55 protein-coding genes and 1 riboswitch (2 of these 56 running past the window's edge) are annotated in these 57,671 nt (G+C 36.1%); of the genes, 11 read left to right on the forward strand and 44 right to left on the reverse strand.

What is annotated here, in order from left to right:
• From BN3326_RS09670 to BN3326_RS09685, 4 genes are all read right to left on the reverse strand, one after another.
• Positions 1 to 1,030, reverse strand: the 5' portion of a protein-coding gene (locus BN3326_RS09670; RefSeq protein ID WP_242875979.1) for an MATE family efflux transporter. Its footprint begins 320 nt before the window's first position; only the first 1,030 of its 1,350 coding nucleotides appear in the window; the start codon lies at positions 1,028 to 1,030; its stop codon lies beyond the left edge, outside the window.
• Between the two features lie 34 nt (positions 1,031 to 1,064).
• Positions 1,065 to 1,505 (reverse strand): MarR family winged helix-turn-helix transcriptional regulator, encoded by a 441-nt coding sequence (locus tag BN3326_RS09675; RefSeq protein WP_069998988.1) that lies wholly within the window; start codon positions 1,503 to 1,505, stop codon positions 1,065 to 1,067.
• Between the two features lie 253 nt (positions 1,506 to 1,758).
• On the reverse strand, positions 1,759 to 2,667 hold the full coding sequence (locus BN3326_RS09680; RefSeq protein ID WP_069998989.1) for a stalk domain-containing protein: 909 nt from the start codon (positions 2,665 to 2,667) through the stop codon (positions 1,759 to 1,761).
• A 50-nt stretch (positions 2,668 to 2,717) separates the two neighbouring features.
• Positions 2,718 to 5,633: an EAL domain-containing protein gene (locus BN3326_RS09685; RefSeq protein WP_069998990.1), complete on the reverse strand. Its 2,916-nt coding sequence runs from the start codon at positions 5,631 to 5,633 to the stop codon at positions 2,718 to 2,720.
• A gap of 114 nt (positions 5,634 to 5,747) precedes the next feature.
• Positions 5,748 to 5,832, reverse strand: a riboswitch (cyclic di-GMP riboswitch).
• A gap of 221 nt (positions 5,833 to 6,053) precedes the next feature.
• On the opposite strand from BN3326_RS09685, the gene BN3326_RS09690 reads away from it, so the two are divergent.
• From BN3326_RS09690 to BN3326_RS09700, 3 genes are all read left to right on the forward strand, one after another.
• Positions 6,054 to 7,073 (forward strand): SDR family oxidoreductase, encoded by a 1,020-nt coding sequence (locus tag BN3326_RS09690; protein ID WP_069998991.1) that lies wholly within the window; start codon positions 6,054 to 6,056, stop codon positions 7,071 to 7,073.
• A 59-nt stretch (positions 7,074 to 7,132) separates the two neighbouring features.
• Positions 7,133 to 8,104 (forward strand): helix-turn-helix transcriptional regulator, encoded by a 972-nt coding sequence (locus BN3326_RS09695; protein WP_069998992.1) that lies wholly within the window; start codon positions 7,133 to 7,135, stop codon positions 8,102 to 8,104.
• Positions 8,105 to 8,177: 73 nt separating this feature from the next.
• Entirely contained in the window at positions 8,178 to 8,627 is a 450-nt protein-coding gene (locus BN3326_RS09700) for a GyrI-like domain-containing protein (protein WP_069998993.1), read from the forward strand.
• A gap of 159 nt (positions 8,628 to 8,786) precedes the next feature.
• On the opposite strand, the gene BN3326_RS09705 is transcribed toward BN3326_RS09700, so the two are convergent.
• The 6 genes from BN3326_RS09705 to BN3326_RS09730 form a co-directional block, all read right to left on the reverse strand.
• The gene (locus tag BN3326_RS09705) at positions 8,787 to 10,361 is read right to left on the reverse strand and encodes a sensor histidine kinase (RefSeq protein ID WP_069998994.1); all 1,575 of its coding nucleotides are present in this window, start codon (positions 10,359 to 10,361) and stop codon (positions 8,787 to 8,789) included.
• Positions 10,362 to 10,521: 160 nt separating this feature from the next.
• Positions 10,522 to 11,427: a carbohydrate ABC transporter permease gene (locus BN3326_RS09710; protein WP_069998995.1), complete on the reverse strand. Its 906-nt coding sequence runs from the start codon at positions 11,425 to 11,427 to the stop codon at positions 10,522 to 10,524.
• Positions 11,428 to 11,443: 16 nt separating this feature from the next.
• A complete protein-coding gene (locus tag BN3326_RS09715; protein ID WP_330389682.1) occupies positions 11,444 to 12,319 on the reverse strand; it encodes a carbohydrate ABC transporter permease in 876 nt (291 codons plus the stop codon).
• Between the two features lie 159 nt (positions 12,320 to 12,478).
• Positions 12,479 to 13,822, reverse strand: coding sequence for an extracellular solute-binding protein (locus BN3326_RS09720; RefSeq protein ID WP_069998997.1), 1,344 nt, complete (start codon positions 13,820 to 13,822; stop codon positions 12,479 to 12,481).
• A gap of 208 nt (positions 13,823 to 14,030) precedes the next feature.
• Complete coding sequence (locus tag BN3326_RS09725) at positions 14,031 to 15,668, reverse strand: response regulator (RefSeq protein ID WP_069998998.1); 1,638 nt, start codon at positions 15,666 to 15,668, stop codon at positions 14,031 to 14,033.
• Complete coding sequence (locus tag BN3326_RS09730) at positions 15,665 to 17,425, reverse strand: cache domain-containing sensor histidine kinase (protein WP_069998999.1); 1,761 nt, start codon at positions 17,423 to 17,425, stop codon at positions 15,665 to 15,667. The genes BN3326_RS09725 and BN3326_RS09730 overlap by 4 nt, the downstream gene beginning before the upstream one ends.
• Before the next feature lie 212 nt (positions 17,426 to 17,637).
• Here BN3326_RS09730 and BN3326_RS09735 point away from each other — a divergent pair, with 212 nt between their 5' ends.
• Positions 17,638 to 18,516, forward strand: coding sequence for a YitT family protein (locus BN3326_RS09735; protein ID WP_069999000.1), 879 nt, complete (start codon positions 17,638 to 17,640; stop codon positions 18,514 to 18,516).
• Positions 18,517 to 18,611: 95 nt separating this feature from the next.
• Positions 18,612 to 18,779 carry a hypothetical protein gene (locus BN3326_RS21980; RefSeq protein ID WP_171903809.1) on the forward strand — a complete coding sequence of 56 codons (168 nt, stop codon included), beginning with the start codon at positions 18,612 to 18,614 and terminating at the stop codon, positions 18,777 to 18,779.
• A 188-nt stretch (positions 18,780 to 18,967) separates the two neighbouring features.
• Here BN3326_RS21980 and BN3326_RS09740 read toward each other — a convergent pair whose 3' ends face one another.
• Positions 18,968 to 20,869 (reverse strand): diguanylate cyclase, encoded by a 1,902-nt coding sequence (locus tag BN3326_RS09740; protein ID WP_083258627.1) that lies wholly within the window; start codon positions 20,867 to 20,869, stop codon positions 18,968 to 18,970.
• Positions 20,870 to 21,153: 284 nt separating this feature from the next.
• On the opposite strand from BN3326_RS09740, the gene BN3326_RS22370 reads away from it, so the two are divergent.
• Positions 21,154 to 21,438, forward strand: a complete 285-nt coding sequence (locus BN3326_RS22370; RefSeq protein ID WP_069999001.1) for an FAD-binding protein — start codon at positions 21,154 to 21,156, stop codon at positions 21,436 to 21,438.
• Positions 21,435 to 21,812 (forward strand): BBE domain-containing protein, encoded by a 378-nt coding sequence (locus BN3326_RS22375; protein ID WP_069999002.1) that lies wholly within the window; start codon positions 21,435 to 21,437, stop codon positions 21,810 to 21,812. The genes BN3326_RS22370 and BN3326_RS22375 overlap by 4 nt, the downstream gene beginning before the upstream one ends.
• A gap of 62 nt (positions 21,813 to 21,874) precedes the next feature.
• Here the strand turns inward: BN3326_RS22375 and BN3326_RS09755 are convergent, their stop codons facing one another.
• The 16 genes from BN3326_RS09755 to abc-f form a co-directional block, all read right to left on the reverse strand.
• Complete coding sequence (locus BN3326_RS09755; protein ID WP_069999003.1) at positions 21,875 to 22,606, reverse strand: Crp/Fnr family transcriptional regulator; 732 nt, start codon at positions 22,604 to 22,606, stop codon at positions 21,875 to 21,877.
• 52 nt (positions 22,607 to 22,658) lie between these two features.
• A complete protein-coding gene (gene add, locus BN3326_RS09760) occupies positions 22,659 to 23,660 on the reverse strand; it encodes an adenosine deaminase (protein WP_069999004.1) in 1,002 nt (333 codons plus the stop codon).
• A 4-nt stretch (positions 23,661 to 23,664) separates the two neighbouring features.
• Positions 23,665 to 24,294, reverse strand: a complete 630-nt coding sequence (locus BN3326_RS09765; RefSeq protein WP_069999005.1) for a YczE/YyaS/YitT family protein — start codon at positions 24,292 to 24,294, stop codon at positions 23,665 to 23,667.
• Positions 24,295 to 24,378: 84 nt separating this feature from the next.
• Positions 24,379 to 25,497, reverse strand: a complete 1,119-nt coding sequence (locus tag BN3326_RS09770) for a BMP family lipoprotein (protein WP_069999006.1) — start codon at positions 25,495 to 25,497, stop codon at positions 24,379 to 24,381.
• A gap of 12 nt (positions 25,498 to 25,509) precedes the next feature.
• Positions 25,510 to 26,175, reverse strand: coding sequence for a deoxyribose-phosphate aldolase (gene deoC / locus BN3326_RS09775; protein WP_069999007.1), 666 nt, complete (start codon positions 26,173 to 26,175; stop codon positions 25,510 to 25,512).
• A gap of 375 nt (positions 26,176 to 26,550) precedes the next feature.
• Positions 26,551 to 27,384 (reverse strand): purine-nucleoside phosphorylase, encoded by an 834-nt coding sequence (locus tag BN3326_RS09780; RefSeq protein ID WP_069999008.1) that lies wholly within the window; start codon positions 27,382 to 27,384, stop codon positions 26,551 to 26,553.
• 10 nt (positions 27,385 to 27,394) lie between these two features.
• Complete coding sequence (locus tag BN3326_RS09785) at positions 27,395 to 28,720, reverse strand: pyrimidine-nucleoside phosphorylase (protein WP_069999009.1); 1,326 nt, start codon at positions 28,718 to 28,720, stop codon at positions 27,395 to 27,397.
• 91 nt (positions 28,721 to 28,811) lie between these two features.
• On the reverse strand, positions 28,812 to 29,765 hold the full coding sequence (locus BN3326_RS09790) for an ABC transporter permease (RefSeq protein ID WP_069999010.1): 954 nt from the start codon (positions 29,763 to 29,765) through the stop codon (positions 28,812 to 28,814).
• Positions 29,762 to 30,856: an ABC transporter permease gene (locus tag BN3326_RS09795; RefSeq protein WP_330389684.1), complete on the reverse strand. Its 1,095-nt coding sequence runs from the start codon at positions 30,854 to 30,856 to the stop codon at positions 29,762 to 29,764. Before BN3326_RS09795 ends, BN3326_RS09790 begins: the two co-directional genes overlap by 4 nt.
• Positions 30,846 to 32,378, reverse strand: coding sequence for an ABC transporter ATP-binding protein (locus BN3326_RS09800; protein WP_069999011.1), 1,533 nt, complete (start codon positions 32,376 to 32,378; stop codon positions 30,846 to 30,848). The genes BN3326_RS09795 and BN3326_RS09800 overlap by 11 nt, the downstream gene beginning before the upstream one ends.
• A 24-nt stretch (positions 32,379 to 32,402) precedes the next feature.
• Positions 32,403 to 32,822 carry a cytidine deaminase gene (gene cdd / locus BN3326_RS09805; RefSeq protein WP_442857205.1) on the reverse strand — a complete coding sequence of 140 codons (420 nt, stop codon included), beginning with the start codon at positions 32,820 to 32,822 and terminating at the stop codon, positions 32,403 to 32,405.
• A 16-nt stretch (positions 32,823 to 32,838) separates the two neighbouring features.
• The gene (locus BN3326_RS09810) at positions 32,839 to 34,011 is read right to left on the reverse strand and encodes a phosphopentomutase (RefSeq protein ID WP_069999013.1); all 1,173 of its coding nucleotides are present in this window, start codon (positions 34,009 to 34,011) and stop codon (positions 32,839 to 32,841) included.
• Between the two features lie 347 nt (positions 34,012 to 34,358).
• Entirely contained in the window at positions 34,359 to 34,826 is a 468-nt protein-coding gene (locus tag BN3326_RS09815; RefSeq protein ID WP_069999014.1) for a Gmad2 immunoglobulin-like domain-containing protein, read from the reverse strand.
• A 200-nt stretch (positions 34,827 to 35,026) separates the two neighbouring features.
• Positions 35,027 to 36,337, reverse strand: a complete 1,311-nt coding sequence (locus BN3326_RS09820) for a PLL family lectin (RefSeq protein WP_141722893.1) — start codon at positions 36,335 to 36,337, stop codon at positions 35,027 to 35,029.
• A 99-nt stretch (positions 36,338 to 36,436) separates the two neighbouring features.
• A complete protein-coding gene (locus tag BN3326_RS09825; RefSeq protein ID WP_069999015.1) occupies positions 36,437 to 37,801 on the reverse strand; it encodes a hypothetical protein in 1,365 nt (454 codons plus the stop codon).
• 82 nt (positions 37,802 to 37,883) lie between these two features.
• On the reverse strand, positions 37,884 to 39,629 hold the full coding sequence (gene abc-f / locus BN3326_RS09830; RefSeq protein ID WP_069999016.1) for a ribosomal protection-like ABC-F family protein: 1,746 nt from the start codon (positions 39,627 to 39,629) through the stop codon (positions 37,884 to 37,886).
• A gap of 610 nt (positions 39,630 to 40,239) precedes the next feature.
• On the opposite strand from abc-f, the gene BN3326_RS09835 reads away from it, so the two are divergent.
• The 3 genes from BN3326_RS09835 to BN3326_RS09845 all read left to right on the forward strand — a co-directional run bounded on the left by BN3326_RS09835 (position 40,240) and on the right by BN3326_RS09845 (position 42,277).
• On the forward strand, positions 40,240 to 40,728 hold the full coding sequence (locus BN3326_RS09835; RefSeq protein ID WP_069999017.1) for a hypothetical protein: 489 nt from the start codon (positions 40,240 to 40,242) through the stop codon (positions 40,726 to 40,728).
• A gap of 101 nt (positions 40,729 to 40,829) precedes the next feature.
• Positions 40,830 to 41,423, forward strand: a complete 594-nt coding sequence (locus BN3326_RS09840) for a TetR/AcrR family transcriptional regulator (protein WP_069999018.1) — start codon at positions 40,830 to 40,832, stop codon at positions 41,421 to 41,423.
• Between the two features lie 11 nt (positions 41,424 to 41,434).
• Positions 41,435 to 42,277, forward strand: a complete 843-nt coding sequence (locus tag BN3326_RS09845; RefSeq protein WP_069999019.1) for an EFR1 family ferrodoxin — start codon at positions 41,435 to 41,437, stop codon at positions 42,275 to 42,277.
• Here the strand turns inward: BN3326_RS09845 and BN3326_RS09850 are convergent.
• Genes BN3326_RS09850 through BN3326_RS09860 form a run of 3 tightly spaced genes read right to left on the reverse strand, consistent with a single transcriptional unit; the run spans position 42,262 to position 45,191 of the window.
• Positions 42,262 to 43,044, reverse strand: coding sequence for a putative hydro-lyase (locus tag BN3326_RS09850; protein WP_069999020.1), 783 nt, complete (start codon positions 43,042 to 43,044; stop codon positions 42,262 to 42,264). The two genes, BN3326_RS09845 and BN3326_RS09850, sit on opposite strands and share 16 nt — an antisense overlap.
• 48 nt (positions 43,045 to 43,092) lie before the next feature.
• A complete protein-coding gene (locus tag BN3326_RS09855) occupies positions 43,093 to 44,076 on the reverse strand; it encodes a methyl-accepting chemotaxis protein (protein ID WP_069999021.1) in 984 nt (327 codons plus the stop codon).
• 14 nt (positions 44,077 to 44,090) lie between these two features.
• A complete protein-coding gene (locus tag BN3326_RS09860; protein WP_069999022.1) occupies positions 44,091 to 45,191 on the reverse strand; it encodes an FIST signal transduction protein in 1,101 nt (366 codons plus the stop codon).
• 365 nt (positions 45,192 to 45,556) lie between these two features.
• Here BN3326_RS09860 and BN3326_RS09865 point away from each other — a divergent pair, with 365 nt between their 5' ends.
• Positions 45,557 to 46,243 carry a YjjG family noncanonical pyrimidine nucleotidase gene (locus BN3326_RS09865; RefSeq protein ID WP_069999023.1) on the forward strand — a complete coding sequence of 229 codons (687 nt, stop codon included), beginning with the start codon at positions 45,557 to 45,559 and terminating at the stop codon, positions 46,241 to 46,243.
• On the opposite strand, the gene BN3326_RS09870 is transcribed toward BN3326_RS09865, so the two are convergent.
• The 14 genes from BN3326_RS09870 to tyrS form a co-directional block, all read right to left on the reverse strand.
• A complete protein-coding gene (locus tag BN3326_RS09870) occupies positions 46,224 to 47,627 on the reverse strand; it encodes an MATE family efflux transporter (RefSeq protein ID WP_069999024.1) in 1,404 nt (467 codons plus the stop codon). The two genes, BN3326_RS09865 and BN3326_RS09870, sit on opposite strands and share 20 nt — an antisense overlap.
• A gap of 79 nt (positions 47,628 to 47,706) precedes the next feature.
• Positions 47,707 to 48,282, reverse strand: coding sequence for a TetR/AcrR family transcriptional regulator (locus tag BN3326_RS09875; protein WP_069999025.1), 576 nt, complete (start codon positions 48,280 to 48,282; stop codon positions 47,707 to 47,709).
• Between the two features lie 125 nt (positions 48,283 to 48,407).
• Positions 48,408 to 49,646 (reverse strand): mechanosensitive ion channel family protein, encoded by a 1,239-nt coding sequence (locus BN3326_RS09880; RefSeq protein WP_330389711.1) that lies wholly within the window; start codon positions 49,644 to 49,646, stop codon positions 48,408 to 48,410.
• Positions 49,647 to 49,733: 87 nt separating this feature from the next.
• Positions 49,734 to 49,961 (reverse strand): hypothetical protein, encoded by a 228-nt coding sequence (locus BN3326_RS09885; RefSeq protein WP_069999026.1) that lies wholly within the window; start codon positions 49,959 to 49,961, stop codon positions 49,734 to 49,736.
• A gap of 56 nt (positions 49,962 to 50,017) precedes the next feature.
• A complete protein-coding gene (locus BN3326_RS09890; RefSeq protein WP_069999027.1) occupies positions 50,018 to 50,926 on the reverse strand; it encodes a macrolide 2'-phosphotransferase in 909 nt (302 codons plus the stop codon).
• Positions 50,927 to 51,029: 103 nt separating this feature from the next.
• The gene (locus tag BN3326_RS09895; RefSeq protein ID WP_069999028.1) at positions 51,030 to 51,632 is read right to left on the reverse strand and encodes a TetR/AcrR family transcriptional regulator; all 603 of its coding nucleotides are present in this window, start codon (positions 51,630 to 51,632) and stop codon (positions 51,030 to 51,032) included.
• A gap of 132 nt (positions 51,633 to 51,764) precedes the next feature.
• Positions 51,765 to 52,133, reverse strand: a complete 369-nt coding sequence (locus tag BN3326_RS09900; RefSeq protein WP_069999029.1) for a DUF4180 domain-containing protein — start codon at positions 52,131 to 52,133, stop codon at positions 51,765 to 51,767.
• Positions 52,134 to 52,148: 15 nt separating this feature from the next.
• Positions 52,149 to 52,988: an alpha/beta fold hydrolase gene (locus tag BN3326_RS09905; protein WP_069999030.1), complete on the reverse strand. Its 840-nt coding sequence runs from the start codon at positions 52,986 to 52,988 to the stop codon at positions 52,149 to 52,151.
• A gap of 20 nt (positions 52,989 to 53,008) precedes the next feature.
• Positions 53,009 to 53,974: a DUF4180 domain-containing protein gene (locus BN3326_RS09910; RefSeq protein ID WP_069999031.1), complete on the reverse strand. Its 966-nt coding sequence runs from the start codon at positions 53,972 to 53,974 to the stop codon at positions 53,009 to 53,011.
• 372 nt (positions 53,975 to 54,346) lie between these two features.
• The gene (locus tag BN3326_RS09915; protein WP_069999032.1) at positions 54,347 to 55,054 is read right to left on the reverse strand and encodes an FAD-dependent oxidoreductase; all 708 of its coding nucleotides are present in this window, start codon (positions 55,052 to 55,054) and stop codon (positions 54,347 to 54,349) included.
• A gap of 53 nt (positions 55,055 to 55,107) precedes the next feature.
• Positions 55,108 to 55,962, reverse strand: coding sequence for an SDR family oxidoreductase (locus BN3326_RS09920; RefSeq protein WP_069999033.1), 855 nt, complete (start codon positions 55,960 to 55,962; stop codon positions 55,108 to 55,110).
• Entirely contained in the window at positions 55,959 to 56,387 is a 429-nt protein-coding gene (locus BN3326_RS09925) for a MarR family winged helix-turn-helix transcriptional regulator (RefSeq protein WP_069999034.1), read from the reverse strand. Before BN3326_RS09925 ends, BN3326_RS09920 begins: the two co-directional genes overlap by 4 nt.
• A gap of 304 nt (positions 56,388 to 56,691) precedes the next feature.
• Positions 56,692 to 57,174 carry a glutathione peroxidase gene (locus BN3326_RS09930; protein ID WP_069999035.1) on the reverse strand — a complete coding sequence of 161 codons (483 nt, stop codon included), beginning with the start codon at positions 57,172 to 57,174 and terminating at the stop codon, positions 56,692 to 56,694.
• Between the two features lie 275 nt (positions 57,175 to 57,449).
• Positions 57,450 to 57,671 carry the 3' end of a tyrosine--tRNA ligase gene (gene tyrS, locus BN3326_RS09935; RefSeq protein WP_069999036.1) on the reverse strand. It continues 990 nt past the right edge of the window, so 222 of the gene's 1,212 nt are visible here — the last part of the coding sequence; the start codon falls outside the window, past its right edge; the stop codon is at positions 57,450 to 57,452.

Below are 57,671 nucleotides of genomic sequence, written 5' to 3' on the forward strand. Positions count from 1 at the left end.
TCCCTATAATAAAGCCAGGAAAGACCTGCCCAATCAAAGTACTAAATACTGCAAATACGGTTGTAGCAATAATGGATAACTTCAATACTTCTTTTACCCTGTCTATGCGCTTAGCCCCATAATTATAACCTGCAATAGGCTGCATCCCTTGGACAATCCCAAACAGCGGCATGAATAAGAACATAATGATACGATTGACAACGCCGTATACAGATATCGCTAGATCCCCGCCGTAAAAGGCAAGAGAGTTGTTGAGTATGATCGCTATAATACTGCCTGCAGCCTGTCTGGCAAAAGAAGGAAAGCCAACTGCCATAGTTTCTCTAAGAATTGTCCAATCTGGTTTTAAATGATGTAATTTTACTTTTAGAGTACTTTTCCCGCCATAAAGATAAAACAATATATAGATAACAGAAGCTAATTGGGATAAGATGGTAGCCAAAGCAGCTCCACGAATCCCCATATTTAATGGGAAAATAAATATATAATCCAATATAATATTTAAAATAGTACCCACTAACATCGAAAACATAGCTGCTTTTGCATTGCCTTCTGCACGAATAAGATTATTAGTAGACATTGCAAAGGGAAAGTAAATGCTTCCGATTAAAATAACTTGTAAATATTCTTTTGCATAAGGCAGTAATACATCAGTAGCCCCAAAAAGTCTTAATAAAGGATCTATAAAAATAAGTCCTAAAACACATATAAGTATACCAAGTATACCCACTGCTAAAAATGAATTGCCTGCTACATGATCAGCTTTCTCAATATCTTTAGCTCCTAAGTCCCTTGAAATAATAGAAGCTGCACCAATCCCTATCATCTGCGCAATAGCCATAACCATCATCTGTACAGGAAATGCAATCGTCAGTCCACCTATAGCAAGATAGCCAATCCCTCTTCCGATAAAAATAGTATCTACGATATTATACAATGCATTAACCAGCATCCCTATTGTAGCTGGTAATGATAAATTGATAAGTAGCTTGGTCATCTTTTCATTTTCAAGCCTATCATTTCTCTCCACCTGATCGCCCCCTTTATTTCTAAATATAACTTCATCAATTTTCTTTCATATAAGCCATTGTGCTGTTAACCATTTTTTCCATAATTCTATAAAGCATCGCTCTCTCTTCTTCACTTAAATCAGATACTAAAATATCTGTCCATGAAGCCAGCATCTTATGAAGCACAGGCTGTATTTCTCTTGCCTTATCTGTAATAAATATATTATATGCTCTTCGATCCTCAGGATTTTTTCTCCGCATCACGTAGCCAGCTTTCTCTAGTTTGTCGATAGCTCTTGCTGTAGTTCCCTTATCTATCATAAGCTTTTGTGATAATTCTTCCTGACTGATTCCATCACGTTCATATAAAATAAACAGAAAAATGTATTGGCCGCTGCCTATATTATAAGCCTTCATTTGACTTGATATATAGGATTGCGCGCGACGATAAAGAATAGATATGTATCTTCCTACGGATTTATCACACCCGTTCATTAAATCACCTCCACACAAAATAGTTGCATCCACAACTATGAGTATTATACAATAAAAATAGTTGTGGATGCAACTATTTTTATTTGGCAACATAATCCTACTATCAGCTATTATATTGCGCGTCTACTAAGGGGATATAAAAGGTGGCATCCCACTAACTTGGGATACCACCTTTTATATTCATATCAATATTATATTGGAGATTATCGTAAATAATGAAGCCTATAGCCCCTAATCACTAGGGGTAACATCATCAATCTTCCACTTGAAGTTGTTTTCCAAACCTCTTAGTCAGATCCTCAACTGTCCGTTTACTCTCTTCATCATTTTGCTGTTGTTTCGTAAAATCTCCCTGAATTTTTTCTATACTTCCTTTATGAAATCTAACTACGACATTTGGGTAGGTCAAGGCCTGGGTAACGAAGTCATTTTTCTCTGGGGCTGCTAATACAGCATGAACATAGCCTGTTCCTTGTATGACTTCAGTTATACTGTCTATTATCAGCCTATAACCACCAGTTGGCTGCTCTCCAGCCGCTGCGAGTACATACTTCCAATTACCCGCATCTAAAGCGTAAATACCTTCTGTCTTAAAATTATCTTGATGCCATTTTTTTAAAACTTCATTTTCTTGAACTATTTCCGGATCCACTATCTCAAAGTATACTCTTCTTTCAACACCTATCATATCCCCCTCGCTGCTAGATTTAATAATCATTGCGTGTAAGGATTGATTCCAGTCTACTTTGGCTCCTAAAGCTTCTGCAACAAAACGGCCAGGAATAAAAGTTCTTCCCTCCACAATTTTTGCCGGCACCTCGAGCTTTAAAGTCTCCGCTGTTGATGTACCTCCAACACGTCTTATTACCGTTGCAGTATTTTTATTAACAAATAACTCAATATGAATTGCCTCTTTATGAATTGCAACACTCCCCCTCTCTTGCTGCCACTCAACTTTGGCTCCTAAGTTTTCCATAACCCCTCTTAAAGGGATCAATATATTATTATTTTCAATAAACGGTTCTGCATCTATTAACAGCCACCGCCCATTAACTTGAATACCAATGCCCGTATTACTTGGTGCAGCCCATACTGTACCTGATAAAATAAAGATGCAGCACATACCTATTGCAGCACTTTTTCTTAAGTTTAATCTAATCATGATACATTCCTCCTCATTAACCATTCGGATTATTCTATTACATTAAATACCTATCTAATGATTTGAAGTTGATTTAATATCCTTGTTAAGATCGTTCTCTCTTTTTCATCAAAAATAAATTCTAGGCCATATTCATATAAATTTCCATTTACCTCATTCGCCCACACAGGACAGCCATAGAGTTTGATTTCTTTACCTAGGAGCTGTGTTGTAAATTGAAGCACCATATCTCTTTTAACAGGAAATCTTATGTTAGAAATAAAACACAAGCCTCCCGGCCCTATATTTTTAACTAATACTTTGGTATTACCTACCCTTGTTTTTTTTCCTTGAATCTCTAAAATTGTCATATCAGACTGTAATAGCTCAGTAAACTGAATCCTAAAGAACTTGCGTCTTTCTTCATGGGATAAGCCTCGCCTATTCCTGTCACTAGTAGGTCCACACTTCTTCACAGCTAACAGCATCTCAAAATCATTCTGAGAGATCGGTTTGCTAAATAAATAACCCTGTCCCAAATAACAATTCAATTTTCGCAAGTAATCAAGCTGTTCCCATGTCTCAATACCTTCTGCAACTAATTTGATTTTAAGTTCCTTCGCTAAGTTAATCATAGATTTTACAATGATAGTAGTCGTTTCATTTAAAGGAATATCCTTAGTAAATATGCGATCTATTTTCAAAATATCCACCTTAAATCTATTTAAATATTCTAAAGATGCAAAACCTGTTCCAAAATCATCAAGAGCTACCTGTATGCCCAACGCTTGTAATTTCTTGATATTATGAATCACTTGCTCAAAATTGCTATTAAGAACATTCTCTAAAATTTCTACTATTATAAAGCTTGGATCTAATTTAAATTCATCGATTATGACTTTAATATGCTCTACAAAATCTTTTTCATAAAATTGGACACTGGAATAATTAATGGCTATTTTTATAGCTGGAAAACCTCCACTTATCCAGCTTTTATAAGTACGACATACCTCTCTTAATATCCATTTGCCTATATCAACAATAAACCCTGCCTCTTCTGCTATAGCAATAAACTCATCGGATGACACAATCCCCCAAGTTGGATGTTCCCAACGAATCAATGCTTCTGCTGAGGTAATTTCACTTGTTTGCAAGTTAACTTGGGGCTGATAATACACTCTTAGCTGGTTCTTTTGTATCGCTTTACACAAATCATTTCTCAGGGTAAAGTCTTTGTAGTTTTGTATATCCATATCATGAGAATAGAAAGTATACCTATTCTTGCCCTGTTCTTTTGCACGAAGCAGTGCAATGTTGGCATATTTTATAAGCGAATCAGTATCTTGTTCATCATAAATATACGTACTTATACCTACACTCATCGTAACATTTAGTTCATACGTATCTATCTCAAAAGAATGGGAAAATAACTGAATAATGTTTTTAGCAACATTCTCATATGCTGCTATACTCTCTAAATTTGATACAATAACAGCAAACTGATCCCCCGAGTAACGTGCAATAAATGCCTGTTCACCTAAAAAAGCTTTTAACCGCTCTGTTATTTGAACAATTAACTTATCTGCAAGCTGATAACCTACTGCATCATTAATGTATTTGAAACCATCAATATCTAACATCATGATTACAAATGTATAGAAGTTTTTCTTGGCATCCTCACATAAATATTGAATATGTTTTTTAAAATAAGAACGATTAGGGAGGTTTGTTAATTCATCATGGGTTGCAATATGCACCATCTTTTTTTCCATGTTTATTTTTTCTGTAATGTCCTGAACTGTACCATAAACATAAATTAACCTGCCATCCGTATCTCGTATCGCCTCAATTAAATTGTGTAAATTCCTTACGTCACCATCAGGTTTAATAATCCGAAATGCCATACTCGAGAAATATTCCTGTGAGGGGTTCTTTAAACTTTCTTCTAAATTACTTTGTATCATACCTCTGTCGTCTGGATGAATAAAGTTCAGGGCCCCTTCAAAAGTTCCGTCAAATTGCCCGGGCGTTATACCATAAATATGATAGGTTTCATCAGACCAATAGATCTTACCACGAACCACGTCCATTTCCCAGCTGCCCATTTGTGCTAGATGCTGTGCTCTTGCAAGGCTTTTATAACTTTTTTCCAGTTTTTCTTCTAACTGTTTCTTTTCTGTTATATCCTGTAACGTTCCTACAATACTTATAACTTGATCCCCTTCGCCAAATAGAGGTTCCCCCCTAGAAATAACAATTTTTTCTGGTCCATCAGACTGCGGAATACGGTACTCAATTTCATAACTTTTTCCATTTAGACAATCCTTTACTGCATTTTCTACTTTTACTTGATCTTTAGGGTGAATCAATTTGAGAATACTATCATAGTCTTTTTTAAATGCTAATGGTTGAATATTATAGATTCGATACAGCTCCTCTGACCAATAAATCTGATCCTCTATCACATCATATTTCCAACTTCCAACCCCGGCTACTTTTTGTGCTTGATTCAGATTATCCCCAAATGTCTTTAACTCATTCTCTATCAGTTTCTGTTTTGTAATATCCTGTATAATACCAATCATCTTAATGGGGGTATTCTGTTCATCACATAATACTTTCGTTTTTTCATGCACATACTTTTCTATTCCACCCGGCGTCACAATACGATATTCTATATCATATTCTTTGCCTGTTAAAGCACCCTCTGCTGCTTGTTTTACCCTCTGCAGATCATCCCCTTGTATATATAAATAAAAACTCTCAAGTTTACCATCAAAATCTTGGGGCGTACACCCCATAATATCATAAACCTCATCTGTGAAAAAAATCTCATCCTTTTGCAGATCATGGGTCCAGCTTCCAATGTGACAAAGCTGCTGTCCATAAATAACATTCTCTTTTAGCTGGTTAAATTTTGTTTTTACTTCCTGTTTTTCTGTATCATCTAAAAGAACTTTTAATATATCTTTTTTCCACATAGCCATATCGCCCTCTCCTTTAGATGTATTTTATAGCCAGAGTATCCTAAAAAGCAAAAAAGCTGTAGCCTGCAAATAGCCACAACTTTAAATATTAGTAAGTACAACTAATATTACACACTTTGCAACTCAACCATCATAGTTCTTCCACCTTAGACTTGTAGCTTTGCGTCCCTACCTTTCGATAAGTTTGCCTATTTTATCATCATATATTATAAATATTATAATACTTTTATAGTAAATTACAATAACTAAATAACTAAAGTGCCAGTACCTCATTAAAACTAATAGAAAACACTTGACTTAGCCTATACTATAGGGTTTATAGTAAGCTTAATACTGGTTTAAAATTTAAATATATTTAACTTTTATGGTAACTGTGGTATAAGTTAAAATACTCTTATACAAATGAAAGGATGATAATCAATGAAAGCATTATTAATCGGCGGAACAGGCACAATAAGCCTTGCAATTTCTAAATTATTAATTGAACTCGGCTGGGAACTCTACTTACTTAATCGTGCCAATCATTCAGAAGAAATCAAAAATGATAAGGTTAAATTTGTTACTTGTGATATCAATGATGAAGAAAAGGCAGCACAGCTACTTGAGGGACTTGATTTTGATGTTGTAGCAGATTTTATTGCATTTTTGCCTGAGCAATTAGAAAGAGATTATCGCTTGTTTCAAAGCAGAACCAAGCAATTTATTTTTATAAGTTCTGCATCTATTTATCAAAAACCACTTTCTGATTATAGAATCACAGAAGGCACGCCTCTTTCTAATCCGTATTGGGAATACTCCAGAAATAAGATCGCTTGTGAGGATTATCTTATGAAAATGTATCGTGAGAGGGGTTTTCCTATTACTATTATCAGACCAAGCCATACCTATGGTAACCGCTCTATCCCCCTTGGTGTTCAAGGGACCAAGGGAAGCTGGCAAGTTGCGCGGCGTATGTTAGAAGGCAAACCTGTAATTATTCATGGTGATGGTACCTCTTTATGGACAATGACACATAATAGTGATTTCGCCAAAGGCTTTGTGGGGTTAATGGGTAATATACATGCCATTGGAGAAGCTGTACAGATTACCTCCGACGAAACATTAACTTGGAATCAAATTTATCAAGTTGTTGCTGATGCTTTAGGGGTAAAGTTAAATGCCGTTCATATTGCTTCCTCCTTTCTAGATGCTTGCAGCGACCAGGATTATCATGGAGGCCTAATAGGTGATAAGGCCAACTCTGTTGTATTTGATAACAGCAAATTAAAACGCCTCGTCCCAGGTTTTACAGCTGTAACACGTTTCGATCAAGGTATCAAACAAACCGTTAAATACATTTTAGAACATCCAAAATACCAAACCTCAGACCCCGCATTCGATAGATGGTGTGACCGAGTCATCTTTACACTGAATAATGCAATCAATGAAATAAATCAATAATATATAATGAATGTGAATAAAGATTATATACGTTGAAGTTAAGATAGGAGTGTGAACTTATGAGACTTCATAGACTTCTAGGTATTATTATGTTGCTCGATTCAAGGGGCATTATGAACGCTGGAAATTTAGCTAAAATACTTGAAACTTCTGAAAGAACTATCTATAGAGATATTGATATATTATGCGAATCAGGCATGCCAATTGTATCTATTTTAGGTCCTAATGGCGGATATACTTTTATGGAGGGCTATAAAATAAATTCAAACGTCTTAGGAAGCGGAGATGTCTTTAACCTTTTACTTTCAAGCATGGGCATCCAGCCAGAGAAGGATACCCATGCAGCATCTCAATTAAAAAATGCCCTTATTAAACTTGAAAATAGCATATCAGAAGAACATAGAGAAGAAATTGCCAAAGCTAAAGAAAGATTTTTTATTGACTCAGACCCTTGGTGGGGCAAAAAAATTGAAAATAAATATTTAGACATTATTCAAAAATCAATACTTCATTTAAAAAAGCTAAAAGTATACTATAAAAAATATAGCGGCGAAGTATCTGAAAGAATTTTAAGGCCTTATGGTGCAGTGGTAAAAAACGCTGAGTGGTATGTGGTCGCTTTTTGTGAGGCCAAAAATGAGATTAGAGTTTTTAAGTGCAGCAGGATAGAACATCTCGAAGTTCTAGATGAGATTTATAGTATGCCTGAACAATTTTCCTTAGAAACTTTTTGGGAAAGCAGCAAAAAAGAGTTTGTAAAACACCCCTCTAGTATACTAAAACAATATGCATATCCTGTAAAAATCAAATGTGTTGAGGAGAAAAATAAGCTTCTTGAAGGCTTTAACGTATGTTCATCTCTTCAATTAGAAAATCAATGGATTTATGATATAGATATGCTAAGTTTTAAAACCGCCTGCAGTGTTATCTTTCCTTTAAGTGATAGGATTGAGGTATTAGAACCCCCAGAACTTAGAGCATATATCTTCCAAAAAGCAAATAAAATCTTAAACCTATATAAAGTGATATAAATCCCTGACATCCTATTGGCAGGGATTATTTGATATAATTGAATTATCAAATAACCGAAGGGAGATATGCATTATGGAAGGAAAAATAGTAAATAGCGAAGGATTTAAGGCTGTAGGCCTCACCTACTTTGGCAATAACACAAACGGGGAAATCCCTAGTCTATGGGAGACCTTTAATAAACGCTACAAAGATATCAAACAAATAAGTAAATCTATGCTGTGTTATGGCATCTGTGATGGTGAAACAGATTCTAAGTGCCAGTTTCACTATACGGCTTGTGCAGAAGTAGATAATTTTCTGGATATCCCAGAAGATATGGTGACCAAAGTTGTTCCAGCCGGTAAATACCTTATGTACACTTATAGTGGTGCTCTAAAAGATTTAGGAACATTTTATCATAATATTTTTACCAATTGGCTGCCCTCTTCAACGTATGAATTAGACCTAAGACCTCAGTTTGAACTATACGATGAAAGATATATGAGTAATGGGGTATTTGATATCTATATTCCAATTAAATAATACTCTATATATAAGAAAAGCAAGGATGCGTTTTATATGCCTCCTTGCTAGTTTAATAACTAAAGGAAAAATACTCATATAACACTTTATAAGTTATGTCTCATTAAATAACAGAAAATACCAACCACCAATTATAAGACTCCACTGATTTCGAGGATCTCACCTAACAGAATAAATATCTGAAAACTCTACGCTGATACGTTCAATATGATCCTGTTTTGTAGTGGTAGTATGGTGTATCTCATTGTCTTCAATGGTTTTGAAAGGCAGATTAATTATAAATTTTGTTCCGACTCCCACCTGGCTTATAAGTGTTATTGTCCCGCCATGCATCTCAACAAGAGCCTTCACAAGACTGAGACCTATGCCGCTCCCCTCGCTTTTTCTTGTTAACATTTCCTCAACTTGATAAAATCTTTCAAAAATCTTCTTTTGTTTATCTTCTGGGATACCGATACCTGTATCCTGCACTTTAATGCATATGCCGTTATCCTTCTTATGGAGATTTACAAATATCACCCCGCCCTTTGGCGTGAATTTAATAGCATTAGAAAGTAAATTCAGTAGAATCCTTTCTATCTTTTCATCATCACAAGCCATTACTTGCTCTTCTACATCTGTATCAAATACTAGCTTTATTCCTTTATTTTCAATGTAATCAGATACCGACAAAGTAATTTCTTCAACAACACTTATTATATTGCAGTTCTTAAGACGCAGTTCAAAAGCCTTGGCATCAATCTTAGAAATATCTATAAGGTTGTTTACAAGCTTTAATAATCTATAACAATTCTGTCTCATAGTCCCTATACTTCGTACAACCTTCAACTGGTTATTACTGTATTCTTCATCACGCGTATAGAGATCCATTAATTGTACAGTCCCCAAAATGACATTAAGCGGTGTTCGAAGTTCATGAGAAATATTAGAAAAAAATTCTGTTTTCATCTTATCATGCTCCAACAGCTTTTCCATCATTTGCTTACTCTCAAATATACTTTCTTTCAGTTTACATGCTTCTTTTTCATCTGTAATATCCGTCATCACGCCAACTATGCCGCTTGGCACTTCATTACCATCAGTAAAAACAGCCTTATTAAAGATAATGCTTCTTGAACTGCCATCAGGAAACTTAACAATGTCTTCATAGGTCTGAGTGCCCTGTGCCCTCAGAACCTCTAAGTCCATCTTCTCATACCTACTCGCAAGTTGTGGTTCTGCTATATGATAAACTGTTTTTCCTATGGCTTCATCACTCTTTACGCCTACAGCATCTTTAAAAGCGCGATTATACGCTATGTATTTAAGATCCACATCCTTAAAAAAAATAGGGCTTGGTATTGTATCCATCAGTCCTTTAAATAGTATCATTTCTTTCTTTAATTCCTCTTCTGCTTTTTTTCTTTTTTCTATCTCATTTTCAAGTTCACGATTTTTATTCTCAATCGTTTGTGCAAAATTTCCAAAATAAAATGCAAAAATATAATATGACGCAGCCACCAAAAATGCATTTATTATTGCTTTTTTATAACCTATATCTCTATTTAAAAAAAGGATAATAAAACCTAAGATTCCACACAATGCAGCATTAATCATATCACCTTTTAAACTCATTTTTGAACTGCAGATCATTATAAAAACAATCCCTGAAATCACTTTAACTGATACAGGAACAAAAGGTACCAAATATAAAATTATTATGAGTGTATAAAAGAAAAAACAAGATCTTTGCATTCTATTGCCCCTTTATATAATTCATTTTATTTCATATTATCATAATATATATATTTTTCATACAATTTTTGTTGGCGACTTTTGGCGACATGACAAAAAGCGAGGCAGTTTTTGTTTTTCAAAAGCTGCTTCGCCTCTTTTTTCTTCAATCTTACATGCATTAACCTTTTAATGCCCCTGTTGTAAAGCTCTTTTGAACTTGCTTACTCATGGAAATATAGATTAAAACGGTTGGAATGGTAGCTATAACCAACCCTGCCCCTAGTTCTCCCCATCGCGTTGCATATTGTCCAACCATTCCCATAATGCCTACTGTAAGTGTCTTGTACTCCTGCTTACTGACAAAGGTTGTTGCAAACATCAGCTCATTCCAACAGGATAAATAGGTGAAGATTGAAATGGTTGCTACTGCAGGTTTGATAAGTGGCAGCATAATCTTCGCAAAGATCTGATAAATGTTTGCACCATCCAAACAAGCCGATTCTTCAAGTTCTCTTGGCAGGGTACCAAAAAACCCGACTAACACAAAGATTGCCATGGGTAGTGAAAACCCTATATAGGGAAGAATAAGTGCAACATAGGTATTATACAACTGTGTTTTTTTAAGAAAAATAAATAAAGGCAGCAAGGTACTGTGCATAGGAATCATAAGTCCTAACAAAAAGATAATCAGCATGGTGCCACTTAGCTTCCACTTCATCCTAGCTATAGCATAAGAAGCCATGGCCGCTAGTATATTGGTAATAATCACAGAAACTACCGTAACAATAATACTATTAATAAAATACCTTCCTATATTCCCGTCCAAAAAAGCTCTTGCATAGTTTTCAAATAATAACTTCTGAGGCAATGCCAGGGGATTTTTCCCAAATATTTCTGGATTGCTCTTTAGAGAAAACATAATAAGCCATAGTAATGGATAAATCTGTATTGCTGCAATAAGAAGTAGTATAGCTCTTTCCCCATATGTTTTTATATTATTAATGCCATGCTTTTTATTTTTTGAAGCGCCTTGCTTTCTTACTTCATAAAAAGAGGTTTTATTTAACTTCTTTGCCGTCTCCAATTCTAACACCTCCTCTTTAATAAGTTGTCTTTTCTGTCTTAAAAAACTTTTGAATAAAGATTGTAAAAATCAAGCACTCTAGAATAATAAAAATAGACATAGCACTTCCATAGCCATATTTATTTTGCAGAAAGATCTTACTGAACATTAAGGTTGTAGGCACCTCTGTTGCATGGATCGGCCCCCCTTTTGTCAAAACATAAATAAGATCAAAAGTTTTTAAAGAGCCAATAAGTGCAAAGGTCACACAAACTTTGATCATTGGAGCAATAAGAGGAATAGTGATTTTCACAGCCTTTTGAAAGTTGTTCGCACCGTCCACCTCTGCGGCTTCGTAAAGATCCGTCGGGATAGCCTTAATGCCGGAATAAAGCAGCAGCATATGGTAACCAATGTATTGCCATATAATCACAAAGAGTGCACTTCCAAGGGCTGTTTCTGGTGTTGCCAGCCAATTACGTTTTAAAAACTCAAGACCAAGCACTTCGAGTAAAGTGTTAAGCATACCATATTTAGGCTGATAAATTTTCATCCAAAGCTGACCGATAACAGTTGTTGATATGATAACTGGAATAAAATATACTGTCCTAAAAAAGGCTTCACCTTTAATCCCTTTTGAAATAACAATGGCAAGAACTAGTGCTAAAGGTACCTGTACAAATACTGAGAAAAATGCTACTAAAAATGAGTTTTTAACGGCCATCATAAAGCCATCTGTATTATTTACAAATAAATCAATATAGTTTTGAATCCCTATAAAAGTGGATTTGCCAATCCCATTCCATTCTAGCGTACTATAGTAAGCTGAAAAAAAGATAGGCACAATAACAATCATTAAAAATACTAAAAATGCGGGCAATACAAAAAGTACTATCGCTTTTTTATCACTCAAAACTTTATCCACCTAAACACCTGCTTTCTTACAAAGAATCAGTAACCCAAAATGTAGATTACTGATTCTAGGTTTTAAATTGTCTATTTCCTGGCTAGTTCTAAAATTCCTCTACTAATTGTGGGAATACCACCACTTAAATATGTTAGTGTAGTAGGGTTACTTAAGTGCATCCATTTCATCTACAAATTGTTGTGGTGTTTTAGTACCTGCAAATACTTCTTGAACTAAAGTTTTGTGTTTTTCTGCTGCTTCACCGCTTAATTTTGTATCCCAAGCAAGTACAAAACCTGTTGCTTTGTTTGCAAGATCAACCATTTGCTGTACAAGTGGATCGATCGTTTCACCTTGTGTATCAATTTTCCACGCTGGAAGGCCTGCCCCTAGGATAAAGCTTTCTTTTGCCATATGTTCTGCCATATAAGCTGCAAATTCAGCTGCTTCTTTTTTATGTTTTGTATTATTATTAACCATAAAGCAGTCGATTGCTCCGCCTAAGAACTCATCTTTATTACCTTTTGTCCCTGCAATACTTGGGAAGTTCTTTGCAACTACTTTATCTTTAACCATAGAGATATTTTCGTCTTGAACCTCACCTGCGAACCAGCTGCCTATATAAAACATTGGCACTTCACCACTTAAGAATGCCATTTTAGCTTCATCATATGTAAATGCCATCGATGCTTCATCAAAAGTTTTTGCCTGAACGAGTTCACTAAGGAGCTGTGCACTATTTAGAAATTCTGGTTGATTAAAAGGAACCTTTTTCTCAAGTGCTGCGTTAGATCCATCAGCTCCAGCTTGACGAAGTGCCAGAACGTTTTGATAAAACATCAGTGGCCAACCATCTTTTGCGCCAACTGACATTGGTACAATTCCTTTTGCATTAAATGCACGAATAGCCTCTAAGTATTCTTCATAGGTATCAGGTACTTTAATACCATTTTGGTCAAACATCTCTTGATTACAGTATAAGATACCTACCCATGAAACAAATGGCAGCCCATATAATGTATCATTATAAGTTAAATTAGATCTTTGACTTTCAAGTAAATTCCCTTTTTGTTCTGATGTTAAGTACTCTTCTATTGGAAGGATTTGACCTGCATCTACGAAAGGTTGTGCAAAACCAGCTCCCCATGAGAAAAACACATCCGGGCCTTCATTTGCAGCCATAGCAGTCTTGATTTTTGTTTTATAAGCTTCATTTTCACTGGCATCAATCTCAATTTCTACATTTGGGTGTTCCGCCTTGTACTGTTCAAATACCTTCATAAAAGATTTTGCATTAGCATCTGCATCTGTAGTCCATAAATGCCACACACTTAACTTAATCTTTTCCTCTGCCGATGGAGTTTCTTTTGCAGCATTCCCAGATGATGTCTCTGTAGCCTTCCCTGTTTGTTCCTTAGGTGCCTCTTGTTTTGCTCCGCATCCTACACTAGATAAAGCTAAGATTCCACTGATCGCGCAAGTTAATAATTTACTCCAGATTTTCCTCATACGCTTCTCCCCCTAAATATATTTTTGTTACATTTATATCATACAGTGTTTGCAATTATCTTATAATTCATTTTTTTTACTATAACCTTTAAAAATTTTACTTCTTTATTGTGCATTATTAATATTTAAACTTTATCCGTTCTTATTCTTTAGTTCATTTTGCTATACACCTTTTTCTATCTGTCAGGTGCATTTTATTGTACATCTATTACCCCTCATGAAATATTAACTTTTTATAATCTGTCATTGACATACCTATGTATTTTTTAAACGAAGTGCTAAAATAATTAGGATCTGGTACACCTACTTTTTCACCTATTTCATAAGCCTTTAAATCTGTACTTCTGACATACTCAAGTGCTGCCTCCATTCTGATTTTATTTAAATAGTCCTTAAAAGCAATTCCCTTTTTTTGTTTAAAGATACGGCTCAAATAGCTTGGGTTCATATAAAAATGCACTGCTATTTTATTTAATGTAAGCCCATAATCACTCATATTTTCCTGAATGTATTTTGAAATTTCTTCCATAGAATCATTGACCATATGGGTTTGTATGGCATTAATATTTTTCATAAGCTTTTCGGCCAAAGACACTACAAGCCGCTTAGCTTGCGGGATATTTGTAATAGAGGCTACCTCTTTAAAAAAGTCTTCTTGATAATACGCAATATCCTCTATTTGAATAGCCATAGATGTAATCATATAAAATAGAACCGAAATGATCCGTGTCGTCTGAATTCTTATATGAATGGTAAAGTTTTGCTCTTCTATATTACCGTATTGTCCAATATTTTCATAAAGTGTATCAATGTATTCTATCAGCTGTTCATAAAGTCCTGCTTTTATCAGAAACTGCAGCTGCTCCATAGCATTTTCTTGTAAAACAGGTATTTGACGGGTTTTGTGAGTAACAATCTCTAAATCATTATAATAAATAACCTGATTTTCACCTAATACAGCTTTAAATTGCAGTGCAGTTGTTGCTTCATTGTAAGAATCCTTAACGTCCTCAATATTCTCTTTGATACTGCCTATACCAATAGTAATATCCCACTTGGGATGATGCATTTTCAGGCTTTCAAGTACATAATTGCATTCTTCAATTAGGTTGATATCTGCATTATTGCAGAATATCCCAATATTTTCTTTTGCATCTACTAGCACATGGATAAAAGGAATGATCTTCATACAGCTCTCCAAAAGTCGAACAGTGCCTATTAACTCAATAAGCCGTTCTTCTTCAGAGTGTCTTTTTTCTGCATTAAAACCAATCTCAATCAGCGCTACTTGGAAAAAGTGGTCCTTCAGCTCTAATTTCAAAAAATCCAGCTTGTCTACAATCTGTGCAAAAGAATATTTACTTCTAAATAGCTCCATAAAGAATTTTTCTTTCAGATAAGGTATATGCTGTTCAAGCTGCTGTCTAATCATACTATTTTCATAATCAAGCTGGCGTTGTTTCTCCAGTTTCTCTTTCACTTGAAGCACTGCGCTTTCAACTTCTGTTTCTCTGATTGGCTTCAAAATATAATTTTCTATCCCAATCTCAATACCATTTTTTGCATATTCAAATTTATCATATCCCGAAATAATGATTATCTTTATTTTAGAATAGCTCTCTAAAATCTTCTTTGACATTTCTAGTCCGTCAGTAACAGGCATATTAATATCTGTTATAATCAAATCCACAATATTTTCTTCTAAAAAGTCAAATACTTCTTCCGCACAGCTGGCTTCCCCTACTATTTGGCACCCTAGTTTTTCCCACTTAACACACTTCTTTAATAATTCTCTAATAAGATATTCATCATCTACTAACAGTACTCTTAAGTCATCGGTTTTCAATTATTCCCCTCCTCATCCAACGGAATCTCTATCCTAATTTTTGTCCCTTTATTACATTCACTTTCTATATGAAAACAGCTTTTCTCTCCAAAAAGTATTCTGATGCGCTCTCTTGTAGCTGGAATACCAATGCTCTTTTCATTTGTCGTATTAAGATTTATAAGCTCTTCACCTGATAGTCCAACCCCATTATCTTCTACCACAATCCATACCGTATGCATAACTTTTTTAATACTAATTCTAATAAGCCCTTTATTGCCCGACGGACGAATACCATGATAAATACTGTTTTCAACCAAGGGCTGCAAAATCAACCTCGGCACTTTAACCTCTAATACCTCTGCATCAATATCATATTCTGCCTCAAACAAATCTCTATATCTAATCTTTTGGATATAAATATAATTTTCTACCGTCTCAAGTTCTTCCCGGATAGGAATGATATCTCGGCCATTACTTAGGCTGGTTCTGTAAAAATTCCCCAAAGCTCTTAGACTTTCATAAGCCTCCTGGCTGCGTTCCAGCATAATGAGAGAACTGATTGAATCGATCGTATTATATAGAAAGTGGGGTTTAATCTGCTCCATCATAATACCCAGCTCTGCTTTTCTTTTAGTCTTCTGCTCTTGTATAATCCTGTTGATAAGTTTATGTATTTCATCAATCATAAAATTATAGACATTTTTTAACATACCGATTTCATCTTCATTGGTTTTCATCACTACCGGTTTGAAATGGCCATGTTCTACATCTTTCATGGAACTCATCAAAGTATGGATGGGACTAGTGATCAGTTTTGAGATAAAAAATGATCCCAATAGCATCAGACTAATATTGACTGCTACGATAGAAAATATCCCTATATTAAATACATTAAACTGCTCAGTTGCATCCTCAAACGGAATAACCTTTAGTATCTTCCATCCATATTTTCTGTTATTAATCCCTGTGATCATCATATCTTTATGATTCTTCTTAAAAATAGTCCAAAACTTATTTTCTTTCTCTAGTTGCTCGAAGTAAACTTCTTCATCAAAATCTTCTATAGGATTGTATCCCATTAAAGTTTGTCCATCTGCATTTTGTATAAAAATAGTCGCATTATTTTGATCATCAAGTCCCAAAGCCTTTTCTAGTACTTTTTGATCTAAATTAATAATTAGAAATCCAATTTTTTCTTGTCTTTGTAAACTATTAATGACTCTTATAAAAGATATCCCACTTGTTTTTCTGGCATCCACTAGCCCATGCTGGTTGAGTCTAAGAATAAATCCTCCTTTTTTTGCAAGAATCTCTTCGTAAAAAGACATTTGCTCAATATCCCTAAGTTCAATACTCTTTAGAGTGATCTTTTCCGTATAGTACTTCTTGCCTGAGTTGCTAAAAACATAAATAGAAGAAACCTTAGTATTAAAGTTAATAAATTCCTGCAAGAACCGATCCAGTCTTCTATAGGTTGGAAGTTGGTAAGTATCCTCATTTTCTAAAATCTGCTGAACATTTTGATTGGCTAAAAGTATTTTAGAATAATTATTAATATCCTCAATAAAGAGTTCAAAGTTACGACTGTCAGATTCTATCCCCTGCGTACCTATTTTCTCTATATTTTGATTCATGTAGTATTTATTAGTCTGTTCATAAATAAATAGGCTAAGCACAATACTCATAATAATTAAAGTAAAGTAATATAAGGTAATCTTATTACCTATCTTCATCTTACTCCAATTTGCTGCAATCTTCTTAGCTAGGTTCTGCACAATTTCCCCTCCATATCTACGGTTTCCTATATAAATTCATTGTATCAAATTTACACTATTTAAACTATTCCTTTTAGTAAGACTACTCTTTTTTTGATACAAAAATCACCTTATACACTTGTTATCAGATAAGGGGTTCTTCTTTTATATTATTGATTTAAGTTTACAATCCCGCTATAATTTAACCATCACTAAATAAGGAGTACCACTATATGCTTAAAGAGGATTTATTTAAAAAATACATAGCTATACTAAAAAATATTATACTGATTTTAATAGGCAATACCATCTATGCACTGGCAGTTACTATGTTTATTCTTCCAAATGGACTTATTACAGGAGGCACTACAGGTCTTGCACTTCTTATTTATCATAAAACAGGCATTCCTATTGCACTATTTGTTTCTGTCTTTAATATCGCCATGTTTCTTTTGGGAGCTGCTATTCTTGGTCGGGCCTTTACGCTTACTACACTTATTAGTACCTTTTACTATCCATTTATTCTGGGTATTTTTCAGAAAATTCTATTCCTGCAAGATATGACTTCTGATCGCCTGCTTGCTGCAATCTATGCAGGTGTTATGATTGGTTTTAGTATTGGCATTGTTATTAAAGCTGGCGCATCCACTGGCGGTATGGATATCCCGCCACTTGTACTTCATAAAAAGTTTGGTATTTCAGTTTCTGCATCTATGTATGGCTTTGATTTTGCCATTTTGCTATCACAAATGCTTTTTGCTAATAAAGAACAAGTGCTTTATGGCATTTTATTAGTCCTTATCTATACGCTTGTGCTGGATAAAGTATTGCTTCTTGGCCAGTCTCGTACACAAGTAAAAATCATAAGTGAAAAATATCAGGAAATTAACGAGATGATTATTAGCCGACTTGATCGAGGGTCTACGCTTATTCACGCCGAAACAGGCTACCACCATAATAAAAGTTTAGTAGTTCTCACTGTCGTTTCAAACCGTGAGCTTCCAAAGTTAAATCAGCTTGTTCTTTCTCTGGATCCTAAGGCCTTTATGATCATTAACCATATTAATGAAGTAAAAGGCCGTGGTTTTACTATAGACAAACTCTACAGATAATTTAGCACCCCTGCCTGTCACACTCATCCCAACTTTGGAATACTATATACGATCAGGGAAAGGAGGGGTTAATATGTTTAGTTACGGATTTGGATATGGGTACAATTATGGTTATGGCTATCCTTATTATGGAGGATGCGGCTATTCCTATCCTAGCTACAGCTATGGTGGATATAGCTATCCTTACTCTAGCTACGGTTACTCAGGATGTGGATGTGGCTGCGGCTGGGGTCGTGGCTACGGTTACGGCTATTACTAATTAATTTTCTTTGAACTCATTTTAGATTGTTTAAAGCACACTGTATTATTTAACACCCCCTATGAAAAAGCGACAGAGCTTTAACTTAATCTCTGTCGCTTCTACTTCTCTATATATTAGATATCTTTAGTTCCGTTATCCAAATAAGCTTGTAAAAAACAAAAAAAGCCAATAGCGATACCCCCTATTGACCTAGTTAACCTTATTTAACATACATTCTGCAATCTGATCTCTACCCTTTTCTTTTGCAATATAAAGCGCTTTATCTGCTTGATCTATAAAATCCCTTAATGAAATTTTTTCTGTCGCTATGATTGTACTTACCCCCAAACTGATTGTAACATACGCATTAGTCAAAGAGGCTCTATGAGGAATCTTTAGGCCTTTAACACCTTTTCTTAGGTTCTGGGCAACACGCCTTGCATCATCAGCCGCTGTATCTGGCAGCAATATAACAAACTCTTCCCCCCCATAACGGGCAACAATATCTAATTTAGGCCGAATACTTCTTTTAAGCTCTCTGGCAATTTTTCTTAGGCATTCATCTCCCTCTAGGTGTCCATAACTGTCATTATACCCTTTAAAAAAATCAATATCTATCATTATGATTGAGAGTGGTTGATGCTCCCTTATGGATCTAGACCACGCCTTTTCTATTTGTTCATCAAAATGTCTTCTATTTGCAAGTCCCGTTAAGGCATCTATCTTCGAAAGGATTTTAAGCTTACTATTAGCTACTTCCAGCGCATGTGTACGTATTCTAATTTTTTCCTCTAAGTCCATGTTTAGTTCCTGGATTTCCTCAAACATTGCAGCATTCTCACCGGCTAATTGCTGCGCCTTAATATAATCATCATTAAACCGCCAAGCCAAAAATAACGCCTGAAGCAAAATAAAAATAACCATGGCCACAGATAAAGCTTCTGGTGTTTTTATGACATCTAACTCCCTCAATATATCATTTGCTGCGGCGATTAGAATAAAGCCTCCGCCTATAGCCATTGTATAGCTGCCTCTTGTTTTTTTAAATAGTCCGCGAGCTATTAATAAATAGATGATGAAACTCCCTATAACAACGTTAACCCATTGCCCATATTGAAAAAACCAGTCATAAACCTTAATGGGCGTAAAAGTCATAAATATAATAACTAGAATACAGATATATGTTGATGCCTTTGCAGCTTTTGCAAGCTGTGGTGCTTTAAATATATCCTTAACATAGATTACTAAGAGAGGGAGTAATATAAAGGTCGGTAAATAGCCTAACTTCATCATGATCTCCGGTGGAAAGTCCGGCCATAACCTTATCATGATACGTTCGTCTACTATACTGCCTCGTAAAGCAACAACAAAAGCTATCACTGATAAGCAAATGAGTGCTGCTTCTCTTTTATGTATAAAATATAGTACACAATAGTATAAGGCAATTACAATTAAACTGCCAAATAAAATACTCTCTTGTATTATCCTAGAATGAGTGAGCTTCTCGATCTGAGATGGCGTTCCAAAGATCACTTCATTTAAACGAATTCGCCGATGATGAAAGTTTGCAATTTGTACAACAATCTCTACTTCTTCCTTGTCACTTTTAAACACTACCTCAGTAGGCAGATACTGTGCCTTAAAAGATTGTTTACTTGTCCCTATAATCCCAGCTTCAAAAAGAAGTTCATTATTAACCCATATTTTATTTGCTGATGCAAAATATTTAAACTTAAGTCCATATAATTTTCCTATTTCACTTATTTTAAGTTTAACCCTAAGTGTGCCATAACCATTTTGAGCCTCATGACTTTTATCCTCTGGAAGATACTGAGATACTTCACAAGGTATAGCTATATAATCCTTATCAGCATTACTGCTCACAAAATCTTGTGGCTGTAGAAGTTGCATCCAGTAAAATTCCCAGTCTCCATTTAATGCTATATGACTTTTTTCAAAATCCCATGCTGAAAGATCAATAAACCCTCTTTTAACCATTGGCTCGCTTATTAATGGCTTCGCATAGCACATTGGAGATGTTACAACTACTGAAAGAAAACTTATTGCAATAAGAATAGGCAGCAACACCTTTTTCAATTGAATACGTTTCATCGCAAGTACCTCGATCGTCTATTTTTTTATACTTAAACTTTTAAAGTGATGCCTTCCCTATATGTATATATGTATATCACAAATTTACAGAAAGAGTCAACAATTTCTAAAGTTCTTGTTTTATCTTATATTTATTAATTATACGAGCTCTTATTATGATCATTTGCATTTTTTTGTCTATTGAATAGTGCATAACACTATTTTGAAAACGTAGCAAAATACTAAGTTTGTACATAAAATAACTTATAAACTAGTATTCATCCTTATAGGACGGTGATCTATTTATGGAAATTATTACCTCACATAGTAATCATTATAATGAAGCTAGACAGATATGGAATAGGGCTATACAAAAGTATCCTATGATTATAGCCTACTGCAAAACAGTTGAAGATGTTAGAAATGCAATATTAGAAGCAAGAAGGTGTAATTTAGAAAACCGTGTACGTTCTGGCGGGCATAATTATGAAGGTTACTGCATAGCAACTGATGCCTACATCATCGATATAGGCAGTTTAAATCTAGCGGACGCTTTGTGTCTAAAAACTACAGCACTTCGGAACTATTGAAACTAGTTGATATGATTAACGGTAACGGACCTATTGGTTCTATCATGACAGCTTTAAATGTCTTTGGACTAGGTGGCAAAGTCAGCGAACTTTGTCCATCTGATACTGCATTTTACTATCGCGATAGTCACTATATCTTACTCGTTCAATCTGTTTTTGAAAACAATGTTTATAAAGCCCAGAATGTACGCTGGGTTTCTAAAAATTATAAGTTGATCTCCAGTATGACTACTGGTGCCTATATTAATTTTCCTTTTTATCCTCTCGAAGATTGTCTCTATGAATATTACGGTGAAAACGCATCTTCTCTTCAATGCATAAAACAGCACTATGATCCTCTTAATATCTTTCATTTTCAGCAGAGTATTAAATAAAAGCCAAAAAAGCAGCCTCTTTAATCATAAGGAGCTGCTCTTCTTTCAATTCAATAACCTATTTATTGCTCAACTATTGGAGATATATAGTGCTTCATCTTTAAATATTGATCTTCTAAGATAATAATTCTATTGCCATCCCGCCCAATGTACCCATCCTCCTCCATCTTCTTTACTGAACGGTTGATTGTTTTTATGCTTAGTCCTGAGCAATCCGCTATATCTTGTCTTGTCAGCTTTATAACACATCTTTTATTTTCAGACATTTGCTCATAGAGCTGCATAAATAAAAGGATTACTCTGTCAATTCCCTGCACAAATAGAAAAACTCTCTCTTTTCTTGCTTGTTCAAGAAGATAAGTTCCAAGTGTCTTGGTTTCAAGCAGTAAAGTATTAATATCTTTTCTCATCCATTCTTCAAATTTACTCTTCGAAACGACCAGCATTTTGCAAGGTGTTACAGTGATAAGCGTAGTCATATACTTCTCAAGTTCTAATAGTATCTCCATAGAGCCAAAAACTTTAACGGGATAAAACCACATATAATCATAAGCAATACCAAAAATCCTATAGTCAATGGCTTTTACAATACCTTCAACCAATATATAAACCATATCAACTTCTCTATTTTCTTTAATAAATACATTATTTTTCTTCATATGAACGACTTGAAAAGAATCTAAGAGCCACATAGGGGCATTTGCTAGATACTTATTCAAATAGTCTTTTTCCTTGCCTCTTAAGTGATTTTTTAAAGCAACTACTTTATCAATATTACTCTCTGCTCTTTCCATAGCTCTATCCTCATTTCATTTAACCAAGCACATATCCTGCATTTTATTGTTTTTAAGCCTTGTGCAGTGCACTTAGCAGTTCATTTTTCACATGATCTTTTGCAAAAGATACTTCTGCTGCATTTTTTAATAGGTTTATAATAACTTCTTTATTATAATGCATATTTTCATAAACAAGCATTAACTCCTCTGTAATAGAAGTATTGCTTACTGTCCTATTATCTGTATTAATCGTCGCTAGTAATCCTTTTTCTAAAAACAATTCTAATGGATAGTCATGCCAGCTGTCTATGGCTTTTGTCTGCAGATTACTAGAAGGGCACATCTCAATACCTATTTGCTTTTGTCTGCACAGCTTGATTAAAGCCTCACTCTTTCTAAGGGCAATCCCATGTCCCAGCCTTCTAGCTCCGAGTTCAATAGCTTCTTTAACATTTTCAACGCTCCCACATTCCCCCGAATGAATAGTAAACGGCATATCCCACTGCTTTGCCTTATAAAAAAGTTCTCTTTGCATCTGTGTCGGATAGGCTGATTCGTCCCCTGCCAAATCCAGTGCGCATACCCCATGGCCTAATAATACTCTTGCTGTCTTTAACATCTCTATATTTTTTTCTGCTGTGTGATGCCTCATCGCACAAACAATGATGCCTCCATGTACAGCATATCTCTTTTCCCCTTCTTGTAACCCCGAAACAACACTTTCAATGACCTGTCTACAGTCTAACGTCTGATTAACAGATAATAGAGGGGCAAATCTTATCTCTATATATTTTATATTTTCAGCTGCCGCTTGCTTAAGTAAATTAAGGGTTGCTGCCTTAAGACCTTTTTCTGTCTGCAAACATTTAAGTGGAAGCTCAAACTTCTTTAAATATTCCGTTAAACTCGTACAGTTTTCTGATACCTGCAAAGCATCTTTTAGCCTATCATCTGGTAGCAAAAACTCGCTTCTGGCGAGCTGCTCCCGAACTGCCTCTATTCCCATAGAGCCATCTAAATGGCAATGCAGATCTATTTTGGGTAACTTTTGAATCCAACTTTCATTCCGCATCTTTTTAGGCCTCACAATTTTCTAAATGAATGATTTTTATAATATTATCAGCTATCCATTGTATAACTGGTCCAGCCGTAAATGCGGCAGCTAAAGTTATAATCCCGAGTCTTCCTCCCAAAATAACACCTATTATTACCATCGTTATATCAAATGCAACTTTAGTATTTTTATAGTCCCATTTTATTTTGTCTCCAATTACCATAACCAGACCAGTAAATGGATCAAGTCCAATATCCATAGCAATAAAAACAGCTACTCCAGCATATAGCATAAGACATCCAACCACTCCCATCAAGCTGCGTAGCAGCAAGCTTTCTGATATACCAAGCATTGCATATAGTTTTGTACCTATTCCTACAAAAAAGCCATATGGCAGTATATAAATAAATGTACCAATATTCACATACCTTCTGCCAATACAAAGCAGGAGGATAATCAGTCCAAAATTTACGATGTTTGATGCCGCTCCCAGCTGCTCTCCTGATAAATCAGCAAAACTTCTTACCCCATCATATACAATACCGATAGGGTCATTACCAAGCATCGTCCCTGCATTAAACGAGACACCCATCCCTACTAGAAAAATCCCCATTAATGCACCTATTATTTTAGCTATATTCTTACTTTTCATCTATTTCCTCTTTCTTAATTGATACAGAAGCCACCTTAAGGTATATTTACTTTAAGATGGCTTTTGCACTTCATTTATAAAAACTTATTTAATGGATTCAACTTTTACAATAGTAGTTGGTACCTGAGCTGCATCTTCTGCAATATCATTTTTACTAATTTTTATAGCACCATCTATAATTTGTTTATAGATCGCATCATATTTTTCTTGATTAAATTTTTCAAATTTTGAGCTTTCCATTGGTAACTGTACATTATTTGTTGCAGCATCTAAAGTAACTGATACGCCACCTTCAAATTTGCCGGCATAGTACTCACTAAGTGCATCATAAACAGATTTACTTAAGTTTTTCATAGCAGATGTGATAACTGTATTGGATTCACCTGATTGATCAACGTCAACACCAATTACTTTTGTACCTGCAGTTTCTGCTGCTTTCATAACTGAGTTACCAACACCGCCGCCGCATGCAAAGATTACTTCTGTTCCTGCATTAAACCAAGCCGCTGCTTTAGACATATTTTCTGGAGAAGCATCAAAATTACCTACATATGTATATTTGATATTAATATCCCCTTCAGCAAGACCGAGTTCTTTTGCTGCATACTCTGCGCCCTCTATATAACCATATCCAAAACGCACAACAGCTGGTACTGCAATACCACCCATAAATCCTAAGTTTTTGTAGCCTTCATATACGGCAGCATAACCAGCTAGGAATCCAGCCTGCTCCTCAGCATAAAAAATAGACTTTGTGTTTTCTTTAATGTCATAGTTATAATCACCATTATGAGGTGCTCCATCTATAAGAATGAATTTAATGTCTGGATATTTAAGCTGTGCATTATAAACAGGTACTTCAAACAGATACCCAGGACACACAATAACCTTCGCGCCACCTTTAACAGCAAGCCCAATAGATGTCATAAGTGCATCATCTGATTTTTCTGATGGCTTATAATACTTATGTGTGATATTGTTCTCTTTTGCATAAGCTTCAACCCCTTCCCAAGACCCCTGGTTAAATGACTTATCATCAATCGTTCCTACATCTGTAATAAGCGCAAGCTCAGATCCCCCTGTGTTTTCCTGCTGTACCTTTTGTCCATCGGCAGCGACTCCACTATCTTTTGAACCACACCCTACTAATGTTGCTGCCACCACTGAAGCAGCTACTAATAAACTAATTAATCTCTTTTTCATATACTCTTCCTCCTAATATCCTTTTATTTGTTGACCTTTTATTAAATGAACAGCTGAGCTCGTGCCAATTCTGTCACATCCCTCATTCAGAAAGGTTTCTAAATCCTCTAAACTCTTTACACCGCCAGCAGCTTTGATCTTTACTTCTTTTCCAATATGCGCTTTAAAAAGCTTAATATCTTCAAGTGTCGCACCATCAGTTCCAAATCCTGTTGATGTTTTAATATAATCAGCGCCAGCCTCAGTAACCACTTTACACATCATAACTTTCTCTTCTTCTGTTAGATAACAGGTTTCAATAATAACCTTTAAGATTTTACTCCCCGCCTCTTTTTTGAGCGCAGCGACCTCTTCCCTTACAGCTTCATAATTGCCATTCTTCACATCACCGATATTAATAACCATATCAATTTCATTGGCCCCATCTGCAAGTGCCTGTTTAACTTCTGCTACCTTTGCTTCCTTCACACTATATCCAAGCGGAAAGCCTACTACAGTACAAATATTAATCTTATCTCCATACTTATTATGTACACGCCTTATATAGCACGGCGGAATACACACCGAAGCCATCTGGTACGCTATCGCCTCATCGCACAACTTCTCTATATCCTCCCAAGCAGCAAACGCCTTAAGCTGCGTATGATCGACATGTCCTAGCATTTCTTGTATTTCCATCTTACCCCTCCTTATTTAAATTGATTTTATTTAATGACACCATTCTAGATTAATAGTATTTTAATATTCTTAGCTAGTATTGTTAACTCTGTCTTCCAAGGTTTTATAAGTACGAGCACTTATCAACGACTAGCAGGGGAGATTTTAGGGTTCGGAAGTTGCCTCTGGAGAATTTCGTATAGAAAATCTTAGCAGTTTATTCAAATGGTTTTTAGCCGCACTGTATTGATCAACCGACTAAAGTCGGCAGCGAGTTTGCGGCGTTCATAACCTAAAATGAGAAGTACACTCATTTCAGGTGGAAGAAAGTGCTTAGATTTTTAGAAATGCGCAAGCGAGTAACTGGAGAATCCTAAAATTCCCCTACGGACCTAATTATGAAATTGCCCCAATCTCAGTAATAGCCTTTGTTATTAACGATTTAAATAACGGCGCCACCTTATCCGCAGTTTCTTGTACTTCTCCATGTGATAAAGGCTGATCTGTCATCCCGCAGGCCAAGTTTGAAATGCAAGAAATACCGCAAATTTTCATCCCCATATGATTAGCTGCCACAGCTTCACAAGCTGTACTCATCCCAACAGCATCCGCCCCTAGGATTCTGCACATCTTAACCTCTGTCGGGGATTCAAAATTTGGTCCTGAAAGCTGAAGGTAAGCGCCTTCTTTTAGGGTAATACCTAAAGACTCTGCTGTATTTTTGATGATACTTCTTAGGTCTTTATCATAGATTGTACTCATATCCGGAAAGCGGGTGCCCAGTTCATCAATATTACTGCCCATAAGCGGGGATTCTACAAAACTTGCAATTTGATCTGTAATCAGCATAAAATCTCCAGCCTGAAAATCAAAATTTGTACCACCTGCAGCATTAGTTAGAAATAATATTTCTGCCCCCATCATCTTCATCAATCTTATAGGCAGAACAACATCACTCATAGGATACCCTTCGTAATAATGCACTCTTCCCTGCATAATGACTACAGGCACTTCATTTATATACCCAAAGATAAATCTGCCTTTATGCCCCGGCACCGTAGATACCGGAAAGCCTTCAATGTCATGATAATCCAAGGTCGCTTTAATCTCTATGGACTCTGCATAATCTCCGAGTCCTGACCCTAATACCAGTGCCACTTTTGGCTTGAAATCAATCTTTTCTTTGTAACAGTCATAACACTTTAATAACTTTTCATAGACTTTATTCATTTTGGCCTCCTTATAGATATCTTTCTACTTTGCCTTTTTCAATTCTTGCAAAAATAAGCGGCTCTTTTTTAGTTTTTTGATCTGTAATCGTAACTGCCTCTATAAATTGAGCCCCAGCCGACTCAAATAGCTCCTTTTTGCCTGCATATAAAGTTGCAAGGACAGCACCTTCTTCTACATAATCTCCTGTTTTATGCACAAGGATAATCCCTGCTGCATAATCAAGTACACTGTCTTTTGTTTCTCTTCCTGCCCCCAGCATCATCGATGCAATACCACAGGCCTCTGTATCCATATATGTGATATAACCTGATTTTGGTGCTTTGACTTCATAAGATAATGCTGCCTTTTCGAACTTAAGAGGATCTTTTATAACCGAAGCATCTCCTCCTTGCGCTTCTACCATCGCTATCAGATTTTCGAGTGCCTTGCCGGTTTGAATAGCCTCTTTCGCCATCTCCATGCATGCTGAAAGCTCTCCTTTTCCACCCAGATACAGCATGTTGGCAGCTAAACTTAGACAAACTTCCGTTAAATCTTCCGGTCCATTGCCTTTTAGGGTTTCTACCGCTTCTATCACTTCTAAGGAATTGCCAATATTATTACCTAGCGGCCGGTCCATATCTGTAATAAGCGCCGCTGTTTTTCTGCCTGAATTTTCACCGATTGCCACCATACATTCAGCAAGCTTAATGGATTCTTCAAGGGTTTTCATAAATGCTCCGCTTCCTGTTTTAACATCCAGCAAGATACAATCACTGCCTGCTGCAAGCTTCTTGCTCATAATAGATACAGCAATAAGCGGAATACTGTCTACTGTAGCCGTTACATCACGAAGGGCATACAATTTCTTATCTGCCGGTGTTATATTGCCGGATTGACCGATAACACTCAGTCCCGTTTGATTGACCACATCAAAAAATTCTTCTTGAGTAAGTGAAGTCTTGATCCCAGGAATAGCTTCCATCTTATCGATCGTACCACCTGTATGTCCTAGCCCTCTGCCCGACATCTTAGCTACTTTTACGCCGCATGCCGCTGCAATCGGAGCAATAATTAATGTGGTTTTATCTCCTACTCCCCCAGTTGAATGTTTATCAACTTTGATCCCCGCAATCCCAGAAAGATCTACCATATCTCCAGAACGAGCAACTGCATCTGTCATAATAGCAGTCTCTTCATCTGTCATCCCTTTAAAGTACACTGCCATTAAAAATGCTGACATTTGATAATCTGGAATACTTCCTGTTACATAACCTTCTATAATATATCTAATTTCCTTTTCACTTAACGCCTTACCATTTCTCTTCTTCATGATAAGATCATACATTCTCATTATAATTGCACGTCCTTTCTTCTTAAGCCCAGCAACCTATCCAAAAACTAGTTCTAATGTAGGTTTTTCAACCCCTCTTGGTGTGAAACTTCTACCTACTCCCTTTATCGTATGGAATACCTTCTGCCTTTGGAGCCTGTGAGTTTTTAGATACACACGCTAGTACCACAAGGGTCGCCACATAGGGAATCATCTTATAGACTTCATTAGGAATAGGTAGATCCTTTAAAACTGGAATACCTGAATAAGTACTCGCTAATGTTTTCATAATGCCGAAGAAAAACGCTGCGCGAATAATTCCCTTTGTACGCCACTGCCCAAAAATCAAAACGGCAAGGGCCAAAAATCCATATCCAGCAACACTGCCGTTAAAGTTTGTTGAAGTAGGAATAACAAAGACCAATCCGCCAATACCGGCTAGTGCTCCTGAAATAATAACACCGGCATATCTGATTTTATAAACATTAATCCCTACTGAGTCTGCTGCTTGAGGATGCTCCCCACATGCACGGAGTCTTAGTCCAAACTTAGTACGGCTAATAACAATCGCCGAAATAATGAAGATGATAATACCCAAATAAGTTGTAATATAGCAGTTTTGAAAAAACATCGGCCCAATAACAGGAATGTCGCCTAATATGGGTACTTTGTTAATATGAAAAGTATCTACAAACTGAACCTGCTGAACCCCCTGCACCATCCTTGCTGCAAAAACAGCAAAAGCCGGTGCAAACATATTTAAAGCTGTGCCGCTAATAGTCTGGTCTGCTTTTAAGTTAATAGATGCAAATGCATGCAAGAGTGCAAAAACACCACCGCTTACAGCAGCAATAGTAACTGCAAGTATCAATAATCCCTGTCCACTCAAACTGTCTTGAAAAACATTGATAAAGAAGATACTTATAAAAGCCCCCATGACCATAATGCCTTCTAAAGCAATGTTAATAACACCACTTCGTTCAGCAAACATCCCTCCTAGAGCAACAATCAAAAGAGGAATGGCAAAAAACATAGTTTGCTGAATAATAAAATAGAATATGTTCATAATGACTTCTCCTCCTTATTCTTTTTGATCAAGGTATGAATAACATTTTTAAAGAGTAGTGCAAATGCGCCAAAATAAATGATCACTGAAATAATAATATCTATAACCTCAAGTACAAAATCATACAGCTGAAGGTTATACCCCCCTACTGTTATATGGGCAATAAAGAGTCCCGAAAATAAAATACCGATTGGATGTGACAAACCAAGTAAAGCTACTGAGATACCATTAAATCCTTCTGATGCAATAACATCCAATACTTGAAGGTATTTTCCGGATCCTGCAAGATAAAGCAGAGCTCCGCCGATACCTGCGAGTGCTCCTGCAATACTCATCGCGAGCACGATATTACGTTTTGCGTTAATCCCTGCATATTTACTGGCGTGCGGATTCTGTCCACAGGCTTTTAGTTCATAACCAAAAGTTGTTTTTTCTATTAATATGTAAATAATGATGACAAAAAGAATCGCTATAAAAATACCTATATTCATATTGGACCCCAGTATTTTATCAAGACCCGCTTTAGGTAAATGAGCACTTTTAAGAACAGGCATTGATTGGTTCTTAACCTGATCATAAACATTTTTAACGACCATCATATTGACAAGATACATACCAATATAGTTCATCATAATGGATGCAATAACCTCATTCACATTTAAGAAAGCTTTTAAAATTCCCGGGATCAGCCCCCATAATGCGCCACAAAGTGCTGCAGCCAAAAGTGCAATAATCCAGTGAATTTCTCCTGGAAGCCCTGCCCACTTTACGCCTACAAAAATAGCAGCAAAAGCCCCCATTGTAAACTGTCCTGAGGCACCAATATTAAAGAGTCCTGTCTTAAATGCAAAACCTACTGATAACCCTGTCATGATGATCGGTGTGGCTACATAAAACATTTGCCCTATGCCAGAAGCACCATCCGCAAAGCCGCCTTTTAATATCATTAAAAATCCTGGGAATGCCTGCGATGGATTACTGGATAATAATATTAAAAGTCCAAGCAGTAAGCCTGCAATAATCGCGAGTACAGAAGATGAAAAATTGATCAGCATTTTGTTTTCTGTTTTGTTTTTTTTCTTAGCCCGCACTACTAACACCTCTTTTCGTTCCTGCCATATAAAGACCGAGCTCATTTACTGTCACTTCATCAGGTTTTACATCTGCAACGATTTCACCTTCATACATTACCAGAATACGGTCACTGAGTGTCATAACTTCATCTAGTTCAAATGACACTAATAGTACTGCCTTTTCATTGTCTCTTTGTTTAACAAGCTGCTGATGTATATATTCGATTGCGCCAACATCTAATCCGCGCACGGGCTGAACAGCTATAACAATATCCGGATCCCGGTCAAGTTCTCTGGCAATAATTGCCTTTTGCTGATTACCTCCAGACATCCCTCTCGTTAGTGAGTTTTCGCCCTGCCCTGAACGAATATCAAACTTCTCAATAAGATATCTTGCATAGTCACTAATCGCTCCAAATTTTAAAAACCCATTTTTTTGGAACTTAGGTTTAAAATAGGATTGAAGGACAAGGTTTTCTTCCAAAGAATAATCTAACACCAATCCGTGTTTATGCCTGTCTTCTGGAATATGCGCCATCCCATCTAGGCACCTTTGGCGAATAGATTCCTTTGTAATGTCCTTTTCTTTTAGTATCACCGTACCTTCATCTATTGGCATGAGCCCAGTGATGCCATATACCAGTTCAGACTGACCATTCCCATCAATCCCTGCAATACAGACGATTTCTCCTTTTCGCACCTTAAAAGATACGTTTTCTACAACATTTTTATCAGTATGCTTTGATCTTATCGTCATATTTTGGACTTCTAAAACCGAATCCCCTTGTTCTACTTTTTTCTTATCTACAGAAAGATTTACCTTTCTGCCAACCATCATCTCTGACATTTCTTCTTTTGAAGTATCACAAACATTAACCGTGCCTATATATTTCCCTTTACGCAGCACACTGCACCTGTCTGCTGCTGCTTTGATTTCATTGAGCTTATGGGTAATAAAAATAATCGATTTGCCTTCTGCTACCAATTGCTTCATAACCTTTAACAGTTCCTCAATTTCCTGTGGAGTCAGTACAGCAGTAGGTTCATCAAAAATTAAGATTTCATTATCACAATATAACATTTTTAAGATCTCAACTCTTTGCTGCATACCCACCGTTATATCTGATATATAAGCATCTGGATCAATTTTAAATTTGTACCGCTCGCTTAGCGTAATGATTTTTTTTCTAGCCTCATCCATTTTAAGAAAACCTTTTTGGGTGACTTCTCTTCCAAGAACAATGCTTTCTAGTACCGTAAAATTATGTACCAGCTTAAAATGCTGATGCACCATGCCAATACCTAAATTATTCGCATCGTTTGGGTTATTAATTTTCACTGCGTTGCCTCGTATTTTAATCTCACCTTTTTCTGCTTGATAAAGACCAAAAAGCACACTCATCAGCGTAGATTTCCCTGCGCCGTTTTCTCCGAGAAGCGCATGGATCTCGCCTTTTTTCACCTGCAATGTAATATCATCATTTGCTTTAAAGTTACCAAATTCTTTAGTAATATGATTCATCTCTATTACATGCTCCACCCTAATCCCTCCTTATCTTAGTATTTATTTCAAGTCCTCTTTTGTAAAACTAAGCGGCAGCAGTTCCTCTAGTAGAAATACTTTATAGTCTGTTTCGCTTTTTCCTAAAATAATACGAAAAGTTTTTGGATCGCAAAACTCTGCCATTACCTGTCTGCAAACACCACACGGTGCGCAAAAGTCTCCCTCACCTTTTTGGGTTTCAGCTGGACCTCCAACAATTGCAATAGCTTCAAAATCCATCTGCCCATCCGAAACAGCTTTAAAAAAAGCAGTTCTCTCTGCACAATTTGTAGGGCTATAGGCTGCATTTTCAATATTGCAGCCTAAATAAATCTCACCATTTTTTCCAAGAAGTGCTGCGCCTACTTTAAACTTGGAATAGGGCGAATAGGATCTTTCCCGTGCTTCAAAAGCTTTTTCAATCAGTACCTTATCTTCTATCATGTTTATTTCCCCTTTACTTTAAGATTTCACTTAAAAAACTGCTTCCGTCGATATCCACTTGGACATCAAACACTTCCAAAATAGTCGCTCCAATATCAGCGAAAGTTTCCCTTGTTCCAATAGATATATTTTCTTTGATACACTTACCATAAGCGAGCATTGGCGTATATTCTCTGGTGTGGTCTGTACCTTGAAATCCTGGATCACATCCATGGTCTGCTGTAATGATTAAAATATCATCTGCATTCATCTTTTCCATAAAAACGCCTAGCTGCTCATCAAACACGGTGGCGGCTTTTGCATACCCCTCAATGTCATTGCGATGTCCATAAAGCATGTCAAAATCTACAAGATTGACAAAGCATAACCCATTAAAATCCTTTTCCATTACTTCCAGCGTTTTTTCCATACCATCTACATTACTTACAATAGCCTGCGTTTGCTGTATGCCTTTTCCTGCAAAGATATCATAGATCTTCCCAATTCCAATGGTATCAAAACCTTTTTTAGTTAGTGCATCAAGCATCGTTACTTTAGGCGGGATTAAAGAAAAATCATGACGATGGGCAGTTCTTTTAAACTCTGGATAGGTTCCAATAAAAGGCCTTGCTATAACTCTTCCCACCCCATGTTCACCTTGCAGTATTTCTCTAGCTATTTTACAATAATCATATAGCTCTTCAAGCGGAACTACCTCTTCATGCGCCGCTATCTGAAAAACACTATCTGCAGATGTATAGACAATCAAATCCCCTGTCTCTACATGCTGCTGTCCATAGTCATTAATAACTTCTGTGCCTGAATAAGGTTTATTGCAAATAACATTCCTTCCTGTTTTGTTTCTAAATTTTTCTAATACCTCTTCTGGAAATCCATCTGGGTAAGTCGGCAGCGCTTTTTCAGATACTACGCCTGCTATTTCCCAATGTCCTATTGTCGTATCCTTACCCATAGATTTTTCCGCCATTCTTCCGTAAGAACCGATGGTATACCCCTCAGCTTCCGAAGCGCTTACCCCGTCAATATTAAAGAGTCCCATTTTTTTCATATTTGGGGTGTTGTATGCTTCCTGCTTTACAATTGAAGCCAGCGTATTGCTCCCTTCATCCTTAAATAAAGCAGCATCCGGTAATGCCCCTATTCCAAAGCTGTCTAATACAATTAAAAAAACTCTCTTTGCCTTCATATTCTCCCTCTTCTCTTTGTTGCAAAATACCAACGTTTTTTTGCAAAGCTTCATAAAATACGCTCTATAAAATATTTTTAAATTCAGATTCACATTTAGTAAAAATTGATTAATCTTTCCCTTTGTATGTGTAAATTATATGTACTTTGCCGAATCAAAAAAAGGTCATCTGTCCTTCTTTTGCAATAAGAAATTATTTCTTTTAACACCTCTAAACTATTCAAGATTTTTTTAGCTATAATAGACAACAAATAAAAAACACAAAAAAAGATGAGATAACTGATTTATTCAGCTATCTCATCTCATAAATAATTGTAGAAGCTTTTTCTTTTCACTACAGCCAATACTTACTTTGTTACTGTGACAGGGATTTGAAGCTGATTTATTCTAGAACCATCTTGGGCACTTTCTTCGAAGAGGATCACTGTCCCAGAATAATTAGCTACCTCATCAAATTTAATGATAATCTCAAATTCTCCCCATTCCGGAGCTGCTGCCGAAGCTGTTGCAAAACCTTCATCTAATATATAGTGTCCATCTTCAAATTCATAGCGTATAGTCCCTTCATACACCCGTGCCAGACCTCTTACAACAATACGATCTTGCACCTCGGCATTTGGAGTCGGTTCATAAATTTTAAAAGCTTCATTTTCCAGTACAATTTGACGTGCTTCATCTGTCCTCACAGGCTCTTGTTGTTCTTCCTTTTCAATTTGTTCCTCTTTAGGGCTAATGATTTGCTCCTTGCCGCAAGAAGATAAGGTCATTAAACTAGCTCCTATAATCATCATAAGTGCCAATACTTTTTTCTTCATCTGTATAACCTCCTTTGTTACATACCTTATCTTATTTTTTCCTTTTTATTCTTATTTCATTCTTTTTTATCAAACCTCGTTAAATAGAGGTTCTTATATTTAAACCTCTTAAGCTTTTAAAACTTAAAAAGCTATAGCCTAAATACTTTGTTCAAGTATCTTGCTATAGCTTTTAGTTTATTTCTTATAGCCCTTTTTAGTTATGGCCTCCAAATATGCCAGAGATGATTATCCTGACCTCTTCCAAATACATCAAGTCTATTACCGCCCCACGATACTGCCGCAGGCTCTGATGTTAATGTTCCGCCAAGAGATTGCCAGCCACTCCATCTTGTTCCGTTCCAGGTTCTAAAGAGTAATTGGTTATTGCTTCCACGAGCAAAAACTTCAAGCCGGTTAGGTGCTGTTGATGCAGCTGCTGGCCCTCCGTTTATCGTTCCTCCACCTAAATCTTCCCAGTCGCTCCATCTCGATCCGTCCCACCATTTATGCCATAAACTATTGTTTTGTCCGCGCCCAAATACGTCAATACGATTAGGCCCCCAGGATACTGCTGCAGGCGCTGATGTGAGCACACCGCCTAAGCTTCCCCACTCACTCCATCCTGATCCGTCCCACCACCTATGCCACAGCGCATTATCTTGACCTCTTCCAAATACATCAATACGATTTGGCCCCCAAGATGCGGCTGCAGGCGCTGAAGTTAATATGCCGCCTAAGCTTCCCCATTCGCTCCATCTCGAACCGTTCCACCACTTATGCCATAGCGCATTATCTTGACCTCTTCCAAATACATCAATACGATTGGGACCCCAGGATACTGCTGCCGGAGCTGATGTGAGTACGCCACCTAAGCTTCCCCACTCACTCCACCTTGAACCATCCCACCATTTATGCCACAAAGCATTGTCTTGACCTCTTCCAAAAGTATCCAAGCGATTAGACTGCCAGGATGCCACCGCAGGTGCCGATGTTAAAATGCCACCAAGATCTTCCCACTCACTCCACCTTGAAGGTGGTTGCTGAGGTGGTTGTTGTGGGGGCTGTTGCTGAATACTTTGTAGTGTAAAGCGGATAATAGATCTTATGATCTGGGATATACGATTCATAGGGACGCCAAATCCTCTTAAAGCCGCAAAAACGAGTTGATTATCACGTCTATAAGCATCAAAAATTCTATTGGTCTTCTGTTCAATGCCTCCTGTATACTTATCTTCTTCTCTTAGTACATAGGTTACAATATTTCTAAAAATATTGCGCAGTACAACTCTTTGTATTCTATATCTCTGAAGCTCCAAGTAGTAGTTATTAAATTCCCTGTTAACAAGCCCCATGATTCTATTGATGTCCTGGGGTCTCTGACGTATCACATCATCTTCGTTTAATTTATCATTATCTTCTTCATATACATCTAGGTAATCTGTTATTATATTATTGCAAAATGGGCAAATATTAGTGTGATCGTACTCTCGTCTTTGTAAATTGGGATGGTCCTTATAAGATTCATTCATTTACTAATCATTCCTTTAAATGACACTATTATATGATATGAAACGGCTCTCTACATTATTAATAAAAGATACATTTAAATGGCTATTATCTAAATAAAGTTATTTTATTGTAAGGTTCCTAATATGCGTATTATAAAGAGAGGAAGTATTCCACTTGGGATATGGAAAGTAAAAACTATTTAATAGTTCCAAAGAGGTAATGAGGGTATAGTTTGTTATGCATTTATTTTTGGGCGTCATCACAAAAGTAAGATGATTAAAATACCTAAGCTCTTCAATTAATTCTGGAAAGATACTATCATCAGCCTCCCACATAGTAATAAAAGGTCCTTCTATATTAAGCGTTTTGTCTTTTGCAAGTCCTGCATAAGTACGAGCAGCCCGAATACTAGTGGCTTTAGAGGAAGAAAGAAAATAGGCTCCAAAACAGAATAAGACCTCATTAGAAATCGAACTTAATCGTTCAATAATGGTATCAAGTTTTGCTAATCTATCTGTAATAGATTTATTTTCACTGGTAAAGCATATCTCCTTACTATCTGTTGTGGTATTAGAAGTACCACTAAGATTTGACTTAGTAACAGCGTATTGTTTGCATTCCTCTTCAGCTACTGATCGGTCATTTGTATTATCAATTTCAGAAGTCTCACTATAGCTGAGACCTAAACTTAATTGAGGTAAATCCTTAGGTTGAACCACTGCTAATGGCGCAATAATTATACCTTTTGTCGTACTGCATTCATTAGTTATGCCATTAGTAACTGTGCAGGAAGTACCATCTGTCTCTGTAATACTTTTGGATATCTGCGTAGAAGGGTTTTTTGCGAAGCTATGGGTTAACTCATACTCTGTCTGACTAAAAGAAGATAATTCAGTATACAAGTCTTCTAATTCTTTGATAAAACACTTTATTTCATCACCTATACAAGAAGATGCTAAAAAAAACGCTACAAAATCTTCCTTGTTCATTAGTTCTAGTAACTTTTGATTAATAGGGGTATTACTTGAAGACGTATTATTAGGGATAACTATAGCAGAAGAAAGCGCCTGATAGCTGTCAGGATTAAATACCTTAGCTAAAATCAGAGAGCTCTCCTCTAAAGATAGTTCTCTCACTTCACTATTGGGATAAGAACTTATCAAACCACTTTTAAGAACATCTAATGCAGTACCCATGCTTTTAGCTGCTTTAACGCCTACATAAAAAGTCAGTTTATGATGCGAAGATTGAAGAATATAGCCAAATACCCCATTCAAATCACCTAGTGTGTCAAGAACAAAGCTAAAAAAATTAGGAGATAGAGGTTCTGTAAGCATTTCAATTTTAAGGAGTATAATACTGCCTGCCTTATTTGACGGACAAAAGGTAAGGTTATGAAGATTATTAAGATACTCTTTATTAACTAAAAATTTATATAGATTCAGAAGTTCATCTAATAAGCTTTCATTTCGAGGATTGTGCATAAAAAGACTACTCCTTTATACGCCGTAGTAATTACTATATGTTATAAAGTGACGGCTTTATTACTGCTTTTAAAATTGAAAGTTAAAGAGATCTTTTTCTCTTTATTAGCTCATTAAATTTAAGATCCATTTCAGTATAAGCTAAAGTCCCTGGGGAAATTTTACTTAGCTCTCCTAGTACATAGACTATTTCATTTTCAAGCAGCATTTTTTGCTCCTTTTTACTCTTTTCATTATTTATAGATGTAACAGCATTCTTTTTGTTTTTCGCAAATAAATCATCCAAATAATCTTTAGGGTTTTCTATTCGTTTTTTTATTTTATTATCTTCAAAAACTAGAAGATAGTCACAAAGGTTTTCAATCATATATCTATCATGTGATACTAAAACTATAGTTCCCTTATATGCCTTTAGAGCCTCTTCTAATTTTTCTCTGCTATAAATATCCAGATGGTTTAAGGGTTCATCTAATACTAATAAGTCTTCTTGTTTTATAATAAGCTTTGTCATTCTAACCCTTGTGAGCTCTCCTAAACTTAAGGTCGTAAGCGGCTGTCTTATCATCTTTTCATTAAAACCCATATTTGCGAGCAGTGTCCGGATCCTGCCCTCTTCCTCTCTGGAACTAAATTCAAATAAATCTATAACAGACTTACTTGTGTCTAGGTCTAAAGCCTCCTGGCTCAGGTAGCCTATATTGATAGATTGACTTATAAAAATTTCTCCCGCATCTACATTCTCCTTGCCAAGAAGCATTTTTAAAAGCGTCGTTTTACCACAGCCATTGGGGCCAAATATCGCCACCCTCTCACCTCTCATAATACAAAAGGAGGATTCACTAAATAAAATCCGGGAATCAAAACGCTTTTCAATATCTACAGCTTCTATCATTCTTGTTTTCTTTAGAGATGTCTCATTAAATCTAAAATCAATCTTTTTGTCTTCTTCAGGTTTTTTTATCCCTTCAACATTCATCTTTTCTAAACTTTTAATTTTTGATTTTATTTGCCTATCCTTTTTCTTCGCTTTCATTCTGAAGTATTCTTTTTTACCTAGTCCCTCTCTTTGTTTTTTTGCAGAGTCTTTATGAACCTTTTCGGACCAGCTTTTTAATCTGCTTATCTCCTCTTTAATTTTAGCTTTATTGTTCTCCACGATGTCATATTGATGAAGCTGACTTTCATATCTTTTTCTTTTTTCATCTTTATAGAAACTATAGTTTCCAGAATAAACATCTGCTCCACCTTTATGGATCTCAATAATCTTATTGACTACCCTATCTAGAAAATATCTATCATGGGATATGACCAGTATCGTACCCTTATACTTATTTAATGCCTCTATAAGCCAATGCATTCCCTGGTAATCCATATGATTGGTGGGTTCATCCAATATAAGAAACTCTGGACTATGATCCCATATGTGAGCAAGAGCAACCTTCATTTTTTCACCACCGCTTAAACTGGCAAGCCGTTGTTCTTCCACTAAATCTATTTTTCCTATACCAAGGTAGCTTGATATCTCCAAGAAACTTTTTAAATAACCCGAGTCTTGGATGGTTACTTCTTCTCCCGACCAACTCCTTTGGCTATAAAAACCATCCTGTTTAAGATAGCCAATTTCTATATCTTTCTTATCCCAAAGAAGGCTCCCGCCTTCCGGTTTAAGCCTTCCATAAATGATGTTTGCTAAAGTGCTTTTCCCTGCTCCATTGATGCCTACCAACCCTACTCTATCACCTAAAGCAATGTGAAAACTCACATCATTTAAAATAACTGCATCACCGAATTCTTTTTTTATGCCTTGTGCACTAAGCAGCTTTGTCATAAAAATCACCTCATTTTCATAAATATATTTGCTTTACTTATGAGCTAAGAATCTTTTAACCCCAACAAAAAAGCAGTCAGCGGTTGTATCGCACTGACTGCTAAAAAAATTACAAATTCACAAGAAAGCGTGCAAAAGCGCACGTACTTTCCCATTTCATAAAAAATCGTACAAAAAAACTGCGTTTTAACACACAGTAAAATGATCGATTATATCCTATTTTATCAGTGTTCTTAACTCATACAACTGTATTTAAAGCATCACAAAAAAGGATATGGTAATCCCTTAAAATTAACTTTAAATACCACTATTCAATTGTATTATTTTGTTAAGAACGTAATCTTCATTTCTTTCTCCTTTTCAACTTACAGCTTATTAAACTTTCTTTATAACAATTTTATGTTATCATACTATTAAATTGAAATCAATTGCTTCATGATCTTTTATTGCAAGCAAATAATTCTACTATAATATTAATCTATTATATGCATTGCATGAAAAATATCATTTTAGTTCCTCTACACTCATTTTTCTAGCTTTCAAAAAAATACATATTTTTTTCCGGAAACGGTTATCTTATGTCTATCATTCACCTAACCAGAGGCCCAAAATGAAAAATCTAAATAAACTCAAATTATACACAATGCTTATTTTATCTATTGCAATTATATTCACAACTATCCCATTAAGTGCTTCAAATATTGTTAGAGATATTGAGCACGAAATGGTTATTAAGCAATATATTAGTGATATTAAAGACGTACAAAATCACGTTTTTTCTTTATCTCAAATTGTTGTAGGCAATCTACCTGAAGATCTCTCTCGAATAAGAAATGAGATTAATTTCATTAATATACGAATCCAAGAATTAAGTAGGACTGTCTTACTCTATACGAGATCAACCCCAAGTATAAGTTTTCAAAACAGAGATGCCCTGCTTGTTTGTGTTGCTCTCAATCTCCTTAAGAATTCTCTGTATCAACTCAATATGCTTATATATGTAGATAATAATGTAGATAAAAGTATATTGTTAGAAGATTTTTATCTATTTAAAAGAATCAGCATTGAAACACTTGAGACATTGGAAAAGAACTTCTGATCTATTATAAACATTTAACAGCAAAAGAAGTTGGCAAGTACGTATACATACGTTGACCGATCGATCGGTTTATGCTATACTAAAAATAAAAAGGTGTCTTTATGATTACTAACAATCTTCCAACAACTCTCTCTGCTTCTGAACGTATTTTATATGCCGCCATGCAGATCATCAGTGAAAATGGGCTCAAGGGACTCAGCGCCTCAAAGCTTGCAAATATGGCTCATATTAGTAAAAGCACAGTCTTTCATTACTTTAAAAAAATGGATGATATACCCGCTCTCATTCTTGAAAAATTATATAGTGAAATTATTACCCCTATACAAGAACAAGACTTTGACAATGTATATGCCTATCTTAGCGCCCTTGGAACAGCTAGTTTTTCTGATAATGCGCATCATATTATCATCTACAAAGCCTTTTTGAGCCTTTATGAAGCCAGTATGCATGACCCAGGCTTACATCAAATCGTTGCTGAGTGTTCTCATGAGTTTAGTTTAATACTTAGTGCTAAACTGCAAAGCCTCTCTCCCAAGCCTGTAAATGAAGTGCTTTTAAGGGATTTAACACATCTTATTTTTATGAGTTTGGACGGTATTGGTCTCCACTATTTAATTCATGGGGATCGCCTTAAAGCTCAAACAGCATGGGAACTGCTGATTAAGTCTCTTGTCAGTCAATATCATTTAGACTAGGAGGATTCAGAATGAAAAAAATAGTCATTTATTACTTTAGCGGAACCGGAAACACCTGGTGGCTTGCTAAGGCTCTCCAAGAAAAACTGTCCCAGCATAAACACCAAGTAGCCTGTCATTCTATTGAAACACTTACGGCCAAAGAGGGCATTGACCTTCCCGGGGATTTTGATCATATTATTTTTGGTTTCCCAGTTTATGGTTCAACAGCCCCAAAGCTTATGCTTGATTTTATGCATCATTTTCCAGATGCAGCCCATAGTCAAACTGTGAGTGTTTTTGGAACCCACGCCTTAGCCTCTGGAGATACTGCTTATCACATCAGTAAGTTGCTTGCAAAAAAAGGATATCTGATCAAACAAACCATGCATTTTACAATGATGACCAACCTGCACATTCCAAGGTTCAGATTCTTGCCCCCAAGAAATGATTACCGCGTTAGTAAACTGCATCAAAAAACGCTTCCTAAAGTTGAAAAGTTGGCTCATGCAATTACCTTTGACAAAAATATAATCGTTGGCAAAAATCTTCCAGGCTTTCTTCTCGGTTATCTTCAGCGCAGTCATGTTGATAAGCTTATTGCTACAGCGAGCCGTGATTTTGAGGTAGATATGTCCCGCTGCACCCGTTGCAATAAATGTCAGCGTATATGCCCTGTCCACAATATTGTAAAAACAGATAGTTCCTATACATTTAAAAACAACTGCATCTTATGCATGCGTTGTTATAGCCAGTGTCCAAAATGCGCTATTCTCATTGGAAAAGCTTCATCAGATGAAATAAAATACCCTCGTTATAGAGGTCCTGAGCCTTCTTTTGATGCACAGATCTTAACAAATCACATAAGCTCATGATCTTTTTTATCTGTTATAAACATATGCCCGGGAGAGTGCGTGATCATGATTTCGGGTTTTACGTTCATTGCCACAGCTTGCGGGGTCACACCACATGGCCAAAACACTGGGACTTCACCTGGCTTAATCTCCACAGGGTCTCCAAAATCCGGCTTATCAATATTTCTTATCCCGATATCATGGGGATTTCCTATATGGATCGGTGCGCCATGCACACTAGGATATCTCGAAGTAATCTGTACTGCTTGGACAACCTTATCTCTCGGAATAGGTCTCATGCTGACAACCGTAGGTCCCGAAAATATACCTGCCGGCTTACAGTCTATGTTGGTGATATACATCGGTACATTAGTCCCCATTTCTATATGTCTGATGCCTATCCCCCCTTGCATAAGTGCCGATTCAAAGGTAAAGCTGCAGCCTATTATAAAAGAAACAAAGTCTTCTCTCCAAAATGACTGTATATCTGCATACTCCCCTGTGTTTTCCCCTTTGGTATAGACTCTATATTTAGGAATATCTGTGGCAATATCAGATTGTGGTGCAATTTGAGTTTCTCTTGCCCCTTCATCCATTACTTCAAGTATAGGACATGCCTTAGGATTTCTAAAAGCAAATAAAAGAAAGTCATAGGCATACTTTTTAGGTAAAATGACCAAATTCCCTTGGGTGTACCCCCTGCACATTCCTGCTGTAGGACCTTGTATCTCCCCTTTTCTGATCCACTCTCTCACTTGTTGCGGGCTGGCATTCACTAAATCTCTCATCTCATCCTTCTCCTCTCTATATCAGCAATCCATTCATACTCTAGCAATCTATTTCTTACTCATAGAATCCACTAACATATTTTCAATCTGCTGCAAGAAGTCAGTAATGCTTGAAATAATAATAGATCGCTTACTCATTCTTAAATTTAACTGTTCTAACTTATTCCCTAAAGAAGTTACAAGTTCAGTAACAGAGCCCACACCTCTAGCTGCATCATTAATCTCAGAGCTTGTCCTTTCAATACCTTCAACAATCTGTTTGCTGAAATCCTTCACTTCATCGGTACAACTTGTAACCTGCTTAAAATCTTTCTGAACATTTTGTGCATACTCAAAATTATCCTGTATAACTGTTTTAGTTTTTTCAATTTCTTCTCTAAGTGAGTCTATACTTTTATATAGCGTTCTAACACTTTCATCGATTCCGCTGACGAGGCCTGTTGTCGTTGATGAGAGTTTTCTTATCTCTTCTGCTACTACAGCAAATCCACGGCCGGCTTCCCCAGCTCTTGCCGCTTCAATAGATGCATTAAGTGCCAAAAGGTTAGTACTCTTTGCTATATTTGTGATGTTGGTTGACATTTCTTCAATATTTTTAAAATCGTGCTCTAAGGTATAAAATGCTTCTCTAAATAAATCAAGCTGCGTACAAGTACCATTAAGCTTACCTGCAAGTATACCCATTTTGTCATCCGCTTGTTTAACCGCCATATCCGAGCGGTCCATTACCCCATCAATTTTATTGGCATATTGGCTGAAGCCATTAAAATCAGCATCTAAGCTATCTAACATATTTTGTATGTTGTTAAGCTGCAAATAAGTGTTTTGAATCTCTTGAACAGACTGCGTTACCTTAACCTCTTCATCCATAAAGTCTTCAAGTTTTTCTTCTATATGTACAATCCCATAGTGCATGTATTTATCATAGTTAAAGCTTTTCTCCTCGTCCAGCTTTTGACTTTGTGTTGTTTGTAAATCCGCTTCATTATTTAAATGTATAATTTTATTTGTTTTTAATCTAAACCATCTCATATTTTACCCCTCACCTACTCAAATACAGCAAGAACCATTGTTTGATTAAAATGCTGCTCATTAAGCTGTTCTCCATAGCCTGCAAATCCAATATAATCCCCTAAGGCTGTACTCATTTTTCTCGCAAACTCATTTAAATAGTCATCTTGCTCAAAAAGCATCGATCTTGCTAAACAGTTGACCATGATAGCTAAGGATGGTTTTGGAATCTCCCTTTTTACCTGCTCTATAGTTTGATGTATTACATTTTTGTAATCATCAGGTTCTAAAAGTACCATCTGAGAGTTATTATATACTCTTGCATGATAAGACATGCCGTTATTTTGAGTGACCATCTGATTGGCAATAATATACATATCACTGCCAATAATCCTTCCTAGAGGATAACTATCTAAGTACCTTGGCAGTCCTTCGATTGTGGTATTCAGTGCTTCTGCCACTACTTTTGCAGCAGGTCTGTTATTGTATTCATAGACAATACGATTTCTGACATCTACTTTAGTGGCTGTAAAATAGTGCTGTGTCGGTTTGTAAATATTTTCTCTGTAGAATCTAATCTTACCGCCTAAATTTTTAATAAGGACAAAAACACATGCGTTGTTATAGAGCTTCCCATTAAAAGAAATCATTGTTTTTTCTGCTCGCCCATAGTCCCCTGCCGAACCCCCAAAAAGCGGAATATTTTTCTTAGTAAGTACAGCATTTAATGTAGATAAAACAAGCTCCTCACAGCTTATGAGTGCAGAAGAAATCTCAAAACAAACCGTGTTTGAAGTATCCCGAAACTTGCTTATACACTCCGTTACGCGGTCAACATATTTTAGGGGATATCTATCCACTTCTTCTAGTACATCTGCATAACACTCAATGCCCTCTTCAATCCCCAGTGCAATGAGCCCTGACTTATAAGCACCTTCTTTGCAAAATCCTGCAAAGGTACTTGAACCCAAAATAATGCTGTCTTTAAACTGCTCACCCATAGCCTTGGTATATCCCTCAAAATGTTCCACATCAGAAAAAAACAATATTAGTTTAGGTAACCTAAACCCAGTTGTGGCTTCAGCTACAGCTGCTTTAAAGTCACTCTTAGAACTCCTGCCTATTTTATAATTCATCTTTTACACCTTCTACAAGAAATCACATCATGTGGCATGCATGATATAATTCTAAAATTTTTACTCCTAGTCAATACTTACTTCAGGTAATATCTTTCAGCTTTGCAAACTTTGTTATAAAGTTAACGTTTACTCTCAATTAAAGTATAATTAATCTGTCAATACAAGTCAATCTTTATACTTTAAACAGTCATTAAATTACAAATACTTATCTTTTATATAATTTTCTTGCACAAGAACTTGTATTTAAGCTCTAAAAAATGGCATACTTCTAAAACCCAGTAACGCTGGGCCTAACGGTGAATTTCGCATCCTCAGCACGAATATGTTATAATAGTTAGAATGAATGATTGAGGAGGGTTCTGATGAAATATGAGTTGATTATTTTTGACGCTGACGAAACATTATTTGATTTTAATAAATCTGAGAAAGAAGCTTTTAAAAATACAATGCTTGAATGTCACATAGACTATGATGAAGATTATCATTTTAAACTTTATCACGACATCAATCTAGCAGTTTGGAAAGAACTTGAGAAGGGTCTTATTACCCAAGAAGCCTTAAAGGTGGAACGGTTTAAAAGATTATCAGATACTTTAAACATCCAGTTTGATAACACTCAGCTTGCAAAAGCTTATATGAATCATTTGGCCAACTCATCTGTTTTATATGACGGAAGTATAGAACTCGTAGATGCTCTGTCTAAACATTATTTGCTCGTCATAGTGACCAATGGTCTAAAACATGTCCAAAATCTTAGAATCAGAAACTCTGCGATAGCCAAATACTTTAAAGACATCATCATATCCGAAGAAGTAGGCGCATCAAAGCCTAATCCTAAAATTTTTGAACATACCCTAAGAAATATTGGTGCTATCGCTAAGCTCAAGATCCTTGTGGTCGGTGACAGCCTAACCGCCGATATTCAAGGCGGCATAAACTTTGGGGTCGATACCTGCTGGTACAACCCTAACCGCACCACAAACGAAACAGCCATCACTCCTACCTATGAGGTCGCTGATTTTAAAGCACTTAGAGACCTGCTTCTTTAGGTACTCTTTTAAGGTTGTATCTCCAAAATATAATCAAACCACATGCTATTAAAGCAGTTATCCCTTCAGCAAACACAGGTGTGATCCAAATGCCCATCTCTCCCCACAAAAGTGGCAAAGTCCATAGCCCAATAAGTGTAAATATCAGCCCTCTTGAAACAGCAATAATTAAGGACATCCCCGGCTTTTCTACTGCCGTAAAAAAAGCTGATCCAATGATACCAACTGGCATTAATAAAATCGACCAGCTCAGGTAGTTTGTGACTTGAAGCGCCAAATCTAATGCCTCTGGATGATTTGGAATAAAAAGATTTACAAGTGCCTCAGTCTGCCATCTCAGAAACATAAATATAGCGAATGCTGTTATAACAGAAGATATCATTAATCTCTTTACAGTTCCCCATACCCTATTGCAGCATTCGCCTCCATAATTGTAACTTATAATAGGCTGAGTGCCATTTCCCATCCCCATGAAAACGGCGGTTCCAAACAACATAAAATATTGAACCAGTGAAAATGCTGCTACGCCCATCATGCCCACATAGCTCAGTATAAGTTTATTATAAATAAAAGTCGTTACACCTAATGCAAGACTGCTTAATAATTCTGAAGACCCATTCATAGCAATAGACATTAGCGTGCCTCTTGCTGTTTTTATATCTTCAAATTTAAGCCCTGTAGACTTATTTAATGTTTTATAAATAAGATAACTGACAAAAATTGAAGCGCCTAAGCATTGAGAAATCCCCGTTGCTAAAGCAGCGCCAGCCATCCCCATATCAAATTTAAAAAGAAACAGATAATCAAGTATAATATTTAGTATAGCTACTAATCCCATTACGCCTGTTGCCATATTCGGTCGCCCATCATTTCTTACGGCTTGTTCTAGAATAAATATAAGTATCATAGGAACAAAAAATAAACTAATTACTTTCAAATATTCACCGGCATAATACTGTAAAATACCGTTTGTTCCCAATAACGATAAGACATATGGCAAGGCTAGGGTAATTATAAGGCCGCATATAATACCAATAGTTATTCCTAAGCTGACCAATAAGCTTAAAACACCTCCCGCTTGATCTGTTTCTTCCTTTCCTAAAAGAACTGCTATTTTAACATTTCCCCCTACCCCAATCATAATGGCTATACCTGATAGTACTGCAAGAATAGGATAAAGAATATTAACTGAAGCTAGGGCCTCCGGGCCTAGCCGGCGACCTATTAAAATGGCATCTGCCATTTGATATAAAATCAGAAAAATCATCGCTGAGACTGCCGGAAAAATATTTTTTACCATTAAAGCTCCTAAAGAATGTGTCAAAAAAGCCTCTCTTGTAGGATCTTTGAGTTGCTCTAAACAATTATTTTGTTGCATTTCCATATTAATACCTCCCGAAATTTTTAAATTAAATTATCAGAATGAATATTCATATATTCATTCATATTGTTGTATTAAAAGCCTATTCTTGTAGGCCTTTAACAATAAATTCTATCAGGTAATCCATTGTTTTAGGGAAATACTGGCTGCCTATATCCTCTCTATGCAGGTCTATAAAGGATAAAGCATTAAATACGGCTAGGATATGCTCTGAATCAATGTCTTTTCGTATTTTTCCTTCACACTGCCACTCTTCAATAATGTCTAAAAAGAAATGATAAAAAAACTCCTGGCTGCTTTTTTCTATGACTTGCTCATCAACTTTTTCAAGTATTTTATAGAAAATATCTCTATTATACCACTCTTTAAGTATAGGGTTTTCTTTCATCCCTGTAAAAAGCCTGGAGGCTACTTGCTTCAAAACATCTGTCAAATCTCCATTTAGATCTACAGATTGCATAATTTCTTTTTTAAGTGTAATATTCTCTTGAACAAAAATCTCTATAAACAATTCTTCTTTAGAAGCAAAAAAATTATAAAAAGTCCCTACGCCTACCCCTGTCATCTTTGTAATAATAGCCACGCTTGTTTCTTTAAAACCTTTTTGCGAAAATAGCATCTTAGCATTATTAAAAAGGTCACTTTTAGTTTCTTTCATAAAATGCACCTTCTTTCTAGAATGAATATTTTAAAATTCATTCACATTGTATCATTACTTATATAACGTGTCAATACCTCCTTTATCAAAAAGTATAAAGGAGGCATCTATGGATTTATTAAAACTTAGTCTTGAATAACTTTTTTAAAAGAACTAAAATCATGCCCTGTAGGTCTTTGATATATTCTTAAATCAAATTCCGGAACAATGGCGAGAATATGATCAAACAGATCCGCTTGTATACTTTCATAGTTTTCCCATGCTATTTCAGAAGTAAAGGCATAGATCTCTATCGGAAGACCATTCTCACTAGGGGGAAGCTGTCTGACGATGTGAATCATATCCTGACTCACCTTAGGGTGATGCCTCAGATAATTTTCGATATACATTCTAAAAGTACCTATATTCGTTAAGTGCCTGCCATTTACAATATGTGGGTCATTTACATCATAGATTTTGTTATACGCTGCTATTTCTTTCCTCTTGTTTTGGAGATAAGCTTTAAGGTATTCAATCTTCTCAAATCTCTCGAGCATTGCTTCATCGCAGAATTTAATACTGGTGACATCAATATATACGGCTCGCTTGATTCTTCGCCCACCGGCTTCCTGCATCCCTCTCCAGTTTTTAAAGGACTCTGAAATGAGTGCATGGGTTGGAATAGTGGTAATCGTCTTATCAAAATTTTGTACTTTTACGGTATGCAAAGAGATTTCCAGCACATCCCCATCTGCACCATACTTAGGCATCTCAATCCAGTCCCCGATCTGCAGCATATTATTAGAGCTGATTTGTATACTGGCGACAAGCCCAAGGATAGAGTTTTGAAAAATAAGCAGAAGCACTGCAGTAGCAGCACCAATCCCACTTAATAAAATCCATGGGGAGCGATCGATTAAGACACTGACGATAACGATCGTTCCTATGACATAGGCAATGATTTCAACAACCTGTAAATAGCCTTTAATGGGTCTGATTTTTGAAATCTCATACTTTAAATAAATCGTATTCATTGCATCTAAAAATCTGTTGATGGCGAGTAACACAATAAAAACAATAAAGGAAAATGCAATTCTCTGAATCCATACCTCATACGCTGGAAACACTGGGGCAAAGGCATGGATGATTCCTATCGGCACAATACGAGCCAGCCGCTCAAAAACCTTTTTCTCTACAAGGACGTCGTCCCATTTGGCCTTTGTTTTTGCTGCATAAGATTTGATATATCTCAGCAAAACTTTACGTACTATTAAATCAACAATTAAGCTGATGATAAGAACTATCATCACTGCTATGACGTTTGATAAGTACCATACTACCCTTTCGTGCACACCATGCGTTACAAGTAAATGTTCAATCCACACTATCAATTTTCACCCCTCCTGCCTGTCTATCTTATATTCCTTCCTATAATACGCTTATAGGATTACCCGTTCCTCAGGCTTTTATTATTAAGACTTTAATGCTTTATAAAAACCATCCCATAAGTTTAACAGACTCTTGCCGACATTATCACTGCTGCCTTTGAATATATTATACATCTCAACTCCGCCGGAGGAACTTATAAACATATTTGCAATCTGTTCATCACTCATGGGTGAGTCGATCTCACCTTTAGCTCTTGCAGCATGAATGATTTCCTTCCAACTATCTAGCTGTGCCTCTTTAGACTCCAGCAATCTTTGTTGAAAATCCGGAATAAGCTTTATAGCATCAAAAATGAGAGAAATCTAATCTATACTTCGTTAACTTGCAATGACTGCTTAGCCATCTGCACATATTCATCTAATCCAGACAGCATTGCAAACTCAGCAATTGCAACGGGATATGCCGCCTCTAATTCAATCACATGCTCTTTCATTTTGGGCCAGACATAACCCCCGGCTTCTTTATAAGCATTGATCAGGTGGCAAAGCCCCTCTTCACCAAAAGTCCTATAATATACAACAAAGTCGTTTGACATATCTGTCACCTTCGCTTCTGTCCAATCAATGAGACCTGTTACATGCCCAAGCTTGTCAATCAGAATATGCCCTGCATGTACATCCCCATGAATGACGCCAGTCTGCTTCGGCCACATCTCATCATGCTTAAGCCAGTCCTGCCATCTTTTCCACAGCGAAGTGCCTACTCCTATTTTTTCTTTTACATCATTCATACGCTCCTTCATGAACCGTCTTGCCTCATCAGGTGTATGCATAGTTAATCCAGCCTTCGCGGCCTTATCCTTTGGCACATTATGCAAGGCCGCCAGCGCTTTACCTAGGGTTTGATGAAAACACATGGGTACATTATGCATATCAATTTCCCAAATATAGTTTTGAATCTCATGATCTATCGTACCTGCTGGTACCCCATTTAGCTTTTTATAGGCAATCAGTTTATTAGTATAAATGAGCCAGTTGGGTGCCTGAAAGACCGTTATGTTCTCATTCACTAAGTCCAGTGCTTGTTTCTCTATCTTCGTTCGTGGCATAACGTCTTCACGTCTAGGCAAACGAAGTACCCATTCATCCTCCTGCTGATCCACTCCAAATACTACCTGAAAGTCAAGTCCAGATTCATTAAAAACTAAAGTATCCTCTTTTAGATCTAGTCCATGTTTTGCTGCTATTTTAAAAACTTCAGCTTTTGTTCTACTCATTCTTATCACATCCTGACCCTTACTATTTTCTGATCAATAATCTTTTTTGATAGCTTATATTCATTTACTATAATCATTAGCTCTCCAACATCTATTTTTGCATCTAAGATTGTTTTGTAAGTTCATTGGCTACAGCATCAAAAAGAAGCGATTGGACTTTAGGATAAATCTTCTTATCAACATCCTTTTTATGAATAATCATCGCGAGAGTTGCTCGGATTACACCAGCAATTACTTCAACATCCTCATCGATTAATTCGTTGAACGCCTTATACTTCTTGATAAATGCCATAAGCGGCACAATGCTTCTTAGCGTCTGGGTCGCTGAGTATTGTGGATTAACCTTCCGAGAGACCATTTTATATTCTTCCAGATTAGTAATTAATCGCTGTGTGAGCACATGAGATTCTAACTCAGAAGCCATCGCATGCAGATAAGCCTTAATTGCTGCCCGTACATCCTTTGCTTTTTCAACCTTGGGCCAAACTTTCTTTTCAATTTCTTGTCCTTCAAGATCTAATAATTCAAGATACAACGCCTCTTTTGATTCAAAGAAAACATAGAAGCTGCTTTTTGCTATGTGGACTGAAGATGTTATTTCTTCAATCGAAGTACTCTTAAGTCCTTTATCTATAAAACACCGATGCGCACACCCCATCATCTCTAAACGAATTTTCTCTTTTTCTGCTTCCGAAAACTTAGGCATAATTTTGTAAACACCTCCCACTCTATTTAAAAACATAAAAACAAATTGTTATTTTATTTTTATGTTAGCATAATATATACCTCTCGTCAAGCTAAGAGGCATATATTTGATAGTATTAAGACAACACCATAATTAGTGAGCCAAATCCAGCTTTTCTACTGCTTGATCCAAATGATCTACAAAGAAAATATCATTACCTTTATTGCACTCATAAATAAAATCACTTAAAGGCTTGCTTGTGTACTTGGAATAGTCACCGATCACAGCCAGCTTAGTATGGTAATTTATGAATTTCTGCAGCACTTCACCAGCAATACCACTGCTAAGTCTGAAGAACTCTTCACTTATGGCCTTTTTATCTAATATCATTTTGCTGCAGCCTTTCTCGTATTGTACGCTCATCATAAGGTCGAGAGCTGATTGTGGATCAGATATTAAAATATCTTCACTCTCAATATAGACAATGGCATTGTTTTTTCCTAAAAAAGTGTATTTTATCATTTAAGCATCTCCTTCTCACTTTATTTGTTCAAGTATTTCATCAGCAAGATTTATGATACTGTGTCCGCCTTCAGGCAAAATATTGATTCTTGCACTTGGAACAAGTTTTTTCATACGATCAGCAGTCTCTATAGAATGCAGCATGATATCTTTTGCTCCAACAAATAAGAACACTGGCATAGTCAGGCGCCTTATCTCATCATCACTAAAAATAGGTATAGATTCTTTTCTGGTATTAAAATTTTTCCCTATTAATATTTGAAATTTTAATATTATTTCAGGTATATCAAGATTACCATTAATCATTTTGAACAATTTTCTTATACCCTTTTCACCAAGAAGCATATGAAATATTGCCATAATTATGATTTTTTTATTTTGAGTACTTATGCCAGCTGGACATAATAAAACTAATTTATCTATTTTGTCCGGATACCGGATGGCAAATTTAGCCGCCAGCCAACCACCTAAAGATGCGCCTATCACAATTACCTTATTTATTGACAGCCCACTCAGTACATCATATAGCCAGTCATCCAAATCCGATGTGGTAAATGGAAGCTGCCCTTCATCACTTCTCCCTGCTTCTCCGGGAATATCAAGCGCATACACGCGATATTTTTGATAATATTTTAAAATATCGCTGATCCACATACTTGAATTCATACTGCTCCCATGTAAGAGAATCATAGGTGGTGCAGAAATATCACCGGCAGCTATACAAAATGTGCTGCCATGGCGGGTGTTTATACTTAACCTTTCGTAGGGTATTGTCAGACTTTCAAGAAGCATATCTGAATATTGAAGTACTTCATCCCTGCCTCCCTGTGTTTTGAATGCTTTATGAGTTTTCATTTAGGAGTCCCCCTTTTGTTTTAGCTTAAGAACCATTTTTCTGCATCTGCAATATTGGTGAATAATCTAAGGACATCATGTCTCCCGCTTTCGGCAATTGCGTCTTTAAATTCACTTTTTAAGCTATTTATATCTTTAATAATAATTGCAGATTTAATATGATACAGTGTAAATTTTTGAAGCATATTGGCAACTAGTCCTTTTTTAAATTCAAGAAAGTCCTTGGAAAGTGTTTCACTATCAAGCAGCACAAATTGCGTATTATTTTCTGCAACTGCAGTAATGATGTCTAAAATATTTCTTTCTGTACTTAGCTTAGTTGCTGAATTATTATAATGAACATAGGTTATCTCATTATTGCTCATTATGGTATACTTCATTATTTCTTCGTCTTTTTCTTCCTCTATTGTCATTTTCATATTTACATCCAGAGTTACATTGTTCTCATTGGGAATATCCGCTATAGCTCTTCTCAGATCTTCAATCCACCCCAGTTCATTTTCATATGTTCTTCGAATATTATCGTCGATAAAATGCCATATTGTAGCTTGCAGAGCAGTGCTGCCCGCTAGAAAATTGGTATCCTGTTTATTATTTTGCGCCATTAACAACTGCATCTTAACTTGGTTTTCATAACCATCAACCAGCTTATCTAGTTCATTGGTATTAAGCTGCTTAGACCATGCAAGCTGAACAAGAAATGGTTTTTTTATTTCACTGAGATCAGCTGGTGAAAGAACCCATTCTTTTAAATAGGCAAGTCCTTCACTGGTTATTGTATAGATTTTTTTGGTTGGGGAACTTTCTTGATGCTTAACTACATGAGTTACCAACCCTTTATTAAAAAGATCCGTTAGTGCTTTGTAAATTTGATTATTATTTCCTGACCAATGCATAAAAGCAGAGTCTTGAATAATCCTTTTTATATCGTAGCCTGTCATTGACTTGTAGCTTAATATCCCTAAAATGGCATAATTGATTGACATATTACATCCTCCTTCATTTATAACATATGTTAATATTAACATATGTTATAAATGAAATCAATATTTTTATAAAAACTAGACGTGCATAATTTCTTCTCGGAAATTCTAGAACAAGAAAGTGTGCAAAAAACGCACACGCTTGTGAAACAGGAAAGTTTGGTCCCTTGCAAGCAAGACGCACTTTCCTATTTCATAAAAAATTCCCTCAGACAATCCGTCTGAGGGAACATATAAAACGCTCTAGTCTCACTTTATCAGCACTGCACGCTCTACTTGCCTGTATAAACTTTCTTGTCTCCATGGTTCCAATCAATTATTATATCTATGAATTCTATGGATTCTATGGATTCTTTGCGTTCTTATTTATAGATTTTAGTAACCAATAAATGGATCTTTTTTGATATTCTTTTTCTTAACTCCCCTGCTTTTCACCAGAGTTTCTATAGACTTAACCATTGCTATTGATCCAACAATAAAATACTCAGCTTCATTATTGTGCTTAGCGATAAAATTTTCTATTTCCTCATGCAAATCTTCACGTTTAGCTAAATAGTGAGTTTTAACACCGAATTCTTTATCAGCCTTATCGAGTTCCGCTTTGTATATAAACGCTTTTTGACTATCCAGGTAAAGCAGTTGGACATCACTCGAAAGCTCCGTATTATTTAGTAAAAGATCTTGTATCAAAGCCCTGTATGGAGTTATCCCTATTCCTCCAGCGATAAAGAGCAGCGGCTTTTGATTGTCCGTATAAAACGATCCTATAGGACCTCTCATAGCTACTTTTATCCCTGGCTGAAGACTTAATAAAGCTTGTTTATATTCACTTGGATTTTCACTGATTTTCATTGATATCTTGATGTGTCCTTCAGATGGTATTGATGCGATACTAAATGCCCTTGTAGGTTTACTAATCTTTGTATGTTCGATTGTAAATACCCCATGCTGACCAGCCTTCCAATATATTGGCTGCTCCATTTCAAAAACAAATGTGTAGATGTCTCCTGCTTCTCTATATTTTTCTTTGAGATAAATTTGATGTTTTTTAAATATCGGCAAAATATCCTTTAATAAACGCATTATCCTATTCCCCCTCTCACGATTTGGCACTTTATTTATAGGTATACACTATTCTATATAAAACATTTAATATGCTCACTTGCAAACTCATGAAAAGTTCTGGGTTTTCTCCCAGTGAGCTGGTAGAATTCATTAGTTACACGTTTGGCTGTACCCATTCTTGTCATGAAATAAAGGGCTATCGTCACATTCACATAATTTTTATCTAACCCCCTTTGCTTAATATAGCAGTTTCTATACTTCAAGAAGCTAGGTTTTGGGTATATGATTTTTTTACCAGTAACCTTACTTAAAATTTCTGCGATTTGATAATAATCTAAAGACTCTGATCCCGTTATAGTATGTGCTGTATTTTTGTACTTTTCTGACTGATGTAACAGCGTCGCTGCCGAAAGCCCAATGTCTTCGGCATCAATAAAACTTGCTTTACTCTTACCCGCCGGAATAAATATCTCATTTTTTTCTTTAATCTCTGCGGCATGAATCCCTGAGAGATTTTGCATAAAAAATCCCGGTCTGATATGGGCATATGGAATGCCTAACTTTTCAATATATTTTTCAATCTTATAATGTGGGGGTATAGTATTGTTTTCAATACCCATTAAGGATAGAAAAGAGACCAGTTTTATATGATGCGCCTTCATAGCATCAATAAACGGATACATGTCTTCTGACTTGCCAAGATGCGGGGGCCTCATTAAAAACACACGATCTACCCCTGTTAGTGCTTTATCAAATGATTTTTGATTTTCAAAGTCAAATTGTACGGCATCGACTCTATCATCAAACATCTGCTTTAACTTCTCAACGTTGGTCCCCGCTGCAACTATGCTTTCCCCCTTACTAAGTAATTCTTTTATCACATATCTTCCTACATTTCCCGATGCACCAGTTATAAGTATTTTCATTGGCTTCTAGTTTCCTTTAGTATTGTATTTGCACTTTGCAGTAATTTAAGAAATACACCAAAATCCTCAGCTCCCATTTTTTCCTTAAGAAGTGCTATGGCTTTAAAATAGTCATCATGCGTTGATGTAACTAGTTCCTGTCCTTTATCCGTAATAGAAACAGTATAACTTCTCCCATCGGTAGCCGATGGCGCCTTCACCAAATATTTTTTTCTAATCAGCTCATTAATCATCACCGTCACCGAAGGTTTGGCAATTTGAAAGAATTGACTGATCATTAATGGCGTAACAGGTTCGTCTTGTTTTTGTATATATATGAGCACCCCCATTTCACTTGATCTAATAGGCAACCCTTTTTTTATGTTCATATGCAATCTACAAAACATGCCTATTTCTTCTGCTGCCTGAATGATATTTCCCTGCATTGTAACCTCTCCTACTTTTATTTTTAGTTAGTTAACCTAACTAAATTGTATAAATTAAATGCCTTATTGTCAACTGTTTTTTAGTCTATCATCGCGAGGTTTTCCCCTGAGGCTATTAGATCTTACACTCACAAAGTTTCATACTTCCCTCTGGCATTTTCTGCCCCTCTACAAGAAAGTGTGCAAAAAACGCACACGCTTGTGAAACAGGAAAGTTTGGTCCCTTGCAAGCAAGACGCACTTTCCTGTTTCATAAAAAATCCCCTAAACACTCGCTTAGGGGAATATACTTTGCTCTTTGATTTTATGATTTTTTAAGTAGGTCTTTAATGGCTTCATCTAATTTTTCTGGTTTATAGGTTGGTGCATATCTAGCTACAACATTTCCTTCTTGATCTACAAGAAACTTAGTAAAATTCCATTTTATCTTATTGCTTAAAATACCTTTGGCTTCATGGGCTAGGAATTTAAACATCGGATGTGCATTGTCTCCATTTACATCCACCTTTTCAAACATCGTAAAAGAAACCCCATAGTTTAGCTTACAAAACTGCTCCACCTCTTCATTCGTTCCTGGATCTTGCTTACCAAACTGATTACATGGAAACCCCAAAATTTCTAATCCATCCTCTTGATAGGTCTTATATAATGCTTCTAACCCTTCAAACTGTGGTGTAAACCCACACTTGCTTGCCGTATTGACAACCAGAATCACTTTGCCTTTATAAGCGTCCATCTTAACTTCTTCACCATTCATCTTTTTTGCTTTAAAATCATAAAAGTTCATATACGTCACTTCTCCTTTTAAATTTGATTTTATTGATATCCCCTAAATCGCTTTCATTAAAAGCTGCTAAGTAAATCTACAGCACATCATTTCTCAAAATTAAGTTTTGCACAATTAATATAGTTTGATTATATAGCCATTTATCGACCTTGTCAAATGCAACTTGTTCCATAAGCTTTATTAACATACTTTTAATAAAAGGCGAAAAATTGAGGCATAAAAGTAGGGGGTCACCCCCCTACTTTCCTTAATGAAATGCATACAGCATCCTCATATTATTTTATTAATTTTATAAAACGCTTTTTACCAAGTTTCATCACATCATTAGCTATAATAACTCTATTGATATCAGCTGATACTAACTTGACCCCATTAAGCTGCACGCCTCCTTGACTTATTAAGCGGACAAATTCATTTTTGCTCTTTATACAGTTCATCTTTATAAGCTGTGGGATAATATCCGTAATCGTTACTGTATCCCCTTCAAGCAAAAGTTC

The sequence above is a fragment of the Cellulosilyticum sp. I15G10I2 genome (genome assembly GCF_900095725.1).
In the GTDB taxonomy this organism is placed as follows: domain Bacteria; phylum Bacillota; class Clostridia; order Lachnospirales; family Cellulosilyticaceae; genus FMMP01.

Bases quoted from the DNA above. Each gene is read 5' to 3' on its own strand.
- BN3326_RS09890 (WP_069999027.1), bottom strand. From the start codon at position 50,926: ATGAGTAGAACAAAAGCTGAAGTTTTTAAAATAGCAGCAAAACATGGA.
- BN3326_RS22370 (WP_069999001.1), top strand. From the start codon at position 21,154: ATGGAAATTATTACCTCACATAGTAATCATTATAATGAAGCTAGACAG.
- BN3326_RS09840 (WP_069999018.1), top strand. From the start codon at position 40,830: ATGATTACTAACAATCTTCCAACAACTCTCTCTGCTTCTGAACGTATT.
- BN3326_RS09905 (WP_069999030.1), bottom strand. From the start codon at position 52,988: ATGAAAACTCATAAAGCATTCAAAACACAGGGAGGCAGGGATGAAGTA.
- BN3326_RS09820 (WP_141722893.1), bottom strand. From the start codon at position 36,337: ATGAATGAATCTTATAAGGACCATCCCAATTTACAAAGACGAGAGTAC.
- BN3326_RS09920 (WP_069999033.1), bottom strand. From the start codon at position 55,962: ATGAAAATACTTATAACTGGTGCATCGGGAAATGTAGGAAGATATGTG.
- BN3326_RS09755 (WP_069999003.1), bottom strand. From the start codon at position 22,606: ATGGAAAGAGCAGAGAGTAATATTGATAAAGTAGTTGCTTTAAAAAAT.
- BN3326_RS09815 (WP_069999014.1), bottom strand. From the start codon at position 34,826: ATGAAGAAAAAAGTATTGGCACTTATGATGATTATAGGAGCTAGTTTA.
- BN3326_RS09850 (WP_069999020.1), bottom strand. From the start codon at position 43,044: ATGAGAGATTTAGTGAATGCCAGCCCGCAACAAGTGAGAGAGTGGATC.
- BN3326_RS09675 (WP_069998988.1), bottom strand. From the start codon at position 1,505: ATGAACGGGTGTGATAAATCCGTAGGAAGATACATATCTATTCTTTAT.
- BN3326_RS09875 (WP_069999025.1), bottom strand. From the start codon at position 48,282: ATGAAAGAAACTAAAAGTGACCTTTTTAATAATGCTAAGATGCTATTT.
- BN3326_RS09700 (WP_069998993.1), top strand. From the start codon at position 8,178: ATGGAAGGAAAAATAGTAAATAGCGAAGGATTTAAGGCTGTAGGCCTC.
- deoC (WP_069999007.1), bottom strand. From the start codon at position 26,175: ATGGAAATACAAGAAATGCTAGGACATGTCGATCATACGCAGCTTAAG.
- BN3326_RS09835 (WP_069999017.1), top strand. From the start codon at position 40,240: ATGAAAAATCTAAATAAACTCAAATTATACACAATGCTTATTTTATCT.
- BN3326_RS09915 (WP_069999032.1), bottom strand. From the start codon at position 55,054: ATGCGTTTATTAAAGGATATTTTGCCGATATTTAAAAAACATCAAATT.
- BN3326_RS09690 (WP_069998991.1), top strand. From the start codon at position 6,054: ATGAAAGCATTATTAATCGGCGGAACAGGCACAATAAGCCTTGCAATT.
- BN3326_RS09720 (WP_069998997.1), bottom strand. From the start codon at position 13,822: ATGAGGAAAATCTGGAGTAAATTATTAACTTGCGCGATCAGTGGAATC.
- BN3326_RS09910 (WP_069999031.1), bottom strand. From the start codon at position 53,974: ATGTCAATCAATTATGCCATTTTAGGGATATTAAGCTACAAGTCAATG.
- BN3326_RS09735 (WP_069999000.1), top strand. From the start codon at position 17,638: ATGCTTAAAGAGGATTTATTTAAAAAATACATAGCTATACTAAAAAAT.
- BN3326_RS09790 (WP_069999010.1), bottom strand. From the start codon at position 29,765: ATGAACATATTCTATTTTATTATTCAGCAAACTATGTTTTTTGCCATT.
- BN3326_RS09780 (WP_069999008.1), bottom strand. From the start codon at position 27,384: ATGAATAAAGTCTATGAAAAGTTATTAAAGTGTTATGACTGTTACAAA.
- BN3326_RS09900 (WP_069999029.1), bottom strand. From the start codon at position 52,133: ATGATAAAATACACTTTTTTAGGAAAAAACAATGCCATTGTCTATATT.
- BN3326_RS09860 (WP_069999022.1), bottom strand. From the start codon at position 45,191: ATGAATTATAAAATAGGCAGGAGTTCTAAGAGTGACTTTAAAGCAGCT.
- BN3326_RS09695 (WP_069998992.1), top strand. From the start codon at position 7,133: ATGAGACTTCATAGACTTCTAGGTATTATTATGTTGCTCGATTCAAGG.
- BN3326_RS09685 (WP_069998990.1), bottom strand. From the start codon at position 5,633: ATGGCTATGTGGAAAAAAGATATATTAAAAGTTCTTTTAGATGATACA.
- BN3326_RS09705 (WP_069998994.1), bottom strand. From the start codon at position 10,361: ATGCAAAGATCTTGTTTTTTCTTTTATACACTCATAATAATTTTATAT.
- BN3326_RS09895 (WP_069999028.1), bottom strand. From the start codon at position 51,632: ATGCCTAAGTTTTCGGAAGCAGAAAAAGAGAAAATTCGTTTAGAGATG.
- BN3326_RS09855 (WP_069999021.1), bottom strand. From the start codon at position 44,076: ATGAGATGGTTTAGATTAAAAACAAATAAAATTATACATTTAAATAAT.
- BN3326_RS09765 (WP_069999005.1), bottom strand. From the start codon at position 24,294: ATGAAAAGTAAGAATATAGCTAAAATAATAGGTGCATTAATGGGGATT.
- BN3326_RS09865 (WP_069999023.1), top strand. From the start codon at position 45,557: ATGAAATATGAGTTGATTATTTTTGACGCTGACGAAACATTATTTGAT.
- BN3326_RS09680 (WP_069998989.1), bottom strand. From the start codon at position 2,667: ATGATTAGATTAAACTTAAGAAAAAGTGCTGCAATAGGTATGTGCTGC.
- BN3326_RS09845 (WP_069999019.1), top strand. From the start codon at position 41,435: ATGAAAAAAATAGTCATTTATTACTTTAGCGGAACCGGAAACACCTGG.
- add (WP_069999004.1), bottom strand. From the start codon at position 23,660: ATGCGGAATGAAAGTTGGATTCAAAAGTTACCCAAAATAGATCTGCAT.
- BN3326_RS09870 (WP_069999024.1), bottom strand. From the start codon at position 47,627: ATGGAAATGCAACAAAATAATTGTTTAGAGCAACTCAAAGATCCTACA.
- BN3326_RS09810 (WP_069999013.1), bottom strand. From the start codon at position 34,011: ATGAAGGCAAAGAGAGTTTTTTTAATTGTATTAGACAGCTTTGGAATA.
- BN3326_RS21980 (WP_171903809.1), top strand. From the start codon at position 18,612: ATGGGTACAATTATGGTTATGGCTATCCTTATTATGGAGGATGCGGCT.
- BN3326_RS09785 (WP_069999009.1), bottom strand. From the start codon at position 28,720: ATGAGAATGTATGATCTTATCATGAAGAAGAGAAATGGTAAGGCGTTA.
- BN3326_RS09825 (WP_069999015.1), bottom strand. From the start codon at position 37,801: ATGCACAATCCTCGAAATGAAAGCTTATTAGATGAACTTCTGAATCTA.
- BN3326_RS09925 (WP_069999034.1), bottom strand. From the start codon at position 56,387: ATGCAGGGAAATATCATTCAGGCAGCAGAAGAAATAGGCATGTTTTGT.
- BN3326_RS09930 (WP_069999035.1), bottom strand. From the start codon at position 57,174: ATGAACTTTTATGATTTTAAAGCAAAAAAGATGAATGGTGAAGAAGTT.
- BN3326_RS09740 (WP_083258627.1), bottom strand. From the start codon at position 20,869: ATGAAACGTATTCAATTGAAAAAGGTGTTGCTGCCTATTCTTATTGCA.
- BN3326_RS09770 (WP_069999006.1), bottom strand. From the start codon at position 25,497: ATGAAAAAGAGATTAATTAGTTTATTAGTAGCTGCTTCAGTGGTGGCA.
- abc-f (WP_069999016.1), bottom strand. From the start codon at position 39,629: ATGACAAAGCTGCTTAGTGCACAAGGCATAAAAAAAGAATTCGGTGAT.